Source organism: Paenibacillus sp. GP183 (assembly GCF_900104695.1).
Taxonomy (GTDB): Bacteria; Bacillota; Bacilli; order Paenibacillales; family NBRC-103111; genus Paenibacillus_AI.
Map to the genome: position 1 here is coordinate 4,201,171 of NZ_FNSW01000001.1, position 56,915 is coordinate 4,258,085.

Sequence of the window (56,915 nt, forward strand, 5' to 3'; positions counted from 1 at the left end):
GAGCGCTCACCATCCGGATAATCGGTGTCCCGATGATGGTTGGCAGAAACCATAGAAGCAGATTGGGAATGCCGGTTTCGGCGGACACGGTGTGCCCGTTTACTACCAATACGGCGGTAATGACACCTATATAGGAACCTAACATGCCCCCGATATGATGTTGGAGCCAATTGGGCCACAGCCGCTTGCGAGCCAAATATCCGTATAAAGCAAGTCCGTAGGAGAACAGGGCGATATAAAACAAAAAGGCAAGCTCCGACCATTTCATGAGGGCCATCGCTACGGCTGTTACGAAAACGACCACATAGCTGGCATGGTAGATTTCGCCAGACACGGTATGAGCGCCTTTCCTCTTGCGAAACGACGCGGCCAAGGCTCCGCAGAGCAAGCAGATAGTGCCGGCGACAATATGGATAATCAGCAGAAGCGCATACAGATTCATTCTTCAACATCTCCTTTGCAATTTTTAAATGAACACCGTTTAGTTAAACAGTGAATTTAGGGCCTAAACGTGCAAGGCCCTATAAATCATTTCCATAGCATGCTGGATCAGCTTGTCGGTGCGCTCCTTGTCAAACATGGGCATCTGAATCGACAGAGAGACGATTCCGTGCATCATTGCCCACAGCATATCGCTGGTCGTCTCCGGCACGCTTGCCTGCAGCGCTCCTTGCTCGATAGCATCCCGCACCGTATGCAGCAGTACCTCGAAGGCTTGCACCCTCGGAATTTCCTTCCCGTCGCGCACTTCTGTCAAATAATCAATTCTCCACATGAACATAAGCTGGTAGTAGGCGGGATTTTCGAGCCCGAACCTCACATAGGCTTCTCCCAAACGGCCCAGCCGCTCCCATGCAGCATCACTGCTCTCGGCAGCATGCTCCAGCTGCTTCTTGAAGCGGGAAAATGCATCGTCGACCACGAGGAAGAGCAGGTGATCCTTATCGCGAAAATATAAATACAATGTCGCAGGCGAATAACCGATAAGTTCAGCAAGCTTACGCATGGAGAAGCCGTTGTACCCAAGCTCAACGAACAAATTACCCGCCGTTCGTAGAATGAGGGAACGGAGCTCATCTTTTTGTTCCTTCTTCCGTCGCCGGGTTACTGCTTTCTTGCCTGTTGTAGCTTTAACCATAGGGTCTCCCTTTTAATTAACACTGTTCACTTACAATGTATTCCATATGCGATTTTGATGCAAGAGGTTAATTGGACACGATTTAATTACAATTTGAACAAATATATATAAGATAACAATATATGGAGGTGAAAGTAATATAAATATGTTAAATTAGAACGAGAGAATATGATTAGTGCAGTTATATGGTCATTTATTTAACATTACATAATTGGGAGGAATTGTTTATGGAAATACGATCCTTGTCATTTAAGATCGAGGAAGCAACCGTAGCGGACATGCAAGAGGCTATGAAATCGGAAGAGCTAACCTCAGTAAAGCTTGTATCGATGTATTTGGAACGTATCGCTGCATTCGATAAGCAAGGCGTTAGCCTGAACTCCGTTCTGGAAATTAATCCGGATGCCCTTGCTATAGCCGAATCGCTTGATGCGGAACGGAAATTGAAGGGATCTCGAGGACCTCTTCATGGGATTCCAGTGATGTTAAAGGACAATATCGATACGGGAGATAAAATGCACACAAGTGCAGGTTCCTTAGCCCTTGCAAACTCCTATGCGCCCGATGATTCCTTCGTAGCCAAAAAACTTCGAGAAGCCGGAGCAGTCATTCTTGGAAAAGTGAACATGACTGAATTTGCCAACTATAAGACTAGAGGCATGCCGGGTGGGTACAGTTCTCGGGGCGGCCAAGTTCTAAATCCATATAAGCCCGGTGTCTTCGGTACCGGTGGATCCAGCGCTGGATCGGGGGTATCCGTTGCTGCCAATTTGACTGCTCTAGCCATCGGGACCGAAACCTCAGGTTCTATTCTAAGTCCGGCTTACAATAACTCCGTAGTCGGAATTAAACCGACAGTCGGGCTTATTAGCAGGGACGGTATTATTCCTCTTGCACATAGTCAGGATACCGCTGGTCCTATTGCCCGAACGGTTGCAGATGCCGCTGCAATGCTAGGGGTTCTGACAGGCGTGGATGAAAAGGATCCCATTACAGGAACAAGCATTGATAAATCTTATACCGACTACACTATTTTTTTAGATAAAGATGGGCTAAAAGGAGCAAGAATCGGGATACCCCGAGCTTACTATTACAGCACAATCACAGATGAAGAGAACAAATTGATGAATACGGTAATCGATGACTTGAAAGCTCAGGGCGCCATAATTGTGGACAACGCTGATATTCCATCCGCAGTAGAGTTATCAGAATTTCAATCAACTGTCTTCAAGCATGAATTTAAGTCGGATATCAACGCCTACCTGGAAAGCCTGGGACCTAATGCATCTGTTCGTTCATTGTCAGATATAATCACGTTTGATATTAACGATATCGCTCACAATTTGAAGTATGGCGATGTGCTTCTGACGGAATCTAACTCAACCAGCGGAACGCTGACCGAACCGCAATATATCATGGATCGTCTTAAGGACCTGCGTTTGTCGCGTGACGAGGGCATTGATTATGTCATGCATAAGTATGACTTGGATGCGTTGCTTTTTCCAAATACGACCGGTGCAGCCATTGCGGCTAAAGCCGGGTATCCGTCTATTACCGTTCCTGCCGGTTACACTGCAGATGGAAAACCAGTTGCAGCAACATTTACTGCCGGTGCCTACAGCGAACCGACGTTGATCAGGGTGGCGTTCTCGTTTGAACAAGCTACTCATTATCGTAAGGCTCCTGCATTGACCTGATCGGAGCGAAAGTCGCCAATAATAACCCGGACACTTTATCCCCTTGGGTGATGAAGTGTCCGGGTTTCTTTGTTGAATTATTTTTAAATATACCTTGACAGGAATATTCCTTAAATGGTATATTCAAATCAAGCAATTAACACATTAAAAAAATCAAATCAAAAGGAGAATGTTAAATGAGAAAATTAGTTGTATCGGAGTTTGTCTCGCTTGATGGTGTCATGGAGGATCCGATGTGGACGTTCCAATTCGACAGCGAAGAACAGGATAAGTTCAAGTTCGCTGAGCTTAAGGCGAGTGACGCTCTGTTGTTGGGACGCGTAACCTACGAGGGCTTTGCAACGGCTTGGCCAAATATGATCAAGGAAACCGGGGAATACGGCGAATGGATGAATAATTACCCCAAGCATGTAGTTTCAACGACACTCGAAGAAGTTAATTGGACCAATTCAAGTTTAATCAAGGGTAATATCGCGGAGGAAGTATCCAGATTGAAGCAGCAGCCAGGTAAGGACATTTTGGTTTTCGGCAGCTGCAGTCTTGCTCAAACGCTGATGGAACTTGACCTCATCGACGAATATCGGCTCATGATCTATCCAATTGTACTGGGAAGCGGAAAACGTCTCTTCGGAGACGGGGTCGGGAAGAAGGTCTTGAAATTGACAGATACAAATACTTTCAGTTCAGGCGTCATAGTTCAAACCTATCAACCGGCAAAAGATTAATTTACTTGACGATTTAAACGGTTTTTTTGTGATCATAATATTTTATTGTTAAGCGCAAGATAAATGCGGAGGTGACGAGACTTGAAAAAGAAAAATCCGCCCGCATTCAGAACTAACAAATTTACACAGAATGAGCAGGATCCGATCAAGGCGAAGAAGGCGGCAGACTATCCGCCAAGCATGGATAATATTCCGAAACAGAACAATCCCCAGTAGTATACGAACAGAGGTGAAGAGTATGTCTGATGATAAACCGAAAGGACACGTTGAATTTCGTCAACCTCCTGCCAAGCTTGTTGCCGATATACCCGGAGATGACGTAATGCGTGAGCATCTTGATGAAATGATGAAAAATAGCTACCCGGGCAGCTGCTCCGCAATTAATCCCAAAAATAAGGATCAAGAACAATATAATTCCAATGAATAAGTAAAAATAAAGCAAAACCAAACAACCCGCTTTTCGATGAATCCATCGAATGGCGGGTTTTTTTCATATTGCAGAATAGTCATAGTAAAAAAATGAATAATAACTATATTCAGGAAATGACCCAAATAATGACACTAATCTGGAGATATTTATGTTTCTTAGCGTACCCCGGGTGGTAATATTTAGGGATTCATCTTTTGTTAAGGTTTTATTAACCTTCCATTCATAAAGGAGATCTATAATCAGGTCATTCGAAATGCCCAGGAAAAAGGAGTGTGGGGGGAATGCGCTTTTCTTTACCCTTACTGAAGAAGAATAAAACCCGCAGGAAGCAAATAAACAGGTTCGGTGCCTACAGCGCGATCCTCATAGTGATGTTAATCATGCCAGCCCTTCTGGTTATTGCAGTCGAGTACATACAAAGGGGCACCCTTCAAGCGACTATGGAATGGGTGAAGCACAATCATTCCTTATTTTATTTTAATTACACGATCAATTTATGTTTAGCCTTACTCATCTATTGTATTGTGGGTTCACTCACCCTCTCATTGGGTGTCACTTCATCATTGCTTTTCACCATATCCCTGATCAGCTATTTTAAGACGAAAATGATTGGAGAGCCTTTTGTCCCCTGGGACGTACTGCTCAAAAAGGAAAGCCTAGATATTACTCAATACATTTCAAGCTCGGATTCAAAAGACAAGATTGCCATTTTGGCTGCTATCGTATTTGGCTTATTCCTGCTGAGAATTGTGGTGCCGCGGTTGTCCCTTCCTTGGAAAAGCAGAATTGTGCTGGGGCTGCTATCGATGTTCATGATTTATTCGATAGCGTTTAAAACACTGGTGGGTGATCATTTAGAAATACGCTTGAATGTCAATGAGATATCCTGGGATCAGCAGCAAAATTATACGGACAACGGATTATCAGCAGCTTTTACCATGAATATCAAAAATGCCGTTGTTCGCAAACCTCAGGGTTACGATAAACCAGCGATTCAAGCCGTTGCACTGGACATTGTGAGAACAGCGGCTCAACAGCCAGCCGGTGAGGATCCGCTTAAAGGAAAGAAACCGAATGTGATATTCGTCATGAATGAAGCATTTTGGGATCCAACGCTGCTGCCTGGAGTGACTTTCAGCGAAGACCCGATTCCGACTGTTCATCGTTTGCAGAAGGAATCGACCTCCGGATATCTGCTCTCTCCACAGTTCGGCGGGGGGACCAGCAATGTTGAATTCGAGGTGTTGACCGGGTATTCCATGAGTTTTTTACCAGGCGGTTCAACTCCTTATCAGCAGTATATCAACAAGCCTACACCGACATTAGCCAGTTATTTTGAAGGGCAAGGCTATAAAAGCATGGGGATACATCCATATGAGGGTTGGTTCTGGGATCGGAAGAACGTTTATGAAAAGTTTGGGTTTGAAAGCTTTAAATATAAAGACCTCTTTACCAATCCTGAGGTGAATGGATTCTTTATCTCGGATGCTGAGGTTACCCGCAGCATAATCCAAGAGGTAGATAATACATCGAAGCCGATGTTTATTTATGCGGTGACCATGCAGAATCATGGGCCTTACGATGCACCGCGCTATCCGTCCAATCCGATAAAAGCAACTGGCAATTTGACGGATGATGCCAAAAGCATACTTGAAACCTACACCCATGGCGCTCACGATGCGGATAAGGCTCTGGCTGATTTGATTGCCCATTATGAAAAATCCAATGAGCCAACAGTTGTGATATTTTATGGGGATCATTTGCCTATGCTTGGACCCGATTATGAAGTTTATCAGCAGAGTGGATTCGTTAAAAGCGGAAATCCAGCGGATTGGTCGTTGGAGGAACTGAAAAAAATCCACAGTGTACCGTTTGTCATGTGGTCCAATTTCAATTTGCCCAAGGAAACCATACCAACGCTGAGCAATTCGTTCCTTGGCGGACATGTGCTTGATACTCTGCATCTGGAGAAGCCGGCCCAGTTTGCTGTAAGCGACCAATTGTCGCAGAAGCTCCCCGGCATGCTGAGCAATCTATATGTCGACAGCAATCAAAATCTCTCTTCAACCGTTCCGGCCGATGTGAAGCCGCAGGTTGACCAGTACCGGGATGTCCAATATGATCTTATGTTCGGCAAGAAATTTCTGGCCGATTTTATCGACAGTGACTTCCTGAATAAAAGTTCCTTGCCTAATTTTAACGAGGAATATATAAACAAAGAAGCGGCAGCGGCGGCCAACAAAGCATCTCCTCATCCTCCTTCCTGACATGGCTTTGATATCATCTGAGATAAAGGGGCTGTCCCAAAAGGTCTAAATTGACCTAGGGGCACCCCCTTTTTCATTTAAAAAATAAACAAAAAGAAATCTCTCTTTGGTAAAATGGAAGTACCACCGACCATTTACGAAAAGGAGAGATTTCTTTGTACCTTCAATATACCATGGATCAACTTTGCCTGCCAATGGATTTAGAGGACGACATCCCCGAAAACCACCTCGTTCGAGTCGTTAACACTGCCGTAAATCGGCTAGACGACAAGATCTTTGCATCGGCATACCCTGGTGGTGGCCGAGATAGTTATCATCCCAAAATGCTTACCAAAGTTATTGTTTATGCCTACACCCAGCGGATCTACTCCTCACGTCAAATTGCCAAAGCTGTACGCGAAAACATCACGTTCATGTGGATAGCCGGAAGGCAGCGCCCAGATTTTCGTACCATTAACCGGTTTCGTTCTGAGCGAATGAAAGAGGTCTTGGAGACTGTCTTCACTGCGGTGCTCCAGTTTCTTGCTGATGAAAATTACGTTCAACTCGAACATTATTTTGTCGATGGCACCAAGATTGAAGCGAATGCGAATCGCTACACCTTTGTGTGGGGAAAAGCCGTTGTTAAGCATAAAGCTAAGCTTCAGGAAAAAGTGAAAACGTTGTTCGCCACCATCGATGAAGCGGAAAAACAAGAAAATCGTGAACATGGCGGCACAGATCTTAGCGAATTGGGCGAGGCAAGTAAGATCACAAGCGAAAAGCTTGAGGTCGCGATTCAGCGCCTGGAAGATCAATTGAAAGAGAAGCCAAAGGACAAGCCGCTTAAAAAAGCGATTCGAACGCTTCGCAAAGACTATCTACCTCGTCTTCAAAAGTACGAGACTCATCAAGAAATTCTCGGAAACCGTAACAGTTACAGTAAGACAGACCCAGACGCAACGTTTATGCGTATGAAAGAAGACCATATGCAAAACGGACAGCTTAAACCCGGTTACAATGTCCAAATCGGAACTGAAAATCAATTCATTGTCGGTTACAGCTTGCATCAGCGGCCAACCGATACACGATGCCTCATTCCACATTTAGAAAAAGTGAAGTCGATGCTCGGAAAGCTGCCTAGCACCATCATTGCTGATGCCGGATATGGTGGCGAAGAGAATTACACTTACTTAGAAAACGAACAACTTAAAGGTATTGTTAAATACAGCACATACCACCGTGAAAAAACAAAGGCATGGCAAAATGATATCAGTAAAATTGACAGCTGGAACTATGATGAAAAAGAAGATACATGGACGTGTGCGGGTGGCCAAAAGCTGACCTTTCGTTATGAAAGTAAGGAAAAAACAGAAAGCGGATTTGAGATTCGGCATCGCCATTACCGAAGCGCAAACTGTGAAGGATGTCCGCTTAAACCAAAATGTACGAAGGCCGCCGGTAATCGAGAAGTAAAAGTAAGTTTGGAATACCTGCGATTGAAAAACCAAGCACGAGAGAAGCTGCGGAGCGAAGAAGGCTACGCGCTTTCCGTAAGGCGTATGATTGAACCCGAGAGTGTGTTTGGCGATTTGAAGAACAACCGAGGATTTCGACGATTCCTGCTCAGGGGCTTGCCCAAAGTTAGCCTTGAGGTCGGGTGGCTTTCCCTTGCCCATAATCTGCTCAAGAAAGCAGCAGTTTACAAAAAAACGAGGATGGCTGGGCAGGTATAACTCTGCTGCCTTGCTGTCCTTTTCGAAAACGTCCAATTTAAAGAAAAGGAGGGCTGTCCTCAAGTAGATTTATCTACTTTTGGGACGGCCCCTTTCATTTTATGAATCGTCGGAAGAATCGTGTACAATGAATGAAGGCAAATTGTTGCCAAGTAACAGCAAGGAAGGTGTCCAATCCTATGCCAATACAACCGGAGGAATGGGAGCTTGAAAGTATCCGTTTGCTGAAGGTCAGCGAACTCATACGAGAGAGAATCATCCAGCTCGGCGAAACTTTGGATATACGCAGAAGCGACGCTACCCAGATTCGCCTTAATTTTTGGGACGATATTTCCGTAAATACGGAAAATGAAGACGACTTGATCGAGACGGCTGCCAGCATAACACAGCAGGCCCATGTTCTAACTGCCCAGGAGCGCAGCTATAAGCTGGCCTATGATGCTTTGCGTAAACTGGAACGGGTAGTAGATGCGCCTTATTTTAGCAGAATTGATTTTATTGAAACAGGCGGCAGGGAAAGCGAGAAAATTTACATTGGACTTACTTCCTTTCTGGACCCGCATACAGATGAAATATTAATCTATGATTGGCGTGCGCCCATCTCCAGTCTATTCTATGACTTTCCTCCAGGTCCAGCCTCTTATACAACTCCAGAGATGACCATTGAGGGAGAATTGACGCTGAAACGCCAATATATCATCAAAGCGGGAGAGCTTCAGAATATGTTTGATACGGGCATCACCATTGGAGATGAAATGCTCCAGCAAATGTTAAGCCGCAATGCGGACGACAAAATGCACAGCATAGTGACTACCATACAACGTGAGCAGAACCTCATTATTCGCGATGACAGACATAAGGTGATGATTGTGCAGGGTGCAGCGGGAAGCGGCAAAACATCGGTTGCCCTGCAGCGAATCGCTTACCTTTTATATAAACACCGGAAAACCTTGAGTGCGGATCAGATGATCTTATTTTCACCGAATTCACTGTTCAGCGACTATGTGTCGCATGTCCTGCCTGAACTGGGCGAGGCAAATATGCAGCAAACGACGTTTCAGGATTACTTGACTTATCGGCTTGGCGGTACGGAAATGACCCTGGAGGATGCTTACGATCAGCTTGAGTTTCTCTTAGCTGCCGAGGATGAGCAAAATGACGTTGATTCGGCTCGCATGTCAGGCATTCACTACAAGGCATCTGCCGATTTTTTGCAAGTTGTTGAGGAGTACGGGGAACGCCTTCGAACGGAAGGGCTTCGCTTTCATCATTTTGCAGTAGGAAGCAAGGTGTTCATATACGGCTCGGAGCTCAGAGATTTGTTTTATAAAAAAGAATCCAATATGTCCCTGGGAGACCGGATGGAGCAATTGTCCGAGTGGATTTTGAGCAGGCTGGATGACATTGAGGCTGAGGTGCAGAAGCGATTTTACCGCAAGATGGCCAAAGAGCCTACCTATATTGGCAGTGAGCAGGAAATGAAACGGATGAGCAAGCGAAAAGCGAAGAGAGCTATTGAGCCGCTCCGGGAAAAGGCGCGGAAGCTTGAATTCGTAGATGTGCTGGGCTTGTATCGTGAGCTGTTTGCAAATACGCTGCTGCATTCGGATTTGGCTCGAGCTGCTGACCAGAAGCTGCCAGCCGATTGGGACGCGATAAGCGGCTTCACGGTCTCCGCATTGGAGCGGGGATACATACTCTACGAGGATGCCACCCCTCTGGTGTATTTGAAGGGGTTGATCGAAGGCCAGCAGACCGTCAACACAATCCGTTATGTGATTGTGGATGAGGCCCAGGACTATTCGCCCTTCCACTATGCGTATCTGAGGAAGCTGTTTCCGCGCGCGCGGTTTACCCTGCTGGGCGATTGGAACCAGGGCATCTTCACGCATGCCAGCCAAACCGGCGGCTACTCGTCGATCAGCGAGCTGATGGCCGAGCAAGAGACGCAGACGTTCCGTCTCGTCAAGAGCTATCGCTCCACGCGCGAGATCATCGAATTCGCCGAGCGAATTCTCCCCGAGGGCGAGCCCGTGGAGCCCTTCAACCGCAGCGGCGATGCGCCGCGCGTCCTGCAAGCCGCCCATGAGAGCGAGCTGGCGCTCGGGGTAGAGGCGGCTGTGCAGGAATGGACGGCGATGGGCATGATGTCCATCGCCATCCTCTGCAAGACGGAGCGCGAGACTCGCCGCGCCCATGAGCTCCTCAGCAGCAGGCTGCCGCAGCTGCAGCTGATCACGAAGGACACGCTGCATTTTGCGGCGGGTCTGATGATCCTGCCCGCGTACCTGGCGAAGGGCTTGGAGTTCGATGCGGTGCTCATCTACAACGCCAGTAAGTCTGTCTACGCGGATGAGAAGGAACGCAAGCTGTTTTACACCGCTTGCACACGGGCATTGCATCAGCTGCGCCTCTTTTACATAGGGGAGAAGACAGACTTTTTGAGAGAATGACAAGCAGGATTTTGGAGAAGGGAAAGGGAAATTAGTTTGATGCAGAAAAAAAGATTGCATCCCTCTGATAGAAGGGGCACAATCTTTACTATGTAGGGAAAAGGGTTTATTAATTCCAGTAAACTTGAATCGCTGGTTTAATTTGATTGTTGTTTTCTGCCAAAGCTTTGGCTTCATCGGCTTTTAAAGCTTTGCTCGAGACGTCCAAGCCTTTAGAATTCCTTAACGATTGAAAAGCGGATTTTAAATCTGCTGACCAGACTAACGAATTCATACTGTCACCTCCCAATGTAAACTCGATTCTTGTCTAAGTATATATCATTTATTTAATTAAGGGGCAATTTTTTAATGAGAAAAAAGGTGATAATTCAAGTATTTTTGGTACTTTTTATCTGTTTGCAGGCGTGGTATTTCTATATAAATACCAATTATACTTATATTGGTATTGTTGTCGAAAAAAGCAGCACGGGGGATTGGCAAATAGCAGGTTTCGAAAAGACTCGCCCTGAACTTCTAAACCAATTGCAAATTGGAGATGTTGTAAAAGAAGTCAATCAAGTGAAAGCTGACAATTACTCCACAATTCAAAGATGGAAGAGTATTGATCAGGCCAATTCGATTACAGTTTTACATAATAATGAGGAGAAAATCGTTACCATTCCTCATGTTACTTTACGGGAAAGTATTACTTTCGAAACTTGTTTATTTGAGATTATCAGTGTTTTTTTCGCATTTTTGATTTATTTGAAAATGCCTAAGTCGCAGTCGGCGAGATTGTTGGCTTTGGTTTTTATATCTGTCGCTTTAGTTTATATGAGCCTCGGAGCCTCGGGCAGAGGAGATATCATAGGAAAGATTTTTGTTACCTCAGCTTTAATGGCTATTCCGATCATATTTTTGCATTTCTTAATTGTTTTTTTTAAAGAGAAAGGTAATATCGTGTTACCGGCTAAAATGCTTAAATATTTATATGGATTCGTAATTATATCGCTGCTATCCAAATTGGCATACATATCTCCCGGTATGGCCAATTACGTTTATGCATTAAGTTCAGAAATAACAATCTTGTATTTTTTAATGGGGATCACCATTAATTTTTCTTTTCTGATTCATATTTATTTTAAATATCGCAAAGAAAGCACTTATCTCTCAACCATTATTAAAACCATTTGGTTTGGATTGTTTATATCCTTTTTTCCCTTTGCCTTTTTATCCTTTTTACCTCTGTTATTAGATCAACCCGCATCGCTGAATCCGGATTATACGGGTGCATTTGTCCTGGTTTTCCCTATTACGTTCACCTATTTAATACTTTCCAAGAAACTGTATGACATTGATGTGCTGCTAAGAAGATTTCTGGTTACCATTATTATTGGGCTGATTCCAAGCGTCGTCATTGTAACTCTTTTTAATAAACTCATCTTACAAAGCGCAATGCCCATGAAAGAGACAGTGTACAGCTTCTTGATTGTCTTGCTGTTGTTTTCCTTTGTACTCTATTCGCTTGAATATTTTACATCCAAATTCGAGCCTTTCGTATTTCCCAGAAAACATAAACTGCAAAACGCTTTAAGAAAAATCTCCAAAAATCTCGGTTCCATATCCAGCTTCCGGGAAATAAAAGAGATCATTCTGGTCGACATCGTACAAACCCTTCAGGTATATGGAGGAGCAGTGGTATTTAAATATCCTCACCATCTCGAAGCCATAACAGAAGGTGACATTAACGCGGAAGAAGTCGAAGAATTATTGGAATCAGGCTGGTTCGATGATCATCCGACATATACATGCTTCGTAATTAATCATCATGAAGAATATACGAGCTACCTGGTTATGACGAAGAAAAGAACGAATACGTTGCTTGGATTGGAGGACAGGCAATGGCTGAATCTCATCATCTCCTATTTGGCGGTCAGCTTGGAAAATGTGTATCTGATCCGTAAGCTTACGATGAGGATGCAGGAGCTTGCTGCTCAAGTGCCGAATGAAGAAACGGGTGATGATTTCGTTTGGTTCAGGAAGCTGATGTTCGAGCTGCAGGAGAAAGAGCGTGTGCGGATTGCAACAGATTTGCATGACACGACCATGCAGGACCTTTTTTTTCTGAAAAAACGCTTTGCCGACATTATGGTTAAATTGAAGATGAACCCGGAGCAGCAAGATCAGTTTCGCAGTGTCATTGAATTTGTCGAAATTATTAATACGAATTTACGGCAAAGCTGCTTTGATCTTCATCCGCATTTACTTCAGGAGATCGGCCTTGTGCAAACGGTGGAAAGGCTCGTGGAGCGAGAGTCGTATGAGAGTTCATTTGATATCCAATTCCAAGCGGAGCGGACTTATCTGATTGAGAAACGGGATTTGGATACGAAGCGCCACTTATTCCGAATGATTCAAGAAATGATAACGAACGCAAAGAAGCATTCACATGCGAGCCGGGTCAAAATTCAAATTGTAACAGCCAAGGATACATTTAGCTTACTGTATGAAGATAATGGAGTGGGGTTCGATGAAGGCCGGCTCATGCAAAAACAGATTGGTGCCTCCGGCATTGGTATAGAGCAAATCAAAAGTCGAACGGTTTACTTGAAGGGCAAGTATGATTTGCAAACATCTATCGGATCGGGTGTGAAAATTCAAATCACCATTCCGATGAGAGAGGGGCTTACAGCATGATGGACAAAGTCAAAACTTTAATAGTGGAAGATCATCCCTTAATGGCAAACGCCACCCGATATATGCTTGAACAAATAGACAGACTTGAAGTGATTGGGTCCGCAGGCAGCGGCAGGGCGGCACTCGAGCTTGTTTATGAACACCAGCCGGGCATTGTTTTTTTGGATTACCATCTTCCCGACGGTTTTGGCAGTCAAGTGGCTAAGCAGATTAAAGAGGTAGATTCGAATATCCATATCGTTATTTTCACGGGTATTGATATTTCTGAGCTTTACAACAACCTGCTGGAAATAGGAGTAAGCGGAATACTTTCCAAGGAAGCCAGTGAGCACACGATTCGAAATTTGGTCAACTGTGTACTGGATAATTATACGATGATCCCTCTTCCGCTCTATCATCAGATGCGTTTAAACTCAGAAAAAGCTCCAACTGAAGCTTTTTTAACCAAAGATGAGGTTCAAATCATGACGGAAATTGTAAAAGGCGCCACCCACGATCAAGTCGCCGAGCTCATCCACGCCAGTCGCAGATCTGTCGATAACTATGTACGGAAGATTTACGATAAATTCGGAGTCAAATCCCGTGTGCAGGCGATTGAGAAGTTTGTGAAGAGCAAATATTACAATAGAATATAATTAGCCCGTTTGTTTATAAAAATTTAAGAATTATTTGATAGGCGGTTTAGAAGTGTTTTATCAACCGTTTATGCTTAGCGGGTAAGATGATTCATAAGGGAGCCAATCCGGTTACGAATTCGGTTTCCCATACTAAAAGGAGGAAGCGGAAAATGAACAAGAAATTATCATTAATAGGTATAGGTGTCGCTGTGGGAAGCATGCTGCTGATCACGTCGGCCTATGCGGGAATCGGTGACGCGCCTGGGTATAATGCATATAAGTCAGCGGTGAAAAGCACAATGGACATCAAGAATGTTACCCGTAACATTGATGTGACAGTGGAAGATAACGGCGCGGCTATCTTGAATGTAAAATCGACGATGAAGTCGGCGGGTACGGAAGAGCCCGGCAGTGTGAATGTTGATCTTACGGGTACAGCGGCTCCGCAAACGATCCAGTACTTTAATCAAGGCGGCAAGCGGATTGTCAAAACCAGCGGTTCAGATGTCTATCAAATCGTGGATACCAATGGATTGCATGAAAGTAATGACAAGCAGGAAGGTCATGACGCTGCTATGACACAAGAGATGGAGAACGTCGTTGATGCGCTGGTCGGAAATCTTAAGAATTATGTAGCCATGGATGAATCCAATGGTACGAAGGACATACACTTTACTCTGTCAGGCAGTCAGATCCCAACCGTAGTGAACACAATTGGGTCCGTTATTGTTAAACAAGGGGCTACCGGTAAAGTACATACCCCTAATCCTTCCGAGACTTTTGGCGTGAATGTATCGACACTCAGGGACAGCTTACCTAAGCTGACTCAGGAAATCAAAATGGATTCGGTTTCCATGAATGCAACCGTAGACGCTGACAACCATATCACGAATCAAGTGGCCGAACTGCAGATAAGCGGTAAGGATGCACAAGGAACAGCGCACGAAGTCATAGTCAAACTGAACATTGGCTTATCCAGCTTCAACACCACGACTCCGGATACTGTGGATTTAACAGGTAAAACCGTACAAACGGTTAAGCCCTTTGACAAAGGATCCTTCAAGCATAACTAATGTTAATTTGTATTGAGCAGAACCAAACATAGTGAAGCGAAGGGCGCGCTCGGAGCAGGTTTGGCCGAAAGCGCCCTCTTCATGTTTGAGTGGAGAAGGGAGGCCGTATGGATGCAGAAGATCGTGGAAATAGAAGGTTTAACCAAAGTATTCAGCAACAATCGCGGGATTCATGATGTGAACATGACCGTGGAGCGCGGAGACATTTACGGTTTTTTTGGCCCGAATGGCGCAGGCAAAACGACGGTAATGAAGATCATGACAGGACTCGCCAGAGCAAATAAAGGCAAGGTGCGGCTCTTCGGCTATGACGTGGCAACGCACTTTGAGCAAGCAATGGCCAAGGTGGGTGTGCTGATTGAAACAGCGGAAGCCTATACCTATATGAGCGGGAGAAGGAATCTGGAGCTGGCTGCGAGATTTTATCCCGAAGTGGAGAAGCAGCGGATTGATGAAGTGCTGGAGATTGTCGGACTAACGTCTTTTCAGCAGGAAAAGGTGGCCCAGTACTCGCTCGGCATGAAGCAGCGCCTCGGACTCGCCTCTGCCATCCTTTCCAGGCCGGAGCTGCTGATTCTGGATGAGCCGACGAACGGATTGGATATCGAGGGTATGGTGCAGATTCGCGAGATCATCTTGAAGCTGGCCAAAGAAGAGCAGATCAGCTTCTTGATTTCCAGTCACTTGATCCATGAGATGGAGCTGATGTGCAACCGCATCGGGATCATCTACGGCGGCAAATTGATCCGTGAAGGGGTTCCATCCGCCTTACTGGAAGGGCGTTTCGCCACTTTGGAGGAGTTGTTTCTCCATGAAGTATCGGAAGAAAGGAAGGTGGCCGCGCATGCATAGCCTGGTTGCCAATATCCGCAATGAAACCTTGAAAATCGCATATAAGAAAAAAACTGTGTTTTTCCTCATCATGACCATCTTGATTCCTATTGGAGCAGGCCTCTTGATCGCCAATTTTCAAAGCAGCATCGGCATCGGCGCTATAGCGGCCAAAGATTTTCCAATTGCGATGCTGGGGCTGTTTACGGCAATTTTTTTGCCGCTCTTCGTGTTCATGGGCGCATCCGATCAATTTTCGGGTGAATTGGGAGACCGCACCCTGAAGATTGTGCTGACCCGTCCGATCTCACGGTTCAAGGTATTTGCTTCCAAACAAATCTCGCTGGGCATTTACATTATTGCCTACCTGGCTGCGGCTTTTATCGCCTCGATCCTATCCAGTCTGCTGCTGCTCCAAGGATCAGGCAAGCTTGGAGCTGCTTTCATAAGCTGGATCATCGCCTATGGCGCTGCGTTCCTGCCTCTGATTACGCTAAGTGTAATAGCTGTGCTGCTGGCCCAGTTTTTCTCAAGCAGCAGCGGCGCATTGACCACGAGCATCTTGCTCTACATTGCGGCTAAAGCAGCGGCTTTCTTTTTCCCGCAAGTATCGACCTATTCACCGACGTCTTACACGGAGTGGCATTTGATGTGGATAGGCAGTCAGATGGCATCGGGCAAGGTGTTTAGTGTCTTTATCTTTCTGCTGGCCTGTAGTATATTGTGTTTCACCGCCGGGTTTTATTTTTTCGATAAAAAGGAGCTTTAACTATGTCCATTCGCGTGCGGCTTGTTCTCTCCTATCTGGCCATGCTGATCGTGCCGATCGTGCTCTCACTCATTGCTGTCGCCATAATCGCGGTTGCTTTTTTGGGTGATGTGAAATCTCTCTATCAATTGAGTGACACCCACAGCAATCCGATTAAGGATGTGATGGAACAGGAAGCAGCCATTTTTGCCGATATCACGCTGCTCTCCGCACAACAGCCGGAATCGCTCATGCAGCGTTCCAAAGCCGAAGAACTGGATGCCAGGCTGCACAAGATTAATATGAGCTTGATTGTTCGTAAAAATAGCGATCTGGTCTATATTTCTCCTAATTTGAAGAAACTTCGACACCTCGACCTTCCAAGCTACGATGGAGTTCAGAAGCGGCAAACCGAGTTTCATGGAGATCTGTTAATTACCAGGCAGAAGGATTTTCTTTTGCCCGACCAAAGCAAGGCCAGTGTATTCGTCGTGACGGATTCAAATATGCTGCAAAAATATATAGGCCAGTACGCAAAGTGGCTGTTCTTTTCACTGTTCCTCATTCTTATCCTGACCAATGGAGTGCTTACCTATTTCGTTTCACGGAGTATCATTCGGCCGCTAAGGGCTCTTAAACGAGCGGCGGAAGAAATTAAAGAGGGCAATCTCGATTTTGAGGTCAAGCCTTATTCCAAGGATGAAATCGGCGAACTCAGCGTGGCATTTGAAGAAATGCGCAGAAAGCTGAAGCATTCCATCGAGCTGCAGCTGCAGTATGATGAAAATCGCAAAGAGTTGATTTCGAACATTTCCCATGATCTCAAAACACCAGTGACCGCCATAAAAGGTTATGTCGAAGGGATTATGGACGGTGTGGCCGATTCTCCGGATAAGCTGGAGCGCTACGTCAAGACCATCTATACCAAAACGGGCGATATGGACCGTCTGATTGATGAATTATTTTTATTCTCCAAGCTTGATTTGGGCAAGGTGCCCTTTCATTTCGAGCAGGTGGAGATTGGACAATATTTGCAGGATTGCACGCAAGAACTTTATTTTGACATGGAAAAGAAGGGGATCCGGCTGGAACAGGCCGAGGTTTCCTCGGGTACGTTGTACGTAACGGCGGATCGTGAAAAGCTGAAGCGTGTGCTGCTGAATATCATCGGGAATGCGGTAAAATATAGAGATAAAGCAGACAGCTTCATCCGCATCAAATTGCAAAAAATCGACGGGAAAGCCGTCATAAGCATAGAAGACAACGGGCAAGGAATTTCCGCTGAGGCGCTGCCTCATGTGTTCGACCGGTTTTTTCGAGCCGATCCCTCACGCAATACCGCTACCGGCGGGAGCGGACTGGGGCTGGCCATCGCGAAACAAATCGTGGAGGAGCACGGCGGCATGATTTGGGCCTCAAGTGTGGCGGGGGTTGGAACAACGATTTATATTACTCTGCCGCTGGTCGGCAAGCTGCCGGGGACGGATACCCCAGGTACGGCTGGACATCCGGCGACTGAGAGCTTTGGAGAGGGGGTGGAGGAATGAGCCGGATATTGATCGTTGAGGATGAGCTAAGCATTGCCGAGCTGGAGCGGGACTATCTGGAAATCAGCGGTTATACGGTAGATATCGAGAACAGTGGGGATAAGGGCTTGCATCGCGCAATGAACACGGACTATGATCTTGTTATTCTCGACCTCATGCTGCCCAAGGTGGACGGCTTTGAGATATGCCGTAAAATCCGCAGCGAAAAAGACATTCCCATTCTTATGGTTTCCGCGAAAAAGGAAGACATCGATAAAATCCGCGGCCTGGGTCTCGGGGCTGACGATTATATCATTAAGCCCTTTAGTCCCAGCGAGCTGGTGGCACGGGTGAAGGCGCATTTGTCGCGTTATGAGAGGCTTAGAGGGCATAGAGAGACCAAGAACGATGAGATCCGTATCCGCGGGCTGTTCATTGATAAGACGGCGCACCGCGTGTTTGTAAACGAGCAGGAGGTTATTTTCACGAACAAGGAATTCGACTTGTTGTCCTACCTCGCCATGAATCCCAACCGGGTATTCAGCAAGGACCAGCTGTTTGACCATCTGTGGGGTATGGATGCAATGGGGGATATCGCTACCGTAACCGTCCACATCCGCAAGCTGCGTGAGAAAATCGAGCAGGATCCATCCAACCCGCAATATATCGAAACGATTTGGGGAGCGGGATACCGGTTCAGGATATAACATGGGCCTGCCAGTATTTGGCCTTTGCATTCATAGACTCATCCACTGCATGATAGAGAAGTAGTTGACTTCGAGATCAAACGGCAAAGGATGAGCATTAATGATAGATATGAAAAAAGTTTCTGAGATAAGTACAACAAAAATTTGGCTTAAAAAGCTGCTGCTTGTCTGCCTGGCTACGGTTTTTTTTGTTGCATCCGGGCAAGGTCAGCTCGTTCATGCAGATTCTTCGGGTAAATTTAATATGTCGTATATTTTTCTGGGTAGTCCCCAGTCTTATATCACTCAGGTAGATCGAACAAAGGGCTCGCTGAATGTGGTTTCGCCGAGCTATTTTAACTTGTCTGCTGACGGTAATTTGAAGCTGTCCAGCAGTATAGAAGTGGCTTTTGTTGTGGAGATGCACAAGAGAGGCATTAAGGTTGTGCCCTTTCTCGGCAATGAATGGGATCGTGGGATCGGGACCATGGCTTTGCATAATGCGGAAGCTTTATCTACTCAACTTGCCAAAGCTGTAAGTGATTATAAGCTGGATGGCGTACATGTGAATATTGAGAATGTGCCTGATACGGAGCGGGCAGCCTATACGAATCTTGTGCGACTGCTGCGCTCGAAGCTGCCTGCTTCGGCAGAAGTGTCGGTGGCGATTCCTGCTAATCCCGATAAAGTGACAACAGGCTGGACCTCCGCCTATGATCTTCCCGCATTAGCAGCGGTAAGTGATTACTTGCTGCTGATGGCTTACGATGAAAGCTACCCCGGTGATCCTACACCAGGTCCTGTAGCGAGCCTTCCCTTTGTGAAGGCTTCTATTGAATACGCGCTTACACAGATTCCAGCAGCTAAGCTGGTGCTGGGTATCCCTTTCTATGGGCGCTATTGGAATGGCCAGGCGAGCTCGAATGGTGCCGGGATTTCGAATCAATCCGCAGAGCAATTGATCGCGAAATATAGTGGTACTATTCGGTACGACGCTGGGGCGCAATCACCTGTAGGGACGTTTACCATCCATCCGGGTGATGCCTCAACCTCCTTGTCCGGGCAGAAGCTGCCCGCGGGAAGCTACACGGTTTGGTATGAGAATGAGCAGTCGATCAAAGCCAAGCTCAGTCTGGTTCAGGCCTACGGCTTGAAAGGCAGTGGCAGCTGGAGCCTCAATCAGGAGACTCCCGACACCTGGAGCTACTACAGCCTGTGGCTGGACGGCTTCCGCTTCGCCGACGTCCAGAGCCACTGGGCGGAGCCCTCGGTGCTCGCCGTGGCCAGCCGGGGCTGGATGCTCGGCACCGCCCCCGACCGGTTCGCGCCGGACGCAGCGCTCACCCGGGCCGAAGCCGCGGCGATTCTCGTCCGCGTCCTCGGCTTTGCCGGCGAGACGGGCGCTGCGCCCGTCTCATTCACGGACGTGCCGCCCAGCCATTGGGCTTGGCACGATATCGCGGTGGCGCAGCAGCACGGGCTGATCCAGGGGATCAGCGATGTGCACTTCGCGCCAGACGCGCCCATGACGCGGGAGCAGCTCTGCGCGCTGCTGTCCCGCGCCCTGGGCCTGACTTCGCCCGCGGCTGGCGGGGCGAAGCTGTCTTACCCGGACGTGCCGGCCGGAAGCTGGTCGTACGGGCCAATCGCCGCGCTCAGCGCGCGGGGCCTCGTCGACGGCTTCGCCGACGGCACGTTTGGCCCGGGCGCGGCGATCACCCGCGCCCAGATGGCGGCGCTGCTGACGCGAGCTGTGCCGCTGGTGGCGTCTGTTCGGCCTGCAGGCTGATGGCCTCTAAACCAGCCTCGCCCACACCGTCAACAGGTCTGATATAATGCCGAATGTTCAACACTCGGGATTCTGCCTCAAGGATGCAATTGCTGCCAACTTGAAAAACAGCGGACGCGGATAGGGCTAACAGACGGATCTTTCCTACTTTGATCACAGAGCCTAAGTTATCCACAGACATTGCGACAGCACCGGTCTTTGGGGGCAGTGGAATGGGCCGATTGAAGATCGGATAAACTTCAAAGCTGCCTTCATCACCCCAAAACTGTGCAATTTCCCGCTGTACGGCAAAGACACGGTTTTTGGCCTGGATGACAGCATTGTCTCCAACTTGCAGGATCGAGCTGGTGAGACCGTCTACTATCATGCAGCCTGCTATAGAAATTCTTTTCATAGATTTACCTTTCAGCCGGCAGTGGAAGGAGCGGACCTACGATTACCGATTCCGGAGGGGTATCGAACATCGAGGATAAAATGATTTCTTCCGTATCTCCAATAAGAAACACGGAGGCACTGGCGACCCCGATGATACTAACATCGCCTACACTGATTTGTTTATTTTCGACATGAAAAATCAAGATGATTCACCTTCCTTGTTGGATAATTGGGAGATGTAGGCTTCAATGGCGGTTTGAATATCCCGTTTCGTTTGCTGGATGATGTTTTCTTGGGTTGAATCCAGATTATCCTTGAAACCGGCGCTGCGATACTGCTTGATATAATGCTCAATTCTAGACTCAACCTGGCCTCGGATGTCCTCCAGAATAAGCTCCTCATAGCTCTCATCCAATGGATATTGAAGCTTGCCGGCCGTCGTGCGAAGTTCCTCTTTGGCTCCATGTCTTAAATAATCGTGAATGCTTCCCGAAATGCATTGCTGCATCATGGACACTGGGTTGCCTTGCATGGCTTTGGCTCCGACAGCGGCTCCATTTACAGAGAAGTCTTCGACATCGTCGAAGGTCCCTGGATTAACTCCGATGGAGAGACTGCCATCAAGACGTTCTATCTTCAATTGATCAAATTTATATTCGATTTTATCAATATGAAACTGCTTTTGCCCTTGGATGGTCTCTTTCATTGCATCCAAATCGGCTTGCAGTCTTGTTACTTGCTGTTCCAGCTTTTCTATTCGCTGAGTTTGCCAGTTCAGATGCGCATATATTTGCTGAAACATCTGCGGGCAGGACATCCCATTTTGCAGCACTCGCGGGCACCTCCTTGCATTTTCCAAATGGGGATCATCAGTATGTCATGCCATTTCCATCATGTTGATGTTTCAGGATAAGATCAGACCACTCTGTTTACAGGAGGCAACGGGACGAGTGAGATTGGATTAGTTTCACTTTGAATTTGTTGTCCCAGCTGAGGCGCAGGTCCTGTAAAACCCCCCGTATTATACAAATTGGATAAAGAAGAAATCATCCCGGCGCTGCCGATCTGCAAAACGGAGGAATTGGTGACGGAATTTACCCTCAAATGCCCAATGCAAATGGTTTGATGGATCGTCCAGTTCATATGGCTCCCACCTTGCTTGCGTTTGCTTCTACCAGATCTGAATCATTCGTGTTCGTCGAGCTTACCGAATTTAGCACTCGTGGAAAATCTCCCGTATTGAAGGAGCCTGCCCCAGCGAATGTTTTGGATGAGCTGCTTGGAGACAAAATAAGCGAGTCCCCGATTTGGACGATGGAGCCGGTGCCGATATTGAGTATTTTTAGTTGTCCTACGATAGCGGGCATAGTCCTGACTCCCTTGCGATGGTTACTCTTTCGCTTCATAGTATGACGGTATTCGCCCAGAGGTGTCACTCGCAAGGTGTCACACCAAAGCGAGGGAACATATACTGAAGCAAATGAGGTGGTATGCATGAGCGAGATGGATCCCCAACCATGGAAATGGGAACATTTTGAGAAATTATTCAAGCAGAAGCTTCCTTTGCTGGAAAAGGGGCATTCGTTGCTGGATAATATGGATTGGGTAGAAAACTATGTACAGGATGTATTGAAAAAAGCGATGCCAAAGATCGATAGAGGAACGATCTCCGGCGCTTTGGAAAACTCGCAATTCGATGTTTTTGAAACGCATGACCACGTGATTGTGCAGGTGAAGCTTCATAATGAGGAGAATCCCCGGGCATTGCAAGTGTTTGTCAAATCCAATCAGGTGAAGCTGACAGGATTTCTAAAAGGGGGAACTAAATTCATCAAGCTACCCACCCTGGTAGCCCCGCGAACGGCCAGAGCTAGCTACAAATCGTCCACTCTCCAAATTCAAATCCGTAAGCGCGGCAGGAAAGAAAGCTATCATGAAGCCTTTATTCGTTTCTAAACAAGAAGAAGAACCTTCGGACGGCTTCCAAAGGTTCTTCTGTTCTCAGATTTGAATTTACCGATACATAACGTATTATTTCCCGAGGAATAACCGTCCGTCCTTGGCGATTTTAATCTCATAACCATCATGTACGAGCTCTAGGAGCAGCACTCTGGCGATTCTGTCCTCGTCTTCAACCAGTAAAATTCGACTCATGCTCGCTCCACTCCTGCGCGCTTCCTATCTATATAGTTTCTTTTGCACATCCTCTGCATACGCCGCAGAAAGTAAAAAGCACCCCATTTCCCTAAAAAGGGTAATGGGGTGCTCTTCGAATAAAATTACTCTTTACTGTCTTGCACCGTTTCAGGAGATGTCAATTTATCATAAAAATCTACGAATTGACCTTTCTCGGGGCTGTTCAGATGGGCCATAGCCACACGTGGATGTTCATCCAGCGAGCCGACGATCATGTAAGGGATCAAATAACCCCATTCCCATTTCTCGCGCATTTGGATCATATGATTCTGGATGATTTCCAGGATTGGACGCACTTCATAACGCGGGTTTTTCAAATAACTTACCAACAATTCCGTGGGACAGTTTCCAGCCGCACGTCCCATACCGTAAACGGAAGCATCCAGGTAGGTTACTCCTTTATTTGCACCAGTCAGTGTGTTCGCGAAAGCCAGCTGCATATTATTATGCATATGAATTCCAAGCTCCTTCTCTGGCAGCTGGCGCTGGAATTTCGTTACCAGATAATCAACATCTTTGAAATCCATACTTCCGTAGGAATCAACAATATACACCATATCTACCGGACTTTTATTGATTTCTTCAAAAGACTCAAGCAGTTCATTTTCCATAACGTGCGAGAGAGCCATAATATTTAAAGACGTCTCATAGCCCATATCATGAAATTTTTGCACCAGATCAAGGCCTTTATCAAGATCCTTTACGTAGCAAGCTACACGAATCAAATCCAATAAGCTCTGCTCGCGGGGAAGAATATCATTCTCGTCCACACGGCCGATATCCACCAAAGCGGACAGCTTGGTATCGGTTTTTTGGGTAATGACCTCACGCATGAATTCTTCATTTAAAAAGCGCCAAGGTCCGGAATTGCCGCCTTTGAGCAATTTTGCCGAATTTTTATAGCCAATTTCCATATATTCTACACCGGCTCCGCTTAAGCCTCGATACATGTCCTCGACGAATTTCACGCTAAAATCCCAATCGTTCACCAAGCCGCCGTCCCGAATCGTACAATCCACAATTTTGTGTTGATGCTGTTTCATCCAATGTACCCCTTTCGATTGCAAAAAATCATGCTAAGTTTTGTAATATTATCACTTATGAGCAGGGACCTTGTCAATGAATGGTTGCACAAGCGACTTGGCTGAATGGAACAATTATGAATTGCAGATGATATGAAATATAGAATATTACTCGAAATGCATATTTCCATTATGGAGAGGAGCCTACAAGATGATCCCGACGCCGATTTTCTTTGAATTTGATCAAGAGCGTGATGCTTTGCTTGCATTGGACACGCTGGAGGAGCTGGGATATTCGCCCAGCCTTTTGACTCATTGTATAAAGCCGACCCTGCATATCCATGTTGACCACCAAGATTTGACTTCTGCTTTGGAGATTTGCCAAGCACATAGCGGCAAGCTTGTGGAAAAAAACGGCTCCTCCGCGGAAACGGAAGTCTTTGCCATGGCCTATGATCTGGAGGGCTCGATACGCATTCCCGCTCATGTGGTCAATGAGGATTGGACCGATGATTATGCGAGCCAGTCCGACTATCTTACGGCAGACGCGATTCCAACTGAGGAAGAAGCCGCCTTCGACCCATCCACTGACGACTATGACCACTTTAGGCCGGGAATCCGATTGTAGCTGCCCATTGGGTGACCCTCACCGATTCTTCCAATATATGCTGAAACCTTTGCATTCATTTGTTCGTCAAAAAAGGTAAGCAAGAGGAGAAATGGGGGAATAAGTAATGCGTCAGCTGGCAGTGCTTTTGATATCGGTGGTGACGATGATTTCATTAATAGCTTGTTCGGGGCAGTCAAACAATGCAGCCAACCCAGCATTGAATGGACATCCGGCAGCAGGAGCAGCCGCAGCTCCAACCCCATTGGCAGGATCAACCGCAAGCGCTGCGCCTGCGCCATTCACATCTCCCGGGAAACTGGAGGAAAAGCCGACGGTGTCTCCATCCTCTTTTTCCAGTGAAGAAGAGGCAAAGTCAGTGATTGAGAAACGCATCAAAGAAACTACCGATGCCATGATGCAAAAAGATATGGCAAAGTTAGCCAAGCTCGTGGATCCAGCCAAAGGGGTTCAATTCTCTCCGTACGCCTACGTTGACACAAGCAAAGATGTACGTGTGAAAGCATCAGAGCTGGCAGCCTTGTGGAAGGATACCAAGAAGATCAAGTGGGGAGAGCAGGACGGTTCCGGCAGCCCGATTGAGCTTACGTTCGCAGATTATTTTCAAAAATTCGTTTACGACCATGATTTCGCCAAAGCGCCCAAGATCGGCTACAACAAAATTATAGGCAAAAGCACGACGACCAATAACCTGTTCACCGTATATCCAAAGGACAAATTTATTACAGTGGAGTTTCATTTTGAGGGATTTGACAAAAAGCTCGGGGGCCAGGATTGGTCCAGCTTACGCTTGGTTTACGAGAACAGCGGAGCGGACTGGTTCCTTGTGGCAGTCGTTCACGATCAATGGACTATATAGATTCATTCAATGCAGGCGGCATTTTTTCCGGCTGTGTATCCAGTCGTGAAAGCAGCCGTGATGTTATAGCCGCCTGTGTATCCGTGAACATCGAGGATTTCTCCACAGAAAAACAATCCAGCCATGAGTTTAGATTGCATCGTCCGCGGGTCGATCTCATTGAGATTCACCCCGCCCCCTGTGACGAAAGCTTCTTCAATAGAAAGCGTACCGTTTACAGTAACGGGAAATGCCTTAAGCAGCTTGATGAATTCAAGCCACGGCAGCTTCGGTATGTGATGGTAGGTTAGATCCTCGGCCAGACCGGCCTTTTGCAAAAGCAAGCTCAATAAGCGCTCTTGAATCGTGCCTTTCAGCACATTCTTGAGCGCTTTATTCGGCTCATTCGCGGCCAGCTGCAGCAGTTCGCTCCGCATCTCATCCGCGCTGCGCTCGGGAAAGACATCGATGGTCAGCACGATGTCACGGACCGAGAACTTCTTGCGCTGCTTCACCACGAACTGCGAGCAGCGCAGCACGGCCGGGCCGGAGAGCCCGAAGTGCGTGAAGATCAAATCACCTTCGTGCTTGATGATCTTCTTGCCCTGCGGGCTCCAGACCGTGAGCGTGATCCCGCGCAGGGACAGTCCCTGCAGCTCACGGCTGCGCACGAAAGGCTCGTCCGAGGTGAGCGGCACCTCGGTTGGGTACAGCTCGGTGATGGTGTGTCCCGCGGCTTCCGCCCAAGGGTATCCATCACCGGTTGAGCCCGTATGCGGCACGGATTTGCCGCCTGAAGCCACGACCACAGCGCTGCTGTGCAGGGTCTCTCCCGACCGCAGCTTAACGCCGCTGACGGAGCCTCCCTCGAACAGCAGCTCCGCTACAGGACTATTCACTCGAATGTCCACTCCGAGTGAGCGCACCTTCCCGACGAGTGCGTCTACGACGGTCTTCGCTTTATCGGAAACGGGGAACATACGTCCCCGGTCTTCCTCCTTTAAAGCGATGCCCATGCCCTCGAAGAAGGCCACGATATCGCGATTGCTGAACGTATCCAGCGCGCTGTGCAGGAATCTCCCGTTTCCCGGAATATGCTCAATCAATTCTTCGATTTCCTTGGCGTTGGTCACATTGCACCGGCCGCCTCCGGAGATGCCGAGCTTTCGCCCCAGCTTGTCCCCTTTGTCGATCAAGATCACCTTGGCGCCATGCTCCGCTGCTGCCACGCAGGCCATCAGCCCGGATGGACCCCCGCCTATAACGATAACGTCAACCTTCATGTTTGGAATATTCCTCTTTTATTCAGATTCTGTTGTTTATTTAAATGTAATACATACATCTAAAAACAAGAATTAAATTTACATCAGCAGAGTAACAGCAAAACCTACATTTAAATATGTCCATTTTCCCCAAAACAGCTTGTTTTCCTACAAACAAATGTATGTTTTACAACTCAGTACCCAGTAAAACAAGAGTCTACGAAAATTAGATGCAGGTTTTACATCTCGCGCAGCTGGCGATTGCTAAACTTATCTCGTCAACCTTGATAAACGCGCTCGTCATTTAGGACGGTGCAGCCGTTTATCCTTGTCCATCTCCGTGGCTTAACCTTCCGATTTATCCACTTCTTTAGCTTACCCTCTCGTTGTATCCCCTTCAGCAGCTTTCCCTCCATTGTAAAGCCAATTTCCGTAAAATCCAACTCTTGTATTGCCTGAGGTCTGACCCTAACCCCGCCTTAGGTCCAGGTTGAAAAACCGTCCACGGTCCGTTTTGAAAAAACATCCTATAACCTAAAATAAAGACATGGAACAAACGATCACATACTTCTCCACAGGAAAGGCGGTGACGCAATAAATGAATAATAAACTTTTCCTCCCTCTACTGCTTATCGCCTTGGGTGCCTTGATCATCTTGAATAAGTTCGGGATTCACCTGGTGGGTCCGATCATGGGTTACCTCGTTCCCATCGCGATGGTGGCATTGGGATACTTGGGAATCAAGAGAGGCAGCAAGTTCGGCTGGATCATTGCCGGGATCGGCGGGGTCATTTTGCTGGGCAAACTGGCAGGATGGCTGGTTATCGTTCTCGCGATCGGGCTTATCCTTTATGGATTGTCGATGTTGAAAAGAAGGCCTCAAGCCTGATCATCAAACTTAAAACAATGTGCAGTAAAGAAAAGGTGGTATGAAAAATGAGCCTGATGAGGCGAATGAGAGACATAACCGCGGCGACCATCAACGAGCGGTTGGAACGATCGGAAGATCCGGTCCGTTTGATCGACCAGTATCTAATAGCGCAGAGAGAGCAGCTTCAACAGTCGGAACGGTTGTACCAGCAATGTGTCAGCCACGCCGCAGCACTTCGGCAGCAGTACTTGACGGCACTGGAAACAAAGGAAAAAAGAGAGCAGCAAGCCGTTCTCGCCCTAAAAGCCGGTGAAGAACAAATGGCCCGCATCGTGCTTCAGGAAAAGCTGCAGGCCGAAGAGAAGAGCGAGCAATACCGTGAGCTTTACGAGCAAGCGAAGCAATCCATCCTCGATCTGGATGAACAATTGCAGCAGCTCAAAGCGGATTACAAGGAAGTTGCCGATAAACGCAGCTATTATCTGGCCAGAATGGAATCGGCCCGTTTGCAGCAGAGAATGAACACTCGACTGAGCGGGATCGACCAGCACTCGACGCCGCGAATTTTTAACCGCATCGAGGAGAATGTATCAGATATGGAAATGCAGGCAAGATCGCTGCGAGATGTAAGGCGCATGAGCCGCGAAAGCTACTATCCGGCCGGCAACCCGGCTGTGGATGCTGAGCTTGAGCTGCTGCGCAGCAGGCTGAATAAGGAGGGATAACACGATTATGGGCAAACTATACCGCTCAAGAAGAGATAAGAAACTAACCGGTCTTTGCGGCGGCTTGGCGGAAACGCTGAACATAGATGCAACACTGCTTCGTTTACTGGTTGTGGTAACGACGTTCTTCTCGGGAGGAACAGTGATCCTGCTTTACTTCATAGCAAGCATTGTGATCCCGAAGGAGCCTGGCTTGTTCCCGCCATATGATCCTTTCTCTGGATCATATGGGCACGATAGCTATTCAAGCAGCTGGAATTCGCATAAATCCTACGGGGACAAAGGCTCCTCTTATGGAGCCGGTAACGGCGCGGGCCATTCAAGCAGCAGCAGCTACCAATCTGCAAAGACGAGCCATATTGATGAAATGATGAAGGATATTGAAAAGAAAGCCCTGCAAAAGGAAATTGATGATTTAAGAGCCAAAGTCGCTCAGTACGAAAAAAATAAGGACAATAACAAAGGAGACGTGTAAACCATGGGAGTATTTACTAGATTGAAAGATATGACAAAGGCATCGATTCATGAGGTGCTCGACAAAGTAGAAGATCCGATTTTGATGCTGAACCAATACCTTCGCGACATGGAGGAAGAAATTGCTCAAGCTGAAGTAACGGTAGCCAGACAAATTGCAAATGAGCGTAAAGTAAAACAGCGTCTTGAAGAATCCGTTCGCCTGGTCTCAGATCGGGAAGCCAAGGCTGCCGCAGCTTTGAAAAACGGCCAGGAAGGCGCAGCACGCCAAGCTTTGGAAGAGAAATTGTACTATGAAGAAAAGATTGCCGAGTACACAGATATGCATGTAAGCTCGAAAGCGCAAGCCGATGAGTTGACCGCACAGCTTCATGAAATGAAGGACGAATTCTACAAAATGCGTAACAAGCGCAATGAGCTGGTGTCTCGCGCACAATTGGCAAAAGCCAAGAAACAAATGGCGCAAGTGACTTATTCCGGTGTGATCGAGAGCGGCAACGCTTCCCGCGGTTTTCATCGCATGGAAGAGAAAATCGTACAGCTTGAAGTAGAAGCCGAGATCGTCCGCAAGCCTTACGTGCCAGCCGGATCGATCAATAGCTATGCACCAGTGGATACTGCAAGGCAAGCGAAAGTGGATGAGCAGCTCGAGCGTCTTAAAAGCAAATTAAACGGCAGCACAGCCGAGTAAGTACTATTTCCACAACAAAACGCTTCAGAAGCCGAAAGGCTGCTGAAGCGTTTTGTTGTGGATAGGCTCATTCAACTGTCAATCTGTCTAGAATGTTATCCCCAATTCTTACACATACTACAAGCAAAAGGAGATGGACAAAATGACTAAACTCGAAACTGTGACTAATGCCAAACAGAAGCGGGACGACAAAGCTAAACCGGATGCAATCCGTGATACCAACGGAGATGGCAGTATCGATAAAAAGCTGGATGGACCCAATCGTCCTGCGGAGTAGGAGGGCTTATGAAAGAATCCGATCATACTCAAAAATCGGAGGCTCCGGAACCGGATCCATTCGAGATCAACTTTCTTCCCCAATTTGAACATAACCGTGGACCCAGGCAGCCTTTTATTAACCAGCATGGTGTACTGATAGGCGATCATGATTACGAATCACCCAATTCCCCGTTAATGCGGTGGAACAAGAATACGGATCCTTCAATCATGGCAGGTGATGAATGGGTGCATCCTTATAAAGATATCGGGTTTCATACCGCAGAAAATCGTGATTACTTTGAAAAGGCGATCCCGCCGCAAAGCGGTATATTCATGCATCCGGACAAAGATGTCGCTTATGAATATAAGGTGGGACAGAGGGACCCCGATGAAGAAACAGAGACGTGAACTTGCGGCCATTTCACCTTATTTGCGCTTTGCTTTCACTGCTAACAAATGTATAATATGAGTATACGGAGCGTTTTGTATATCCATTTTAAGTTTTGAGGAGTGAATGTGATGGCAATGTCTTTTGATGCATACATGAAGGATATGGTTCAACCGATGCGTGAAGATTTAACACGCCTCGGAATTAATGAACTTTTAACACCCGAGCAGGTGGAGCAAGCACTTGAGAGCTCTAAGGACGGTACTACGCTGCTGGTTATTAATTCCGTTTGCGGATGTGCAGCCGGACAATGCAGACCAGGTGTAGCCAAAGCCTTGAAGAACGATGTAAAGCCGGATAACCTGTTTACGGTATTTGCCGGGCAAGAGAAGGAAGCAACCGCGAAAGCGCGTGAATACTTGGCGCCATACCCGCCGTCTTCGCCTTCTATCGCTTTATTCAAAAACGGTGAACTGGCGCATTTCATCCAACGTCACCAAATCGAAGATCGCTCAGCCGATATGATCGCAGCTGATTTAGTCGGTGCTTTTGAGCATTATTGCAAATAAGCTTTATTCCAAAAATATCGATGACCCCCTTGCAGTAATGCAAGGGGGGATTTTTGTTTTAGGCCTTTGAATTCTATGGCTCCAAAGTCTATACTAGGTTTAGAGAATAAAGAACTTATGAGAAGGTGGAGACGACTATGAGCTTACAGCAGGACATCATTGCTAAATTAGGTGTTCAGCCGGAGATTGATATCGATACAGAAATTCGCAAACGGACAGACTTTCTTAAGGAATATGTGAAAAAATCCGGTACGCGCGGATTATTAATCGCCATCAGCGGCGGCATTGACAGTGCAGTGACAGCCGGGCTTTGCAAAAAAGCGACCGACGAGCTAACGGTTGAAACCGGCAGCGAGTACAAAACCGTTGGTGTTTTTCAGCCTCATGGGGAGCAGTCCGATATTGAGGACAGCTATGCAGTAGCCAGAGCCTTTGATTTGAAATATCAAATTGAAACGAATATTGAAGAGGCTGTCGGTGAAATAGCGCTGGAAGTCGAATATGGCTTGAAAACGATAGGCGTTCATCAGCATGTCAGCCGCGGCGGCAAGGGGAACATCAAGGCACGCACACGTATGATTATGCAGTATGCGCTGGCGTTTGAGCTGAATTTGCTGGTTGTCGGTACCGATCATGCTTCAGAAGCAATAACAGGCTTCTTCACCAAGTACGGCGACGGGGCCGTAGATATCACACCTCTGAGCTCACTCAACAAGAGGCAGGTGCGAATACTGGCAGCCACATTGGGTGTTCCGCAAAGCGTGCTGAATAAGGCACCGACCGCAGGCTTGTGGGAGGGCCAGACGGATGAAGACGAGCTCGGCATCAAGTATAATGACAACAGTGACTATCTGGAAGGCAAACAAATTGATCAGGCCATAAAGGATAAATTGGAAAAGCAATATTTGAAAACCGAGCATAAACGTAATGCCATTCCGGGGATTTAGAAAGGATGGCGATGATCCCATGATCGTTGGAATCGGCACGGATTTGGTGGAAATCGCCAGGATGCGCAGAGTGCTGGAGCAGTCGACGGGAACGCGATTTTTGGAACGAATTTTGACGCCAAAGGAGCGAGAGCTCGCTTTGAAACGGAAGGGAAGGCTGGCGGAATTTGCCGCCGGACGGTTCGCCGCCAAGGAAGCTGTCGTCAAAGCGCTCGGCTGCGGCATCGGCAAGCAGGTTGGCTTTCAAGATGTGGAAGTACTGCCGAATGAGCTGGGCAAGCCCGAATGCAGTATTCCGGCAGAAGCCCTGGAACGTGCAGGACATGGCAGTATTCGCATCCATCTCAGCATCACGCATACGGAAGCTATGGCATCCGCTTACGTGATAGTAGAGCGGGCTTAAGCAGCCTGGCATGTAAGAAAACGGATGCTATAATCAAAGCCGTTATTTCTGCAGACCCAGTAGAAATAACGGCTTTATGTTTGAATCAGGCTCATTTCTTCGAGCTGAGCCAATCCGTAAGCAGCTGAATTTCGTCTGCTGTCAGCTTGTGTTCATAGCCTGGCATGCCGCCTCCGCCGCCGCGAATTTGATTGGCAATTTGCTCGGGTGTATAGGCAGCACCAATTTTTTGCAGGTTGGTTTTAGGACCAACGCGGCCTGAAAGATCCACACCATGGCAGCTGATGCAGTTGGTTTTTTTAAACAACTCCTCGGCTTTTACGTACTTGCTGTCCGAGCTTGGTGCCAAAGATGCAGCCGTAGATGGTCCTGCGTTTTCCGGATTCGGCGTATTTTTAGTCGTTCCGCAAGCTGTAAGGCTTATAATGACAAAGCAAGCTGCACCGAGCAGCCATGTATGCTTGAACATCAAGCTAACCTCCCTGAATAGTTCATCTCACTTTTGAATATTAACAGGATAGCTTATTTATGGCGTTAATTACAAATCCAAGATTTCTTCTTAACCCTGCTTTTAATATAATTAATGTTAGGGAGGTGACTTATGTACAGTGAAGAGAAAAAACAGTATTTTTCCCATGAATTATTAAATTGGTACAGCCTTCATAAACGGGACCTGCCTTGGCGCAGAAGTAAAAACCCATATCATATCTGGATTTCTGAAGTCATGCTGCAGCAAACTCGCGTCGACACGGTTATCCCTTATTTCCATCGGTTTATTGAACAATTTCCAACGGTTCAGGCTTTGGCCGAGGCTCCTGAAGATCATGTGCTCAAAGCCTGGGAAGGCCTCGGTTACTATTCGCGTGCGCGAAATCTGCAAAGCGCGGTTAGGGAGGTTCACGAACGGTACGGCGGTCAAGTGCCAAGCGAGAAGAACGAAATTTCCTCATTAAAAGGGGTCGGCCCCTATACCTCAGGTGCAATTCTAAGTATTGCTTACAATAAACCTGAGCCTGCAGTGGATGGAAATGTGATGCGAGTGCTTTCACGTTTTTTTCTGATTGAAGAAGATATCATGAAACCGAGCACCAGAGTGTACATGGAAGGATTAGCCAGGGAATTGATTTTGGAAGGAACCGCGAGTGAATTTAATCAAGCTTTGATGGAGCTTGGAGCAACCGTCTGCAGCCCGCGTTCACCTTATTGCCTGACCTGCCCGGTTATGGCTCATTGCTCGGCTCGCGAAGAAGGAATGGCTGAAACTCTGCCAGTCAAGAAGAAAGCCAAGCCTCCGCGTCCGGAGCTAAGAATTGCCGCTTTTATCGAAGGCACTGGCAAGGACGCAGGCAAATGGCTGGTGCGTCAGCGTCCACAAGAAGGATTGCTGGCTCGTATGTGGGAGCTGCCTCATGTCGAGCTGAAGCATGCCGACGGGTTGGATAATGCAGAGAATATGCAGGTCTTGCGCGATTTGATATTGCAGGAAGCAGGGATGGTTGTATCTCCAAGGGAGTGGATGATGGATATAGAGCATACTTTTAGCCATATTCATTGGAACATGAAGGTGTACCTATGTCGACTGGGCGAAGAAAACCGCAATGATGATAAGGAATTTTGGATGCCATTTCATTATCGTTTTATCGGGACTGAAGAGATGGGCGATTATGCGTTTCCTAATGTGTTTGCGAGGATCATGCAGGGGGTTGTGGTTAGCAGCAAAACTAAATAAGCTCATCTTTCAGGGCATCCTGGTTTTTCAAAATAATCCGTTTCTGTCGGATTTCAATCATTCGTTCCATTTGCAGCTCCAGCAATACCTTCGTGACCGATTCACGAACAGTTCCGACCAAGTTCGCAAGCTGTTGATGCGTAAGCTTCATATCGATCAGAATGCCTTCTTCCGTAGCATTGCCATACTCCAATGACAGCCTCATTATGGCTTTCACGATTCGAGAGCGAACATCCAGAAAAGTAAGATCGAATATTTGTTCATTGGCTTTACGCAGACGTTCCATGGTAGCTTCAAGCAGTTTTATGATAAGCTTGGGGCTTTTCTCCATAAACTGAATAAATACGGAGCGCTTTAATGAATACAGGGTGGTTGCTTCCAGTGTTTCCACTGTGGCGGAACGAGTAAGACTCTCGTTGATGAGAGACATTTCACCGAAAAAATCACCGTCCCTAAACAGGGAAAGGATAATTTCCTTCGAGTCGTCGATTCGATATATTTTGACCACTCCGGATTTGATTAAATAGAATTCATCTCCTGGATCTCCTTCAAGAAAAAGAATCTTCCCCTTTTTATGTTTTTTCTCTGTGAAAAGGGGGGCGAGCTCAAGCAGCTCCTCTTCCGTGAGCACTTGAAAAATGGGGACTTGCTGCAATAGTTGAGCGATTGTTTTCATGGGTATCATCTCTTTTCGGCCAGCTTCAAACCAATAACTGCTCTCCCACCTCATTGATGATTATGTTTAATGTGCGCGATAAATCGATCTCGTAAGGACTCCTTAACTCCAAGCCCGCGGCATCCCTTAGAACTCGGACCACAGGACGCTGCATACTGCTTGGATTAATACGAGAAACAATGCCTTTCTCACCTGTGCTTAATGTGACAGATAAGCCTAAAGGGAAAATCGCGACGTTATTACGGAACAGTTTGACCATATTTATATCGTACAATGTTCCTGCGTTTCCGTAAAGAACTTCCAAAGCATGACTTGGAGTCATCGCATTACGATAAGAACGAGGATGAATCATGGCGTCGTAGGAATCAAGCATGCCGATCCATCTGGCATATGGATGTATCTGCTCTCCGACTAATCCAAAAGGGTAGCCGCTTCCATTCATCCGTTCATGATGCTGCAGCGCGCAGTGGGCCGCTACCAAGGGAACTCCAAATGTATCCCTCAGTAATTGGAAGCCATATTCAGCATGCTTTTGAACTTCCATAAACTCATTGGAAGTTAATGGCGCATTTTTCTCCAGGATTTGTTTGGGAATTTGGACATTTCCCACATCATGCAGCAAGGCGCCCATCCCGATGGTCATCAGATCATCGCGTGTAAAGCTCCCTTCCTGGATCGCCAGCTTTGTGGCAACAATACAAACATTGATCGCGTTCTGGCTAAAATGCTTCTCCATATTGTTTGGTGCGGCCAGATTGATGGCGGCTAGCATGACAGCCTCATTCTTGTGGCCGTTAAAGTCATCGATGACGCGTGACATCCCTTCCTGGAAGAGCCTGCCCATGGAATCGGAGGCCTGAGCGTTGGAGGAGATTCCGGCAGTGGCCCCAAATCGCTCAAAGATTTGCCCCAGTGATGTACGCAGCAACGATCTGGTTTGATCATGGATGGGATCCTCGATAAGAATATCTTCGGTACGCGAATCTTCAATGTATAAGTAATTAACGCCCAATTGACTGAGTTTGCTGAGCATACTGTTTGTGAGTTCAACCTGATGGCCTACAAGGACATGGCCTTCCTCTGTAAAGATCGGTTTCGCAAGACGCATACCGGGTTGGCACATCCTGGTTGGTAATATTCGCATATCCATCACCTGCTTCTATCGAAATATCAAATATACCCCAAGAAACTATTATTTCACATCCGGGTAATAAAATCTGTGTCGAAAGTAACAGAAAATGATAAATTTGAACTATATTTTGTCGAATGATATAAGTCTTAAGCTACAAAAAAGACGACCCGCAGGTCGTCTGATTCACAAGAATCTTATTTCGCAGCGTTGAAACGCTTGCCAACCTCAGTCCAGTTTACTACATTCCAGAATGCGGCAATGTAATCAGGGCGTTTGTTTTGATATTTCAAATAGTATGCATGCTCCCATACGTCAAGGCCAAGAAGCGGAGTATCACCTTCCATGATTGGGCTGTCTTGGTTAGGAAGGCTGTAAACCTTCAGTTTGCCGTCTTTACCTTTTACCAGCCATGCCCAGCCAGAACCGAAACGAGTTGCTCCAGCCGCCGCAAATGTCTCTTTGAACTTATCAAAGCCGCCTAGCTCGCTGTCGATAGCCGCTGCAAGAGCTCCGGATGGAGCTCCGCCTGCGTTCGGTCCGATAGTTTCCCAGAAGAAGGAATGGTTAGCGTGGCCGCCGCCATTATTGCGAACTGCGGTACGAATATCTTCAGGTACATCATTCAGGTTGCTTATAAGACCCGTTAAGGATTTATCATGCAGCTCAGCATGCTTGTCAAGCGCTGCATTCAGGTTCGTCACATAAGCATTGTGATGGCGGTCGTGGTGAATCATCATTGTAGTTTCGTCGATATGAGGCTCGAGTGCGTTGTTCGGATACGGTAACGGTGGTAATTGATGTGCCATTTGCAAAATACCTCCCAAAATTTAGTTTCAACAATATTTATTATGACCTATATTTTATAGAAAATCAACATCTATGTATATTAAGTATGTTGGGCTTTCGTAAAGCTTGAAAATGGAAGAAGATAACATAAATATATGTTTTTATCTTGAAAACGCTTTAGATTAAGCGCTTCCAAGAGAAAAACAAAAAAACATGGAGTTTTTCGTGAGTTTTCACACATTTTTAGCAGGATATCGTGTTTTTTTGTCGTATTTAAAAAGTTACCTAAAAAATAAAGCTTATGGGAGAGAGTCACATGCACGTTCGTTCATTTCAACTTGCCGATACCCCATCGGTTACGAAGCTCTTGCAGGAAGTATTAACAGAAACCTGTTATGAAGACACCATGGAAGCTTTCGCGCGTCAGTTGTCCTGGGACACTGAACTGGTATTGATCGCGGAAGATGATGAGCAGATCGTTGGCATTATTATAGGCACCATTGATCATAACAACGGATACTATTACAGAATAGCCGTTGCTGAGCGGCACCAGCGTAAAGGTATAGGAAGAGCTATGATTGAAGCCATGAAGCAACGGTTTTTGCAGCGAAAAGTGAACAAAATAATGGTTACCGTGGATGTTCATAATGAGATTATGCTTCCCATTTATGAATCTGCAGGTTACCGTTCCTCTGACTTTTCGAGAGCGGCTCATCGTCTGAGTATTATAAAAAAAGTCAGCAGTTAAATTCTGACTACCATTAAATAGGGCTTTTGGCATATCTTTTTCCGCACTTGCAATTGCAATTGGGGTAGAGATATGCTTTTCTATTATTATCAGCTTGATTGTATTCGCAAGTGAGATTGAGGTGCCTGACCATTTGGAAAATTTTTCACAGTATATTATCAAAAGCTTCAAGCATGACGGGCATCTTCATCGGATGTGGTTGGAAAATTGGCGAATTCCAGAGGAACAGCTGCACCCCGATCATAAGAACGAATCGATGATAGTGCTAATCAACAGTCAAACCAAAATTCGTGAAGCGGATGGCAAGGAATGGATGAGCCGAATTCCCGGAGTTTCTTTTTTTATGCCGAATCAATGGTTTAATATTGTTGCCCTGCTTGAAGATACCGGTATTCGTTATTATTGCAATATTGCATCTCCGCCTTATTTGGCAAAGGATGTTATCACATATATCGACTACGATCTGGATGTGATTCTTTATCCGGATGGAAGCACTCACGTTGTGGATCAAGAAGAGTATGAGCGCCATAAAACAAGCTATCGCTATTCTCCTTTAGTTGAAAAGAAGGTTATGCATGGAATGGACCTGCTTTTGGAGCGTGTGAATAAAGGCAAGTCTCCCTTTCAGGATATGCAGGTATTGAGATATTATGAGCTGTGGGAGAAGCTAAGAGACGACAGTTCAAGCTGATTAATGCTGTTAAGGACTCGTGAAGGTGAGGTGAATCAATTGACATTCAGCCTTAATGACAGCAAACCTATGGAATGGCAAAGGTTAAAGCAAGAAATTCTGGAGGCTGCCCCGGATTTGGGTATTGATAAAGTGGGCTTCGCTGCTGCGGACCCTTTTTTGGAGCTGAAGCAGGTGCTTTTGAATCATCGGGCAAAGGGCTATGAATCCGGTTTTGAGGAGCCGGATATCGATAAGCGGGTGTATCCGGATCGCAGCTTGGCGGAGCCGCAGTCCCTGATTTCCATTGCTATTGCTTATCCATCCAAGCTGCAGGACCCGCCCCGTTCCGAGCCGGGCGCCTATCGCGGTATCCTTTCCCGTTCTGCCTGGGGCGTGGATTATCATCATGTACTGCAGGATCGCTTGACCAAGCTGGAAGCCTTTATCGCGGAGCGTGTCCCCGATGCGCGAATGCAATCGATGGTGGATACCGGAGCCTTGGCCGACAGAGCGGTTGCGGAGAGAGCTGGAATCGGCTGGGTAGGCAAGAATTGTGCTGTCATTACACCTGAATGGGGCTCGTGGGTTTATTTGGGAGAGATGATAACGAACATACCTTTTCCGCCCGATAAGGCCAGCACCGATCAATGTGGAGACTGCACACTGTGTATCGATACATGTCCTACCGGAGCTTTAGTTGGACCGGGACAGCTCAATTCAAGCCGCTGCATCTCCTTTGTTACACAAACCAAAGGTGTTGTGGAAGATGAGCTAATGCGCAAAATCGGCAATCGACTTTACGGCTGCGACACCTGTCAGGTGGTTTGCCCGAAAAATAAAGGGCTGAACTGGACCCACCAGCCGGAGCTGCAGCCCGACCCCGAAAAGGTCAAACCGCTGCTGATTCCATTGCTCTCCATGGGTAACAAGGAATTTAAAGAACAGTACGGCAGCAGCGCTTCATCCTGGAGAGGCAAAAAACCGATTCAGCGCAACGCGATCATTGCTTTAGGCAATTTCAAAGACCGATCAGCTGTGCCTGTATTATCGGACTTGCTGAAGCAAGACCCGCGCCCTGAAATCAGGGCGACCGCAGCTTGGGCAATGGGCAGGATCGGCGGGGAAGAAGCGATAGAAGCTTTGCATGACGCTCAGCTGTCTGAGCAACAAGCTATCGTCCTGGAAGAGCTGGCCAAAGCAAGCTTAATTTTGGAAAGTAATCACGTTTGAGATCAAAATAAGCAGGACTTCCTTTACGATACTCGAATATGACTGTAATAAGAAAAATCAAGTAACCAACAAATACTACACCCTGCCTGGAGTGAACGTTATGAAATATACGAATGTAGAAAATATTGAGCCAGGACAATACCTGGGAAGAACGATCTTCTCAAGCAACGGAGCGATTCTCCTGTCGGAGGGTGTGCAGTTAACTGTATATATGATTAACACGCTTAAGAGAATTGGGGTCACTATGCTTTATATCAAGGACCCCTATTTGGAAGATGTGATCATCGAGGATGTCCTGTCGGAAGAGACGAAACGTAATGTCATGCAGCAAATGGGCAACACATTTGAATCTATCCGTTCCGGCAAGGATTTCAATACAAGAACGGTCAGCATCAGCATTGATCAATTGCTCGATGATGTGATGAAAAACAAAGATGTCCTTGTTCAGTTGTCGGATATTCGAACCAAGGATAATGAAATGTATGTACATGCGACCAATGTTTGCATGATGTCGGTGATGATTGGCATCAATTTGAACTTGTCTCCGGTACAGCTGAAGGAATTGGCCATTGGAGCTTTATTTCACGATATCGGCAAGATCGAATTGCTGACCGATGACCAGTCCAAGGATATTAAGCTGCATCATACCTGGCGCGGCTTTGAAGTCATAAAGAATAAGCGGGAGTACAGCCTGCTGATCGCGCATGTGGCCTTCCAGCATCACGAAACCATGGACGGTCAAGGCTTGCCTCGCAAACTGACTAGTGACCAAATTCATCTATATGCAAAAATTGTGGCGGTAGCCAACATGTATGATAATTTACTGTTTGATCCCGCCGACGGCAAAAGAATGCTCCCGCATGAAGCATGTGAGCACATGATGGCGTTAGGGTCTGCCAAACTGGACCATGAAGTGTTGATTCAATTTCTTAAAACCATCTCGATTTATCCTACGGGGACATCGGTTAGGCTGTCTACCAAAGAGATCGGTGTGGTGGTTGGACAACATCGCGGACTGCCGGCAAGGCCCATCATTCGAATTGTCAAGCAGGAATCAGAGGGCAATGAGATCACGATCAAAGAGATGGATTTGGCCAAGCTGACCACTGTTTTTATCGATCAAATATTGAGTTGATTGTGTTTGTTTAAGACTGACAAAAATGCTATGATGATGAGAGCTAAAATCTAATTTAATTTAAAGAGGAGCAGGGGGTGCACGGAATGTGGAGCTATATCATCCCGATTATCACATTGATCGCTGGTTTGGTTGGCGGCTTTTTCATCGGAGTTTATTATCTGAAAAGACAAATGGAAGCCATGCAAAACAATCCGGAAATGCTGCAAAAAATGGCCAAACAAATGGGCTATAATATGAATAAGCAGCAGCTGAATAAAGTGCAAAACATGATGAAGAATCAAAAATGGAAATAAAAAATATGGAGGCGGAACCGGCTAAAGCCGTTTCGCCTTTTGATTGTAAAAAGGGGGATGATCCCATGTCGTCAACAGAATACAAAAACTCTTTAGTTGGGAAAAATCGGGAACAGCTTGAATACCATGTCAGAGAAATATTGCGGTTATTGGGGGAAGATGTAGATAGGGAGGGTTTGCTTGAGACACCCGCTCGCGTCACCCGCATGTATGAGGAAATATTCGCAGGCTACGACGCCGATTTACGCGATGTACTCGGTGTTACTTTCGATGAGCGGCACGAAGAGCTGGTAATTATCAAAGATATCGTTTATTACAGTCAATGTGAGCATCATATGGCTCCTTTTTTCGGTAAAATTCATATCGGGTATGTTCCAAGCGGAAAAGTGGCAGGGCTGAGCAAATTTGCTCGTCTTGTTGATGCTGTTACCCGGAAGCTTCAAGTACAGGAACGGATTACGTCCGAAATCGCGGATATATTGGAAGATGTGCTTAAACCTCATGGTGTAATGGTGGTAGTGGAAGGGGAGCATTTGTGCATGTGTTCCCGAGGTGTCAAGAAATACGGCAGCAAAACGATCACTTCCGGTGTACGGGGCAGCTTCCGAACCGATTCGACCCTGCGTTCGGAGTTTCTTTCGCTTTTGAAATAGGAACAGGCTATCTTGGAGGGAAGTACAATGGACCTGAGAAGGCTGCGGCTCGGCGAAGCTTCCATCAAATCAAACGAAGACCGGGATGAATATGAAAAAGATTATGCCAGACTGATTCAGTCTCCGGCCTTTCGGCGTCTGCAAGGGAAATCCCAGGTTTTTGGCGCGGGAACCGGTGATTATTATCGTACAAGACTGACACATTCCCTGGAAGTGGCGCAAATCGCCAGAGAGGTCGCCAAACGCTTCGGCCGCTCGATGCCAGACCTGCAGCATGCTGAGCATCCAGGACTAATGATAGATCCGACTGTGGTGGAATGCGCGGCTTTGGCGCATGATTTTGGCCATCCTCCCTTTGGCCATAAGGGCGAAGAAGTGCTCAACAGCCTGCTCATGAATGAATATGGATTGAAATATGAAGGCAATGCCCAAAACTTTCGCATTCTGATGTTCCTCGAAAAGAGAGCAGGCAGTGACAGCGGCCTTGTTCTAACGGCAGCTGTGCTCCTAGGCATTAATAAATATCCTTACCTGCTGGAGGAGGAAGGCTGTCTTAAAGGGGTTTATGCATCAGAGTGGGAGAGTATTCACGAGCTGCGGACGCTGTGGCAAATGCCTGAAGGCTGCTCCACGCTGGAAGCACAGTTGATGGATTTATGCGATGACATCGCCTACTCTACGCATGACATTGAAGATGGGATTCGTGCCGGAAAAATACAGATGAACGACACCTTTTTCGAGGATAAGCGACTGATTCGCAATGTCGTACTCGAGGTTTTGAATGATCCGAGCAATAAGCGGTTTGTTTGGGAACAGGTGAGTGTGGAGGCTATGGTTCGCAAAGTCCTGGCCGATTATCTGGAGCAGTGGGAACGAATCTTTGTCGAGTGCAATCAGGAGGAGTCCAGAACACGTCGGGAAATGAAGGCACGCTGGGTGAGCATGTTTGCCAATCAGCTGGGCATCCTGGATGACTCGGTCCTAGGGTGGAAAAAAGTCACGCTGGTGAAGGATGGCATCGAGGATATCGAGCTGCTGCGAACCATGGAAATTTTGAAGAAATTGGCGTGGGTCACGCTGATTAAGGATTTTCGCGTGCAGCGGCTGCAAAAGCGCAGTGAAATTATTGTGGAGAGCCTGTGGAGCAGCTATAAGGATCCTGAAAAAGGGCAGTGGATTGTACCGCCGGATTGGATGGACAGCTATGAACGCCATAAAGACAAGTGGAGCTGGCCTCGCTTTATCGCGGACTATATATCCGGTATGACCGATGCGTATGCGGAAAAAGTTTATGCCGAGCTATTCGGCAGTAAATCCGGCTCTATTTATGAAATGGATTGAACAAAAAAAGACCACCTTCATTCTAGCAGAAGGTGGTTATATAGGGAGGAGAGAAATACCAAGATTAGGGTGTAGCTTCTAAAAACCGGCGCCCTGGAGTATAAGGAATGGATACATCGCCGAGAAATCTCATAGTTTGTTCTATATAAGCTTTGGGCTGAGCACGATAGAGAAGCTCATGCTGGGCGTTAGGGATAATCCATTCCTTGGATCTTTCATTATTGTGCTGCTTGAGATATATATCTTCTACCATTTCATAGGGGGCTTTGGTATCTGCCGTTCCATGAATGAAGAAGATGGGCATTTTATACTCGGAAGTGGTTACTTTCTGATAAGGGATCTCCTTGAGGCTCACCCCGTTTAACAAGGGGAAGAATAAACGAACCAGCGAAAGAGACGGGAATTTAGGCACGTTCACATATTGCTTCATATTATGATAGAGCGTATCTGGATTCAGAAAAAAAGTACTGTCCAAGATCATGCCCTGAATATCCACACTGTCTTGCAGCGCAGCCTGCAGCGCTGTTCCTGCCCCCATCGAGAAGCCCCAAATGAAGACAGACCCCTTTACTTTTTGTTTAACAAAATCAACAGCTCCAAGCAGCTCTTGAGACTCTTGAATGCCTCCAGTCACAATTCGTTTGCTGTCGGGCTGTACATAGCCATAATCGAACATCACTACGTTATAGTTCTGTTTGTGCAGTTCTTGAGCCAAGCTATATATAGGAACCCAGAGCTCTTCCCGATTGCCGCCGTAGCCATGAGAAAATATCACGGTTTTGGTGGAATTAGCCGGGATAAACCAGCCTTCCAGACGGGATGATTTGTTTTTGCTCAAAAAGGTTATATTTTCATATGGAAGTCCAACTGCCAGTGTAGGATTCGAACGCAGGGGATCAATTTGTGGACGAGCAAGCGTCCAAGCGATAAAGGCATGAAAGGCTAACAGTAAGCTGGTAAAGAAAAGAACAAAAGAGAGCAAAATGGTCAATGCGATTTTTTTCCTGCGGCCTATTGCGCGGGTTGCCGTCTGCTCCAGCGGTGCGGGATTTAGCGGCTGCGGTGACAACGATGTAGTAGACATGGGGAGGTCCCTCCTTAGAAGATTGTTGCAAAAGAGTGAGCAGGGGCAATAAGGGAGACCTGATTATATATTTAATTATATCATCTCTTGCTTTAATAGTAGGTTGCATCCGTTTACAAGTCAATCATTCTGCGGAATTGTAAACCTTTTGTAACGCTGCTGTAATAATAGGTAGACTCATCCAATTCACAATTGACCGGATTTCAGTTATACTAGAAGAAACCCATTTTCATAAGGTGAAACGAATTCTACAAAGCCAATGAAAGCGGTGAGAGCTTTATGGATGATTCCAAATTAACGGTTCGTGCGGTCGAGCGGGCTTTGGATATTTTGCTTTGTTTCACCGATTCCTCTGATCTGACTCTTACCGAGATTGCTAGTCGAGTAGAATTGCATAAAAGCACCGTTCACAGGCTTCTGGCTTCTCTTGAAGGAAAGGGCTTTATTATGCGTAATTCGTCCACGGACAAATACCGTTTGGGCTATCGCCTTTGGGAGCTGTCGGCCAATCTCGCGCAAAGCGATGATCCCGGCCAACTGCTGCTGCCGGACATGGAACGCCTGCGCGATCAGATCGGCGAGACGATCTCGCTGTACGTGCTCGACGGCCTTGAGCGCGTGCGCATCCAGGCGGTGCAGAGCAACCAGGAGATTCGCCGCGTAGCCCCTGTCGGAGCGCGAATGCCGCTGTACGTCGGCGCGTCGAGCAAGGTGCTCCTCGCCTTTGCTGAGCCTGCTATGCAGGAGCTGCTCTTCGCCTCGGCCGACCTGCCGGCCGGGCTGAGCCGCGATGCGCTCCTGCAGCAGCTCAGCGACACCCGACGCCAAGGCTTCGCCACCAGCGTCGCAGAGCGCGAGCCCGGTGCGGCTGCGCTGTCCGCGCCGATTCTCGGCCGCGGCGGCAAGCTTATCGCCGCCTTGGCCGTTTCAGGTCCAGCGAATCGCTTGACGCTGGAGAAAATGCTCGAGCACGTGCCGCTGCTGCAAGAAGCGGCGCGGCGCATGGGGACGATGCTGAGTTAGGCATCGTCTTTAGGTCTGATCCCTCCCGGGTGCGCATAGGCTCAGGGAGGGTTTTTTTGGGTTGACAAACGCGCTCGTCATTTAGGACGGTTGCAGCCGTTTTATCCTTGCTTCCAGGGGACATCCTAGAAGGAGAAGGAGGTGGATGCGTTGCAGAAGGCAGCATCCATGATCGCGATCTGGGTCAGCCTCGCGAGCAATGTCGCGCTGACCGCCATCAAAATCGTCGTCGGCTTCGCGTTTGGCAGCGAGGTGCTGATTGCCGACGGTATTCATAATGCCGGAGATGTTATCGCCTCAGCGACGGCGTACAGCTCCATGCGCATCTCATCCAAGCCCGCCGATAAGGAACATCCTTACGGCCATGGCAAGGCAGAGGTGCTAAGCGCCTTTATCGTCGCCATCATCCTGGGAGCGGCCGCGCTGTATATCGGTTATCATTCGATAATTGCATTTTTCGAGCCCGCCGGGAAAGCCCACATGATCGCCTTTGCAGCCGCTGTGATTTCACTGGTATGGAAGCAAATTCTTTACGTATACACCATGCGGATTGGTCGTCAAAACAATAGCAAAAGCCTCATGGCTACAGCCTATGATCATTTGGCGGACGTATATGCTTCCTCAGCGGCAACCTTAGGCATTGGTCTTGCTCTGATCGGCGACTATTATGGGTATGGGTATTTATCCTATGCCGATCCGGCGGCGGGAATTATTGTTTCCCTGTTGGTAATCAAGCTTGCGCTTGAAATGGGTAAGGAATCGTTTGATATCCTGATGGAGAAAAATATTGGCGAGCAGAAGATGGAAGCCTATGCGGAGCTCATTCGCTCCATCCCCGAGGTCAAGCGCATTGACCGCCTTCGGGCGCGGGAGCATGGCCACTATATTTTGGTCGATGTCCGGATTGCCATGCGCGGCGACATGACGATTCAACAAGGACATGATACAGCACGCGACATAAAGCAAATAATCATAAGTGCGCATTCCGATGTCGGGGAAGTGCTTGTTCATGTTAATCCTTGGTATGAAAACTCTACCTAATACAAAAAGCGTCTGTCACTGCCCATTCGGCAGCGTCAGACGCTTTAACTTTAACCAATTTACTTAATATCTGCGATCATCGAGCGAAGAACAGTTTGCAGGATACCGCCGTTGCGGTAGTAGTCCACGTCCACCATGCTGTCCAAACGGACGATAACGTTAAACTCAAAGGATGTTCCATCTTCACGGGTAGCTGTTACCTTTACAGTTTGGCCTGGTTTGACATCATTGCCAAGGCCGGTAATGTCGAATGTTTCACGACCGGTAAGACTCAGTGTGCTCCATCCCATACCTTCCATGAATTGCAAGGGAAGAACACCCATGCCGACCAAGTTACTGCGGTGAATACGCTCAAAGCTTTCAGCGATAACCGCTTTAACTCCCAGCAGGAATGTTCCTTTGGCCGCCCAGTCACGGGAGCTTCCGGTCCCGTACTCTTTTCCGGCGATGACGACGAGATTTTGTCCGTCAGCTTGATACTTCATGGAAGCATCGTAGATGGACATAATTTCGCCTGTTGGCAGGTAAGTGGTGACTCCGCCTTCAGTGCCAGGTGCAACCTGATTGCGGATACGGATGTTCGCGAAGGTTCCGCGCATCATGACTTCGTGGTTGCCGCGGCGGGAGCCATAAGAGTTGAAATCCTTTTTATCTACGCCGTGTTCGATCAGGTATTGCCCTGCCGGACTTTCAACCTTGATGGTGCCTGCAGGTGAGATGTGATCCGTTGTCACGGAATCGCCCAATAGCGCAAGAGCTTTTGCGCTGCGAATATCCGCGATGTCATCCAGCACAGTTCCAAGATCGGTGAAGAAAGGAGGCTCCTGGATGTAAGTGGATTCTTTATCAAACTCATAAAGCTGACCTTCCGGGATCGAAATTTCATTCCAGCGCTCATTGGCGCGGAATACGTTTTTGTATTTATCACGGTACATGTCAGCACTCATAGCCAGTCCAAGCGCTTCTTGGATTTCAAGGTTGGTAGGCCAAATATCTTTCAGATAAACGGGTTGATTGTTTTGATCATAGCCGATAGGTTCGTTTGCCATGTCAATATTGACGGTTCCAGCAAGCGCATAAGCAACAACCAGTGGTGGAGAAGCCAGGTAATTGGCTTTGACTTGTGCATGGATACGGCCTTCAAAGTTGCGGTTACCGGAGAGCACGGCAGCAACGGTCATATCGTTGTCGACAATGGCTTTGCTGACTTCATCAGGCAGCGGTCCGGAGTTTCCGATACAAGTGGCGCAGCCATAACCCGCAATATGGAAGCCGAGAGCTTCAAGGGATTCCAGCAGATTCGCCTTTTTCAAATATTCAGTGACTACCAAGGAGCCTGGAGTCATGGAGCTTTTCACAAAAGCAGGTTTTCTCAGGCCGCGGGCAACCGCTTTTTTGGCAATAAGTCCTGCCCCAATCATAACGCTTGGGTTCGAGGTGTTGGTACAGGAAGTAATCGCAGCAATCACCACGGCACCTGTGCCCATTTTGACAGTATCGCCATTGGCATAGCTCACATCTACAACCTCAGCGATTTTTTCTTCAGTCAATCCATATCCGCCTTTATCAATAGGCGTCCGGATGATGGAGTTGAAGGATTCTTTCATCGCAGTCAGCTCAATACGGTCTTGAGGACGCTTTGGACCTGCCAAGCTTGGAACAACTGTGGATAAATCCAGTTCAATTGTTTCCGTAAAAGCAGGATCCGGAGTGCTGTCGGTACGGAACATGCCTTGTGCTCTGTAATAAGCTTCAACAAGAGCAACTTGTTCTTCCTCGCGGCCGGTGCCTCTCAGGTATTTCAAAGTTTCATTATCTACCGGGAAAAAGCCGACGGTTGCACCATATTCAGGAGCCATGTTAGCCACAGTCGCGCGGTCGGAAAGGCTGATATTGCTGAGTCCGCTGCCGTAAAATTCAACGAATTTGCCGACAACGCCTTTTTTACGAAGAATTTGGGTAACGGTTAAAGCCAGGTCTGTAGCAGTTGTGCCTTCGGAGAGGCTGCCGGTCAGCTTGAAGCCTACCACCTGAGGGGCTACGAAGTAAAGGGGTTGACCCAGCATTCCTGCTTCAGCCTCGATACCGCCTACACCCCAGCCCACTACTCCGAGACCATTGATCATCGTGGTATGGGAATCTGTTCCTACGAGAGAGTCCGGATACACTTCCGTCTCGCCATTGACCACTTTGGTAGCGGCAACGGAAGCCAGGTACTCCAGATTAACTTGATGCACGATACCGGTAGCCGGAGGAACGGCGCGGAAATTATCAAAAGCAGTTTGCGCCCAACGCAGGAAGCGGTACCGCTCTTCATTGCGCTCAAACTCGAAATCCATGTTGGTTTCAAGAGCATCCATGGTTCCAAAAGCATCTACGGAAACAGAGTGGTCAATGACCAAGTCAACCGGAACAAGCGGGTTGATCCGTTTAGGTTCTCCACCCTCACGGCCCATTGTGGCTCGCATGGCGGCAAGATCAACAACGACGGGAACTCCGGTGAAATCCTGAAGCACGATACGCGCTGGAATAAAGGGGATTTCCTTATTGCTGTCAATACCGTCAGCCCAACCCGAAATTTGCTTCACATGCTCACGGGTGATCGCTCTGTCATCAAATTGACGAACGGCTGCTTCGAGCAGCACTTTAATGGAAAATGGAAGGTTGTTGATTTTGCCGTGGCCCTGGCTTTCAAATTCAGGAAGGCTGTAATAATAGTAGGGCTTGTTTCCGACATTTAACTGCTTACGTACGGAATATGCATCTTTGGACATGGCAAATCCTCCTTTATAATCTTATGATGATAAGCTTCATGAAAAATTTCATCAGATGAAACTTAATTTCATAATTTCTATAATTTAAGTATACTCGTTTGCAGAGCTTGCGTAAAGACGAATTTCAATCATTTTTCCTCTTGATTTCACATATATTGAATCAAATTGTTGCGGCTTGGGAGGACAAAGGCATGATTTGGAAAAAAGCGCTCTACAACTATGTCAACGCCAAAAATCAGGCGGAAATTGAAGGCTCCGTTAACCCGCTCATAGCTGTCGTAGATGACAGCCGATATGTAGATAGCCAGCATGCCAAACTGCTGCAAACAGCCTCGATTCACCGTTATCGCGGAGTAAAGCCCTTGCGCGGCGAAACCAAACTCCGACTGACCGGGGTGCAAGAAAAGGAAGGCCAAGCTGTAGCCTATATAGAGCTTCATCGAACTTTTCGCTATGAAATCAAGCAAATTGAGCATACGGAAGAACGAATAGAACTTGAGTGTGTTACACTCCGATTTAACAAGGGCAAATGGCGGGTAAGCAGCAGCGAAGCCCGGTTTTCGGAAAAAGAAGCATTCCAACCAACGGGAGAAGCGCTTATTCATTCATCCGAACAAGCTGTGTCCGACCCCTATAGAATGCCTTCGATTCCTTATATAAATTATAGTATACTCAATAATGAAGAAACACTTCCACGAAGCATACGTTATGACCGTGCCAGGGTCGTTCAATATGCGGAAACCTGGTGGAGCCGGCCTAACCCCAAGTATCTGGAATTTCCTGTGGACTGCACGAACTACGTCTCTCAGTGCCTCTATGCAGGCGGTGCCCCCATGAACTATACTGGGAAAAGAGGATCGGGCTGGTGGTACTCCGGCAAACAAGGCGCTACTGAGCTTTGGAGCTATAGCTGGGCAATTGCCCACTCTCTTCAGTCGTATGTTTCCTCAAGCCGCAAGGGACTTCAAGGCATGCTGGTTTCTTCTGCCCAGCAGCTTCAAGCCGGCGATATGATCAGCTATGACTGGGATGGCGACGGCCGCTTTCAACATAATACCATTGTTATCGGTTCGGATGCGAATGGAGAGCCGTTAGTGAATGCTCATACGTATAACAGCAGGGGCCGATACTGGGATTATCGCGATTCACCGGCCTGGACCGCGCAAACTCGTTATGCTTTTGTAAGGATTGCAGATAACATGTAACTTAATAACGGAGGTACCTATGAACCGCAAAATACGCATTGGACTGATCTATGGAGGAAAGTCCGGAGAACATGATGTATCTCTGCAAACCGCTCTTGCGGTAATCAAAGCTATGGATTTTAACAAATACGAGATTATACCTTTTTACATAACGAAGGAAGGAGGCTGGAGAAGCGGGGCCAAGCTTCAGGAACCTGTTGACTTGAAGGAAGCACTTACGTTCAGCCAAACCGCTGCGGAAAGCCATGCATTAGCCGAAGGGACAGGTGCAGTGCTAACTCCGATCTTTGGAGGGCAAGAAAGAGCGGCAATCTCGTCTTCGACCGGATCGTCGTCCGAGGTAGGCTCCATTGATATTGTATTTCCGCTGCTGCATGGCACATTTGGTGAAGATGGGACCATTCAGGGCATGCTGGAAATGGCGGATATTCCCTATGTAGGAGCCGGTGTGCTGGCGTCTGCGGTCGGCATGGACAAAGTTATGATGAAGAAGATATTCGCGCAGGAGGGCCTCCCTCAATGCGTTTTCCGTCATTTTACCCGAAGCGAGTGGGAGAAGAACAGGACGTTTCATCTCATGGAGATTGAAACTGTGGTCGGTTACCCGTGTTTTGTCAAACCAGCTAATTTGGGCTCCAGCGTTGGAGTGGGGAAAGCCAGAAATCAAAGCGAGCTGCTGAGCGCGATAGCTTTTGCCTTCCAGTATGACCGCAAAGTCATCGTTGAGGAATTTATTGACGCTCGCGAAGTGGAAGTAGCCGTTCTTGGCAACGAGGAACCGCAGGCATCCGTGCCAGGTGAAATTGTTTCGTCTAATGAATTTTATGATTACAAAGCCAAATATATGGATGGTAAATCAGCGATGGTCATCCCTGCGGAAATTCCTGCAGAAGTTGCTGAGGGACTTAGGGATATGGCCATACGCGCTTTCCAGGCTATCGACGGCAGCGGTCTGTCCCGGGTGGATTTTTTCCTGCGTAAACAGGATTTGAAAATTTATATTAATGAAATCAATACCATGCCGGGCTTCACGCCTTTCAGCATGTACCCGCAGCTGTGGAAAGAAACGGGTAAGCCTTACAGCGAGCTGTTGAACAATTTGATTGAGCTGGCTTTGCAGCGGCATGAGGAAAAGCAAAAGATCCAATACACGTTTGAAGTGGAGTGATAACCGTGGGATTTCAGACTGAATTCAATTCCGTGTGCAAATTCAAGTCCGAGCAGGAGCTGTATGAATTGCTCGAGTACGGCCGCTGTAAAATGGTCAAAAGCGGGTTCCGCGTATATCCAACCGGGCAAATGGTTATAGCCTACACACCGCTTAACGAAGCAATAGCCATCGTCAAAATCTCGGCGTCCATTGCTGAAATCAATTTTCAAGGCGAAGAAGTGACAGCCGTTGAAATGGAGCTGGTCCGCAAGCTGACTGAGGAAGAAGCCAAGGTGCAAACCGCGCTGGCCTATGAAATGTTTTTTGCCGGACAGGACAAGTTAAATACACAAGACTGAGCCTGAGACTGATAAGTCACAGGCTTTTTTTTCAGCTGCGACTACTGCCGCAGTAAGCCTTCTCTACATGGAAACATAGATGTCCTTCCTCTTGGTTATAATGGAAATAAAGAACAGGAGGCAGAGAAGTATGATTGTTCGCTTGGGGTATGTAGCTATGTCAACTCTAGTCAACAACGCTTCTCCCTCCAAAATGATGACTGTAGCTAACTTCAGCAAGCTGGCCGACCGGGAAGCCGCGATTCGCAAGCTGGAGCGCATTGGAGCTGAAAATCTGCACAACACCCTGCGTCTCCTCAGACATAATCGGGCTTACGAAATTCAAGTATACCGCTTATCCTCCAAATTAATTCCTCTGATCGGACATGACCTTTTGGAGGATTGGGATCCTATTGCTAAGTTGACCGCAGAATTTGAAGAGGTGGGAAACTACGCCAAGCAGAACGAGATGAGGATCAGCTTTCATCCCGACCATTTCACCGTGCTCAGCACCCACAGGCCCGATGTTTTGGACAAATCCATAGCTGATCTGGAGAGACATGCAGCTATGCTGGATGCTTTGGGACTCGGTCCGGAAGCCAAATGCAACATTCATATTGGCGGTTCCTATGGGGATAAGGAGAAGGCGGGTGAGCAGTTTATCACTCAATTCAGGAAGCTCCGTCCGGAGATTCAAAAGAGAATCACCTTGGAAAATGATGATAAAACCTTCACAGCCATGGAAACAGTCGAAATAGCAGAGAGAGTAGGTGCACCCATGGTCTTGGATATTCACCATCATCAAGTTAACAATGATGGGGAAGAAGCCGTGCAGCTTTGGCCGAGAATCCAGAAAACATGGCTGAATTCCGTTAATTCGGATCAACCAGTCGGCGCTGCACCTGCACTTCCACCGAAAATCCACGCCTCCAGCCCAAAAAGCGAAAAGGAACCAAGAAGCCACGCAGATTATGTAGAAGCTGTACCGCTTTTAGCCTTCTTGCGTGATATTGCTGCAGTTACACCTAATCTGGATATCATGATCGAAGCAAAAATGAAGGACCAGGCACTGCTTAGGCTTATGGAAGATTGCAGTCGCCATAAAGATGTGATTCCGCTATCGCAAGCTTCCTTTGAAATATAGGACCTCTTAAAGGATCGGTCGATTTCCAAAAAGTACTTTTGATGCTTGAAATGTTTGGCTAAATGGGGTACTTTGGAGATTGGATATGTCCGAAATACATACCGATGTCGAAAGGGGACTTTTATTTCTAATGAGTGAACTGTTAATTGGGAAAAATATACTTGTTATGGGTGTTGCCAACGACCGCAGCATCGCTTGGGCAATCGCTCAATCGCTGGCTGCTGAGGGAGCTAATCTAGCTTTTACTTATGAAAATGAACGTGTGGAGGAACGCGTCCGCAAGCTGGCTGACACGATCCCGGGCTCCATTCTGGTGCCCTGCAATGTTACGGTTGATGCTGAAATCGAGACGCTTGCAAGCATCGTTAAAGAGCAGTTCGGTGTCTTGCATGGCTTGGTACACAGCATCGCGTTCGCAAAGACCGAAGAATTGGACGGGCTGTTCGTCGATACCTCCCGTGATGGATTTGCACTAGCTCACGACATTAGCGCATATTCGCTCGTAGCTGTGGCTCAGCGCCTGTATCCGCTTATGACAGAGGGCGGCAGCATCATGACGATGACCTACCTTGGTGCCGAGCGTGCCATGAAGAATTACAACGTCATGGGCGTTGCCAAAGCAGCGCTGGAAGCAAGCATACGCTATTTGGCGGCGGATCTGGGACAATTCGGCGTGCGGGTAAACGGTATTTCCGCCGGTCCGATTCGTACCCTTGCAGCGAAAGGGATCAAGGATTTCAACTCGATCCTTCGTCAAGTAGAGGAAAAAGCGCCTTTGCGCAAAACGACGGAAACCGCTGAGGTTGGCGATACGGCCATGTTCTTGATGAGCCATTTATCCAGAGGTATTACCGGTGAAGTCATCTATGTTGATGGCGGCTACAATATTATGGGAATCTAGCAATCATCCAACAAAGATCCTTCTGTCTATATGACAAGAGGGATCTTTTCTTTTTTGTGCCAGACACCTACGATTTTTGGGTGAAACTACGTAGCAAGAAAGGCGTATAATTCTTTATACTAAAATAGTGAAATAATGAATGAGCAAAGAAAGAGTGGATATAAATGGAAAATGTTAACAAGGAACCTTATGTGGTAGGCGGTAAAAGCTATACGGCAGTCGCCATTAATACTGCAGCCAAGACGGGACAATGGATTAAGAGCAAGCTGGGGGATTTCAACAGCATTGATGTTAAATATTCTTCTCAGGATCTGGTAACCGAGGTAGATAAGGGATCGGAGAAGATGATTCGCAAGTTGATCATGACCCATTTTCCACAGCATTCTTTTTTGGGTGAAGAGGGCGTGGAGCCGGGGCCGGCAGCTTCAGCCTTGGCCTTGCAGAATGTGAGCCATGCCGAATATTTATGGATTGTCGATCCCATCGACGGAACAACGAATTTTATTCACGGGTTCCCTTTTTATACCGTTTCGATCGCTCTTGCTTATAAAGGGGAGGTTATCGTAGGCGTCGTGTACGACCCTTCAAGCGATGAGCTGTTCGTTGCGGAAAAGGGAAAAGGAGCTTATGTTCACGGTAAAAAAATGCAGGTTTCCGCAGATGATAAGCTGTCCAACAGTCTTATCGCTACCGGATTTCCTTCGGACCGCAATACGGCTTTACCAATAAACCTGAAGGGCATTCAATCGATCGCGCCTAAAGTCCGCAATATCCGTTCAGCCGGTTCAGCTGCGCTTCATCTTGCTTATGTGGCTGATGGACGCCTAAGCGGCTTTTGGGAAATCGGCCTCAATTCCTGGGATATCGCAGCGGGTGCGCTGCTGATCCAGGAATCAGGCGGTACAATCACAGATACCGAAGGGAAACCATATAGCCTTGCAGTCCGTAACGTAATAGGCTCGAACACGCTAATCCATGGTGAGCTTCAGCAAGAGCTGTCTGCGGCTGAGGCAACCGGCTTTTAAGATAATCTTAGGAAAAGGGTTGAGCAGAAAAAGCTTCTCTGCTCAACCCTTTTTTCAATGTGTACATCGCTTTATCCTTGTTGTCCATCTGTGAATGTGCCGGCATATTGCAATTTACCGTTGAGATCATACAGCTTACCTTGACCATGATACTTTCCATTCGCGAACATACCCTCATAGATGAGCTGGCCTTCCGGTCCAAACAGCTTGCCGACTCCATTGGCAGTATCCCCGCTAAGCTGCCCCTCATACCGGGTTCCGTTCGAGTAACTGATGCCCCCGGCTCCAGGAAGGTCTGAAATGAAAAGCACCTTTTTACTATCATCCCACTCCAGCTTCATGCCAAGCATTTGTAAAATGCCAGCAGAGAGATAAGTTGTGCCGTCGATCAATTTGGGAGCAATGGGAAGAATGCCGGTTTTCGAGTTAAAAGTTCCCGTTATTCCATCGATCAGGAAGGTAAATTCGCGATCCCTGAGTATGTTCTTTTTACCAGTAACTTCCTTTCGCTTCGAATTCCAGGTAATATGCCATCCGCCAGCTTCCATGACTGCTCTCAGTGGAAGGTAGAGCTGATGATTTTCAATGATCACGGGCAAAATGAGATTTAACTTCTTGTCATCCATGTAAACAGCAGTTGGCAATGAACTATCAGAATTCACAGGAGCAAGTAATTTGCCATCTCCTTGACCGAACGAATCCGGAGGCAATGCAGTACCGATTCCGGGTTGTCTGGCATTGACATAAATCCACTGTCCGTCAGGGCTGCTTCCCAATAAACGAGATTCGGTATGTAACCCTGTGTATAAAGCTTTTTGCTGCAAATTATCTGCATTAAAAAGCTGAAGTGAAGTCGTAAATTGCTTGTTTGCAGTATGCTCGATTTCATAACTTAGATAAGCCATGCTGTGTGTGGCATTTAACCAATGACTGTCAGCCAATTGAAGCTTTTGTGCATCCATAATCAAATTCTTATCCCGGTAAATTCCGGCATCGGAATAGTATTGAAACACATGATCGCTTGAAGCGCTAAAGACGGACCAGGTGGTTTTTGGGATCGGAGGATTCCAATCTTGAATGGTGTCGGCATTCCATGAATAAGCATAACGTACTTCCTGAGAAGTCCCTCGTTCCTGGAGTACAAAATACACCTTATCTCCATCATCCACAAATTGAATCGGCAAACGTCCGCCCATAGCGAGATCAGTTGGTACCCAGCCTGCGACTTTTTCAGCCAGGACTTGGATCGTATCATTTTCCAAAGAATACATAGCAATGGAAAAATCCTTTTCCTGCGTTTCCTCCCCAATGGCCATCAGAACATATTTGCCGTCCTTGGATAAATCGGCTCCGTGAACGTATCCTTTTACTTGAATCCTTTTGGCCGTATCGCTTTGCGGAATCTGAATACCTTCACTTGGCTGCTCATAAAAAAATCCCCGCCGGTCCACGACAAAGTCTCCTTTACCGACATAGGTCGTGTACAAATGAACAGGATAGCGAATCAACTGCTTATTTGATTGATCATACAGTCCGTACAGCCCTTCAAGATATGCATCACATTCGCAATATGCACCAGAGCGGACTGCCAGAAAATAGCGATCCTGATTCCCGAGCATACGCAAAGAGTACAAATTATCTACTGTAGACAGCAGTTCTCTTTGTTTACCGTCCAGTGAATAGCGCCACAATTGAAAAGGGTTCTGAACGATCAAATTCAAAACAGGCGCTCCGCTTATAAGGTCGCCTTTGAGGGTAGAAGAGTTATTTACATTCAATTGATATTCACCTAGAATATAGGTTCCTGATGGAAAAGAGCTAGGTGTAACCTTGGCTTCTAGATGGGAGGTGCTTCTCCAATTAAACTCCCACTGCAATGCTGGAGCTCTGGATGGATTTCGTTCAGTCCCATGAGCCTTAAGCTGGGTCTCAACTGAAGCCTGATCCATGGATTCGGGAAAATCAATTTCAAAGGTTTGGGGTGACGGAGTCATCAGGGTGTTCATAGGCGCCTGTAAGCGCGGTTCGGTGGCTGAGCGGATGATGATTTTTTCAGCTTTTTCGTATATCGAATTGGTTGAAGCAACTGCTGGCGAATCTGCAACTGCAGGCGCATGATGGCCGAGTGATCCCATTGTAAAAACTACCGACAAGACCACTGCTAATTTCTGTGCAATTTTCATTCGACCCTTCTCCTTTGGAATTCAAATGAGCTTCCAGTTATTATCCAATTAGACGCAGGCTTGCAGCATATTGTTTCACTGGCACATTCGATTTTCTTGGACTATAATGAACATATCATTTAAGCGTTTCAATTTGTAAGGGAGTGGGGTAAAGGTGTCGATTCAATTGTTTGATCTAACCGGGAAAACAGCTCTGATTACGGGAGGATCCAAAGGTTTGGGAGGCGGTATAGCGCTTGGACTGGCAGGTGCGGGAGCAGATGTCGCGGTAGTTACAAGCAATGATGGAAGCCGTGAGGTGCAAAAGCAAATAGAAAGTCTTGGGCGGAAGGCGCATACGATTGTTGCGAATCTCGGCGATGAAAGCAAGCTGGAGGGTGTCGTGCAAGAAGCGCTGGTGAAGCTCGGGCATATCGATATATTGGTCAATAACGCGGGCATTATCAGACGTACACCGGCAGCGGATCATGCTGCTCAGGATTGGCACGATGTGCTGAATTTGAACTTGAACGCAGCCTTTTTCCTCAGCCAACTGCTTGGAAGACACATGATCGAACGCGGCAGCGGCAAAATCATTAATATTGCCTCGATGCTTACCTTTCAAGGCGGCATTAATGTTCCCGGCTACAC

At 47.2% G+C, this 56,915-nt stretch carries 62 protein-coding genes (2 of these 62 only partly in view); 44 read left to right on the forward strand and 18 right to left on the reverse strand.

All coding sequences use genetic code 11. The features are described 5' to 3' along the window. Window positions 1–442 carry the 5' portion of a DUF2306 domain-containing protein gene (locus BLV33_RS20705; protein ID WP_090796155.1) on the reverse strand. 23 nt of this gene lie to the left of the window's left edge, so 442 of the gene's 465 nt are visible here — the first part of the coding sequence; the start codon lies at window positions 440–442; the stop codon falls past the left edge of the window. A 63-nt stretch (window positions 443–505) separates the two neighbouring features. Next, a complete protein-coding gene (locus BLV33_RS20710) occupies window positions 506–1,138 on the reverse strand; it encodes a TetR/AcrR family transcriptional regulator (RefSeq protein WP_090796160.1) in 633 nt (210 codons plus the stop codon). A gap of 227 nt (window positions 1,139–1,365) precedes the next feature. On the opposite strand from BLV33_RS20710, the gene BLV33_RS20715 reads away from it, so the two are divergent. The 7 genes from BLV33_RS20715 to helD all read left to right on the forward strand — a co-directional run bounded on the left by BLV33_RS20715 (window position 1,366) and on the right by helD (window position 10,425). After that, complete coding sequence (locus BLV33_RS20715; RefSeq protein WP_090796164.1) at window positions 1,366–2,835, forward strand: amidase family protein; 1,470 nt, start codon at window positions 1,366–1,368, stop codon at window positions 2,833–2,835. Between the two features lie 176 nt (window positions 2,836–3,011). Continuing rightward, window positions 3,012–3,560: a dihydrofolate reductase family protein gene (locus BLV33_RS20720; RefSeq protein WP_090796167.1), complete on the forward strand. Its 549-nt coding sequence runs from the start codon at window positions 3,012–3,014 to the stop codon at window positions 3,558–3,560. Between the two features lie 81 nt (window positions 3,561–3,641). Further along, window positions 3,642–3,776: a hypothetical protein gene (locus BLV33_RS30495; protein WP_290439059.1), complete on the forward strand. Its 135-nt coding sequence runs from the start codon at window positions 3,642–3,644 to the stop codon at window positions 3,774–3,776. A gap of 22 nt (window positions 3,777–3,798) precedes the next feature. Beyond that, a complete protein-coding gene (locus tag BLV33_RS20725; RefSeq protein WP_090796171.1) occupies window positions 3,799–3,987 on the forward strand; it encodes a hypothetical protein in 189 nt (62 codons plus the stop codon). Between the two features lie 284 nt (window positions 3,988–4,271). Next, entirely contained in the window at window positions 4,272–6,257 is a 1,986-nt protein-coding gene (locus tag BLV33_RS20730) for an LTA synthase family protein (protein WP_090796175.1), read from the forward strand. A 155-nt stretch (window positions 6,258–6,412) separates the two neighbouring features. Beyond that, complete coding sequence (locus BLV33_RS20735; protein ID WP_090796177.1) at window positions 6,413–7,972, forward strand: IS1182 family transposase; 1,560 nt, start codon at window positions 6,413–6,415, stop codon at window positions 7,970–7,972. 179 nt (window positions 7,973–8,151) lie between these two features. Beyond that, window positions 8,152–10,425, forward strand: a complete 2,274-nt coding sequence (gene helD, locus BLV33_RS20740; RefSeq protein WP_090796181.1) for an RNA polymerase recycling motor HelD — start codon at window positions 8,152–8,154, stop codon at window positions 10,423–10,425. Window positions 10,426–10,534: 109 nt separating this feature from the next. Here the strand turns inward: helD and BLV33_RS29455 are convergent, their stop codons facing one another. After that, window positions 10,535–10,699, reverse strand: a complete 165-nt coding sequence (locus BLV33_RS29455) for a hypothetical protein (protein ID WP_171909230.1) — start codon at window positions 10,697–10,699, stop codon at window positions 10,535–10,537. Between the two features lie 74 nt (window positions 10,700–10,773). Between BLV33_RS29455 and BLV33_RS20745 the strand changes: the two genes are divergently transcribed. From BLV33_RS20745 to BLV33_RS20780, 8 genes are all read left to right on the forward strand, one after another. Then, entirely contained in the window at window positions 10,774–13,101 is a 2,328-nt protein-coding gene (locus BLV33_RS20745; protein WP_090796184.1) for a sensor histidine kinase, read from the forward strand. Then, window positions 13,098–13,736, forward strand: a complete 639-nt coding sequence (locus BLV33_RS20750) for a response regulator transcription factor (RefSeq protein WP_171909231.1) — start codon at window positions 13,098–13,100, stop codon at window positions 13,734–13,736. The genes BLV33_RS20745 and BLV33_RS20750 overlap by 4 nt, the downstream gene beginning before the upstream one ends. 152 nt (window positions 13,737–13,888) lie before the next feature. Beyond that, a complete protein-coding gene (locus BLV33_RS20755) occupies window positions 13,889–14,791 on the forward strand; it encodes a hypothetical protein (RefSeq protein ID WP_090796188.1) in 903 nt (300 codons plus the stop codon). A gap of 111 nt (window positions 14,792–14,902) precedes the next feature. Beyond that, the gene (locus BLV33_RS20760) at window positions 14,903–15,643 is read left to right on the forward strand and encodes an ABC transporter ATP-binding protein (RefSeq protein WP_090796192.1); all 741 of its coding nucleotides are present in this window, start codon (window positions 14,903–14,905) and stop codon (window positions 15,641–15,643) included. Next, window positions 15,603–16,391 (forward strand): ABC transporter permease, encoded by a 789-nt coding sequence (locus BLV33_RS20765; RefSeq protein WP_090796195.1) that lies wholly within the window; start codon window positions 15,603–15,605, stop codon window positions 16,389–16,391. The genes BLV33_RS20760 and BLV33_RS20765 overlap by 41 nt, the downstream gene beginning before the upstream one ends. Before the next feature lie 2 nt (window positions 16,392–16,393). Next, window positions 16,394–17,917 (forward strand): sensor histidine kinase, encoded by a 1,524-nt coding sequence (locus BLV33_RS20770; protein WP_090796198.1) that lies wholly within the window; start codon window positions 16,394–16,396, stop codon window positions 17,915–17,917. Further along, the gene (locus BLV33_RS20775) at window positions 17,914–18,603 is read left to right on the forward strand and encodes a response regulator transcription factor (RefSeq protein ID WP_090796204.1); all 690 of its coding nucleotides are present in this window, start codon (window positions 17,914–17,916) and stop codon (window positions 18,601–18,603) included. The genes BLV33_RS20770 and BLV33_RS20775 overlap by 4 nt, the downstream gene beginning before the upstream one ends. 100 nt (window positions 18,604–18,703) lie before the next feature. After that, on the forward strand, window positions 18,704–20,371 hold the full coding sequence (locus BLV33_RS20780; RefSeq protein WP_090796207.1) for an S-layer homology domain-containing protein: 1,668 nt from the start codon (window positions 18,704–18,706) through the stop codon (window positions 20,369–20,371). Here BLV33_RS20780 and BLV33_RS20785 read toward each other — a convergent pair. The 5 genes from BLV33_RS20785 to BLV33_RS20805 form a co-directional block, all read right to left on the reverse strand. Next, entirely contained in the window at window positions 20,298–20,765 is a 468-nt protein-coding gene (locus BLV33_RS20785) for a spore germination protein GerPE (protein ID WP_090796211.1), read from the reverse strand. The genes BLV33_RS20780 and BLV33_RS20785 overlap by 74 nt on opposite strands. Before the next feature lie 4 nt (window positions 20,766–20,769). After that, a complete protein-coding gene (locus BLV33_RS20790; protein WP_171909232.1) occupies window positions 20,770–20,949 on the reverse strand; it encodes a spore gernimation protein GerPD in 180 nt (59 codons plus the stop codon). Continuing rightward, on the reverse strand, window positions 20,946–21,578 hold the full coding sequence (gerPC, locus tag BLV33_RS20795) for a spore germination protein GerPC (RefSeq protein WP_090796218.1): 633 nt from the start codon (window positions 21,576–21,578) through the stop codon (window positions 20,946–20,948). Before gerPC ends, BLV33_RS20790 begins: the two co-directional genes overlap by 4 nt. Window positions 21,579–21,661: 83 nt before the next feature. After that, complete coding sequence (locus BLV33_RS20800; RefSeq protein ID WP_090796222.1) at window positions 21,662–21,889, reverse strand: spore germination protein GerPB; 228 nt, start codon at window positions 21,887–21,889, stop codon at window positions 21,662–21,664. Then, window positions 21,886–22,113, reverse strand: a complete 228-nt coding sequence (locus tag BLV33_RS20805; protein WP_090796226.1) for a spore germination protein — start codon at window positions 22,111–22,113, stop codon at window positions 21,886–21,888. Before BLV33_RS20805 ends, BLV33_RS20800 begins: the two co-directional genes overlap by 4 nt. Window positions 22,114–22,240: 127 nt before the next feature. Here BLV33_RS20805 and BLV33_RS20810 point away from each other — a divergent pair, with 127 nt between their 5' ends. Beyond that, the gene (locus BLV33_RS20810; protein WP_090796230.1) at window positions 22,241–22,702 is read left to right on the forward strand and encodes a hypothetical protein; all 462 of its coding nucleotides are present in this window, start codon (window positions 22,241–22,243) and stop codon (window positions 22,700–22,702) included. A gap of 75 nt (window positions 22,703–22,777) precedes the next feature. On the opposite strand, the gene BLV33_RS20815 is transcribed toward BLV33_RS20810, so the two are convergent. Together BLV33_RS20815 and BLV33_RS20820 are read right to left on the reverse strand one after the other, a co-directional pair. After that, complete coding sequence (locus tag BLV33_RS20815; RefSeq protein WP_366414828.1) at window positions 22,778–22,900, reverse strand: hypothetical protein; 123 nt, start codon at window positions 22,898–22,900, stop codon at window positions 22,778–22,780. Between the two features lie 125 nt (window positions 22,901–23,025). Further along, window positions 23,026–23,985 carry an aldolase catalytic domain-containing protein gene (locus BLV33_RS20820; RefSeq protein ID WP_090796233.1) on the reverse strand — a complete coding sequence of 320 codons (960 nt, stop codon included), beginning with the start codon at window positions 23,983–23,985 and terminating at the stop codon, window positions 23,026–23,028. A gap of 190 nt (window positions 23,986–24,175) precedes the next feature. Between BLV33_RS20820 and BLV33_RS20825 the strand changes: the two genes are divergently transcribed. Both BLV33_RS20825 and BLV33_RS20835 read left to right on the forward strand, forming a co-directional pair. Beyond that, entirely contained in the window at window positions 24,176–24,592 is a 417-nt protein-coding gene (locus tag BLV33_RS20825; RefSeq protein WP_090796237.1) for a hypothetical protein, read from the forward strand. A 106-nt stretch (window positions 24,593–24,698) separates the two neighbouring features. Continuing rightward, window positions 24,699–25,451 carry a hypothetical protein gene (locus tag BLV33_RS20835; protein ID WP_139305789.1) on the forward strand — a complete coding sequence of 251 codons (753 nt, stop codon included), beginning with the start codon at window positions 24,699–24,701 and terminating at the stop codon, window positions 25,449–25,451. Window positions 25,452–25,453: 2 nt separating this feature from the next. Here BLV33_RS20835 and BLV33_RS20840 read toward each other — a convergent pair whose 3' ends face one another. Beyond that, window positions 25,454–26,713, reverse strand: coding sequence for a BaiN/RdsA family NAD(P)/FAD-dependent oxidoreductase (locus tag BLV33_RS20840; protein ID WP_090796248.1), 1,260 nt, complete (start codon window positions 26,711–26,713; stop codon window positions 25,454–25,456). Between the two features lie 577 nt (window positions 26,714–27,290). Between BLV33_RS20840 and BLV33_RS20845 the strand changes: the two genes are divergently transcribed. The 9 genes from BLV33_RS20845 to acpS all read left to right on the forward strand — a co-directional run bounded on the left by BLV33_RS20845 (window position 27,291) and on the right by acpS (window position 32,018). Continuing rightward, window positions 27,291–27,581: a LiaF transmembrane domain-containing protein gene (locus BLV33_RS20845; protein WP_090796252.1), complete on the forward strand. Its 291-nt coding sequence runs from the start codon at window positions 27,291–27,293 to the stop codon at window positions 27,579–27,581. A 47-nt stretch (window positions 27,582–27,628) separates the two neighbouring features. Beyond that, on the forward strand, window positions 27,629–28,288 hold the full coding sequence (locus tag BLV33_RS20850; RefSeq protein WP_090796256.1) for a PspA/IM30 family protein: 660 nt from the start codon (window positions 27,629–27,631) through the stop codon (window positions 28,286–28,288). Between the two features lie 7 nt (window positions 28,289–28,295). Further along, window positions 28,296–28,763 (forward strand): PspC domain-containing protein, encoded by a 468-nt coding sequence (locus BLV33_RS20855; protein ID WP_090796260.1) that lies wholly within the window; start codon window positions 28,296–28,298, stop codon window positions 28,761–28,763. 3 nt (window positions 28,764–28,766) lie between these two features. Then, window positions 28,767–29,453, forward strand: coding sequence for a PspA/IM30 family protein (locus BLV33_RS20860; protein ID WP_090796264.1), 687 nt, complete (start codon window positions 28,767–28,769; stop codon window positions 29,451–29,453). Window positions 29,454–29,595: 142 nt separating this feature from the next. Further along, window positions 29,596–29,730, forward strand: a complete 135-nt coding sequence (locus BLV33_RS29730) for a spore protein (RefSeq protein ID WP_216234803.1) — start codon at window positions 29,596–29,598, stop codon at window positions 29,728–29,730. 8 nt (window positions 29,731–29,738) lie between these two features. Beyond that, the gene (locus BLV33_RS20865; protein WP_090796268.1) at window positions 29,739–30,119 is read left to right on the forward strand and encodes a DUF3905 domain-containing protein; all 381 of its coding nucleotides are present in this window, start codon (window positions 29,739–29,741) and stop codon (window positions 30,117–30,119) included. Window positions 30,120–30,230: 111 nt separating this feature from the next. Next, the gene (locus BLV33_RS20870) at window positions 30,231–30,668 is read left to right on the forward strand and encodes a BrxA/BrxB family bacilliredoxin (protein WP_090796272.1); all 438 of its coding nucleotides are present in this window, start codon (window positions 30,231–30,233) and stop codon (window positions 30,666–30,668) included. A 137-nt stretch (window positions 30,669–30,805) separates the two neighbouring features. Beyond that, window positions 30,806–31,615 (forward strand): ammonia-dependent NAD(+) synthetase, encoded by an 810-nt coding sequence (nadE, locus tag BLV33_RS20875; RefSeq protein WP_090796276.1) that lies wholly within the window; start codon window positions 30,806–30,808, stop codon window positions 31,613–31,615. 19 nt (window positions 31,616–31,634) lie between these two features. Next, complete coding sequence (gene acpS / locus BLV33_RS20880) at window positions 31,635–32,018, forward strand: holo-ACP synthase (protein ID WP_090796279.1); 384 nt, start codon at window positions 31,635–31,637, stop codon at window positions 32,016–32,018. Window positions 32,019–32,109: 91 nt separating this feature from the next. Here acpS and BLV33_RS20885 read toward each other — a convergent pair whose 3' ends face one another. Beyond that, on the reverse strand, window positions 32,110–32,487 hold the full coding sequence (locus tag BLV33_RS20885; protein WP_090796282.1) for a c-type cytochrome: 378 nt from the start codon (window positions 32,485–32,487) through the stop codon (window positions 32,110–32,112). A gap of 132 nt (window positions 32,488–32,619) precedes the next feature. Here BLV33_RS20885 and mutY point away from each other — a divergent pair, with 132 nt between their 5' ends. Further along, window positions 32,620–33,747, forward strand: a complete 1,128-nt coding sequence (gene mutY / locus BLV33_RS20890) for an A/G-specific adenine glycosylase (RefSeq protein ID WP_090796286.1) — start codon at window positions 32,620–32,622, stop codon at window positions 33,745–33,747. Here the strand turns inward: mutY and BLV33_RS20895 are convergent. From BLV33_RS20895 to BLV33_RS20905, 3 genes are all read right to left on the reverse strand, one after another. After that, complete coding sequence (locus BLV33_RS20895; protein ID WP_090796290.1) at window positions 33,740–34,423, reverse strand: Crp/Fnr family transcriptional regulator; 684 nt, start codon at window positions 34,421–34,423, stop codon at window positions 33,740–33,742. The genes mutY and BLV33_RS20895 overlap by 8 nt on opposite strands. Window positions 34,424–34,448: 25 nt before the next feature. Continuing rightward, window positions 34,449–35,567 (reverse strand): HD-GYP domain-containing protein, encoded by a 1,119-nt coding sequence (locus BLV33_RS20900; protein WP_090796293.1) that lies wholly within the window; start codon window positions 35,565–35,567, stop codon window positions 34,449–34,451. Window positions 35,568–35,749: 182 nt separating this feature from the next. Beyond that, entirely contained in the window at window positions 35,750–36,361 is a 612-nt protein-coding gene (locus BLV33_RS20905; protein ID WP_090796297.1) for a superoxide dismutase, read from the reverse strand. Window positions 36,362–36,657: 296 nt separating this feature from the next. Here BLV33_RS20905 and BLV33_RS20910 point away from each other — a divergent pair, with 296 nt between their 5' ends. The 7 genes from BLV33_RS20910 to dgt all read left to right on the forward strand — a co-directional run bounded on the left by BLV33_RS20910 (window position 36,658) and on the right by dgt (window position 42,417). Continuing rightward, window positions 36,658–37,089, forward strand: coding sequence for a GNAT family N-acetyltransferase (locus tag BLV33_RS20910; RefSeq protein WP_090796300.1), 432 nt, complete (start codon window positions 36,658–36,660; stop codon window positions 37,087–37,089). A gap of 133 nt (window positions 37,090–37,222) precedes the next feature. Beyond that, window positions 37,223–37,780, forward strand: a complete 558-nt coding sequence (locus tag BLV33_RS20915) for a DUF402 domain-containing protein (protein WP_090796304.1) — start codon at window positions 37,223–37,225, stop codon at window positions 37,778–37,780. Between the two features lie 69 nt (window positions 37,781–37,849). Beyond that, on the forward strand, window positions 37,850–38,992 hold the full coding sequence (gene queG, locus BLV33_RS20920) for a tRNA epoxyqueuosine(34) reductase QueG (protein ID WP_090799101.1): 1,143 nt from the start codon (window positions 37,850–37,852) through the stop codon (window positions 38,990–38,992). Between the two features lie 100 nt (window positions 38,993–39,092). Continuing rightward, window positions 39,093–40,127, forward strand: coding sequence for an HD-GYP domain-containing protein (locus BLV33_RS20925; protein WP_090796306.1), 1,035 nt, complete (start codon window positions 39,093–39,095; stop codon window positions 40,125–40,127). Between the two features lie 86 nt (window positions 40,128–40,213). Then, window positions 40,214–40,423 (forward strand): YneF family protein, encoded by a 210-nt coding sequence (locus BLV33_RS20930; RefSeq protein WP_090796309.1) that lies wholly within the window; start codon window positions 40,214–40,216, stop codon window positions 40,421–40,423. Between the two features lie 65 nt (window positions 40,424–40,488). Next, a complete protein-coding gene (folE, locus tag BLV33_RS20935) occupies window positions 40,489–41,076 on the forward strand; it encodes a GTP cyclohydrolase I FolE (protein WP_090799103.1) in 588 nt (195 codons plus the stop codon). A 27-nt stretch (window positions 41,077–41,103) separates the two neighbouring features. Continuing rightward, a complete protein-coding gene (gene dgt, locus BLV33_RS20940) occupies window positions 41,104–42,417 on the forward strand; it encodes a deoxyguanosinetriphosphate triphosphohydrolase family protein (protein WP_090796313.1) in 1,314 nt (437 codons plus the stop codon). Between the two features lie 64 nt (window positions 42,418–42,481). Here dgt and BLV33_RS20945 read toward each other — a convergent pair whose 3' ends face one another. Next, window positions 42,482–43,501 carry an alpha/beta hydrolase gene (locus BLV33_RS20945; protein ID WP_090796317.1) on the reverse strand — a complete coding sequence of 340 codons (1,020 nt, stop codon included), beginning with the start codon at window positions 43,499–43,501 and terminating at the stop codon, window positions 42,482–42,484. A 279-nt stretch (window positions 43,502–43,780) separates the two neighbouring features. Between BLV33_RS20945 and BLV33_RS20950 the strand changes: the two genes are divergently transcribed. Both BLV33_RS20950 and BLV33_RS20955 read left to right on the forward strand, forming a co-directional pair. Further along, window positions 43,781–44,524 carry an IclR family transcriptional regulator gene (locus BLV33_RS20950; protein WP_090796321.1) on the forward strand — a complete coding sequence of 248 codons (744 nt, stop codon included), beginning with the start codon at window positions 43,781–43,783 and terminating at the stop codon, window positions 44,522–44,524. 150 nt (window positions 44,525–44,674) lie between these two features. Next, window positions 44,675–45,565 (forward strand): cation diffusion facilitator family transporter, encoded by an 891-nt coding sequence (locus BLV33_RS20955; protein WP_366414829.1) that lies wholly within the window; start codon window positions 44,675–44,677, stop codon window positions 45,563–45,565. Between the two features lie 59 nt (window positions 45,566–45,624). Here the strand turns inward: BLV33_RS20955 and acnA are convergent, their stop codons facing one another. Then, window positions 45,625–48,339, reverse strand: coding sequence for an aconitate hydratase AcnA (gene acnA, locus BLV33_RS20960; RefSeq protein WP_090796323.1), 2,715 nt, complete (start codon window positions 48,337–48,339; stop codon window positions 45,625–45,627). A 191-nt stretch (window positions 48,340–48,530) separates the two neighbouring features. On the opposite strand from acnA, the gene BLV33_RS20965 reads away from it, so the two are divergent. The 6 genes from BLV33_RS20965 (at window position 48,531) to BLV33_RS20990 (ending at window position 54,102) form a co-directional block, all read left to right on the forward strand. Next, on the forward strand, window positions 48,531–49,544 hold the full coding sequence (locus BLV33_RS20965; RefSeq protein ID WP_090796327.1) for an amidase domain-containing protein: 1,014 nt from the start codon (window positions 48,531–48,533) through the stop codon (window positions 49,542–49,544). A 19-nt stretch (window positions 49,545–49,563) separates the two neighbouring features. Further along, the gene (locus BLV33_RS20970; protein WP_090796329.1) at window positions 49,564–50,712 is read left to right on the forward strand and encodes a D-alanine--D-alanine ligase; all 1,149 of its coding nucleotides are present in this window, start codon (window positions 49,564–49,566) and stop codon (window positions 50,710–50,712) included. Window positions 50,713–50,717: 5 nt separating this feature from the next. Next, window positions 50,718–51,053 carry a hypothetical protein gene (locus BLV33_RS20975; protein ID WP_090796331.1) on the forward strand — a complete coding sequence of 112 codons (336 nt, stop codon included), beginning with the start codon at window positions 50,718–50,720 and terminating at the stop codon, window positions 51,051–51,053. A gap of 130 nt (window positions 51,054–51,183) precedes the next feature. Beyond that, window positions 51,184–52,176 carry a UV DNA damage repair endonuclease UvsE gene (uvsE, locus tag BLV33_RS20980; RefSeq protein ID WP_090796335.1) on the forward strand — a complete coding sequence of 331 codons (993 nt, stop codon included), beginning with the start codon at window positions 51,184–51,186 and terminating at the stop codon, window positions 52,174–52,176. A gap of 130 nt (window positions 52,177–52,306) precedes the next feature. Then, on the forward strand, window positions 52,307–53,077 hold the full coding sequence (gene fabI / locus BLV33_RS20985; protein ID WP_090799107.1) for an enoyl-ACP reductase FabI: 771 nt from the start codon (window positions 52,307–52,309) through the stop codon (window positions 53,075–53,077). Between the two features lie 164 nt (window positions 53,078–53,241). Continuing rightward, window positions 53,242–54,102 carry an inositol monophosphatase family protein gene (locus BLV33_RS20990; RefSeq protein WP_090796338.1) on the forward strand — a complete coding sequence of 287 codons (861 nt, stop codon included), beginning with the start codon at window positions 53,242–53,244 and terminating at the stop codon, window positions 54,100–54,102. A gap of 71 nt (window positions 54,103–54,173) precedes the next feature. Here BLV33_RS20990 and BLV33_RS20995 read toward each other — a convergent pair whose 3' ends face one another. After that, window positions 54,174–56,285 carry a stalk domain-containing protein gene (locus BLV33_RS20995; RefSeq protein ID WP_090796341.1) on the reverse strand — a complete coding sequence of 704 codons (2,112 nt, stop codon included), beginning with the start codon at window positions 56,283–56,285 and terminating at the stop codon, window positions 54,174–54,176. 160 nt (window positions 56,286–56,445) lie between these two features. On the opposite strand from BLV33_RS20995, the gene kduD reads away from it, so the two are divergent. After that, a protein-coding gene (gene kduD / locus BLV33_RS21000; RefSeq protein WP_090799109.1) for a 2-dehydro-3-deoxy-D-gluconate 5-dehydrogenase KduD crosses the window boundary here: on the forward strand, window positions 56,446–56,915 show its 5' portion. 286 nt of this gene lie beyond the right edge of the window; only the first 470 of its 756 coding nucleotides appear in the window; it begins with the start codon at window positions 56,446–56,448; the stop codon falls past the right edge of the window.

Coding starts and splice junctions, on each gene's coding strand:
- BLV33_RS20850 (WP_090796256.1), top strand. CDS start 27,629: ATGAGCCTGATGAGGCGAATGAGAGACATAACCGCGGCGACCATCAAC.
- nadE (WP_090796276.1), top strand. CDS start 30,806: ATGAGCTTACAGCAGGACATCATTGCTAAATTAGGTGTTCAGCCGGAG.
- BLV33_RS20950 (WP_090796321.1), top strand. CDS start 43,781: ATGGATGATTCCAAATTAACGGTTCGTGCGGTCGAGCGGGCTTTGGAT.
- BLV33_RS20910 (WP_090796300.1), top strand. CDS start 36,658: ATGCACGTTCGTTCATTTCAACTTGCCGATACCCCATCGGTTACGAAG.
- BLV33_RS20785 (WP_090796211.1), bottom strand. CDS start 20,765: ATGAAAAGAATTTCTATAGCAGGCTGCATGATAGTAGACGGTCTCACC.
- BLV33_RS20815 (WP_366414828.1), bottom strand. CDS start 22,900: ATGAGTCGAATTTTACTGGTTGAAGACGAGGACAGAATCGCCAGAGTG.
- BLV33_RS20725 (WP_090796171.1), top strand. CDS start 3,799: ATGTCTGATGATAAACCGAAAGGACACGTTGAATTTCGTCAACCTCCT.
- BLV33_RS20775 (WP_090796204.1), top strand. CDS start 17,914: ATGAGCCGGATATTGATCGTTGAGGATGAGCTAAGCATTGCCGAGCTG.
- BLV33_RS20925 (WP_090796306.1), top strand. CDS start 39,093: ATGAAATATACGAATGTAGAAAATATTGAGCCAGGACAATACCTGGGA.
- BLV33_RS20755 (WP_090796188.1), top strand. CDS start 13,889: ATGAACAAGAAATTATCATTAATAGGTATAGGTGTCGCTGTGGGAAGC.
- BLV33_RS20760 (WP_090796192.1), top strand. CDS start 14,903: ATGCAGAAGATCGTGGAAATAGAAGGTTTAACCAAAGTATTCAGCAAC.
- BLV33_RS20720 (WP_090796167.1), top strand. CDS start 3,012: ATGAGAAAATTAGTTGTATCGGAGTTTGTCTCGCTTGATGGTGTCATG.
- BLV33_RS20905 (WP_090796297.1), bottom strand. CDS start 36,361: ATGGCACATCAATTACCACCGTTACCGTATCCGAACAACGCACTCGAG.
- BLV33_RS20965 (WP_090796327.1), top strand. CDS start 48,531: ATGATTTGGAAAAAAGCGCTCTACAACTATGTCAACGCCAAAAATCAG.
- BLV33_RS20730 (WP_090796175.1), top strand. CDS start 4,272: ATGCGCTTTTCTTTACCCTTACTGAAGAAGAATAAAACCCGCAGGAAG.
- BLV33_RS20870 (WP_090796272.1), top strand. CDS start 30,231: ATGGCAATGTCTTTTGATGCATACATGAAGGATATGGTTCAACCGATG.
- BLV33_RS20845 (WP_090796252.1), top strand. CDS start 27,291: ATGAATAATAAACTTTTCCTCCCTCTACTGCTTATCGCCTTGGGTGCC.
- helD (WP_090796181.1), top strand. CDS start 8,152: ATGCCAATACAACCGGAGGAATGGGAGCTTGAAAGTATCCGTTTGCTG.
- BLV33_RS20780 (WP_090796207.1), top strand. CDS start 18,704: ATGATAGATATGAAAAAAGTTTCTGAGATAAGTACAACAAAAATTTGG.
- BLV33_RS20750 (WP_171909231.1), top strand. CDS start 13,098: ATGATGGACAAAGTCAAAACTTTAATAGTGGAAGATCATCCCTTAATG.
- BLV33_RS20855 (WP_090796260.1), top strand. CDS start 28,296: ATGGGCAAACTATACCGCTCAAGAAGAGATAAGAAACTAACCGGTCTT.
- BLV33_RS20995 (WP_090796341.1), bottom strand. CDS start 56,285: ATGAAAATTGCACAGAAATTAGCAGTGGTCTTGTCGGTAGTTTTTACA.
- BLV33_RS20885 (WP_090796282.1), bottom strand. CDS start 32,487: ATGTTCAAGCATACATGGCTGCTCGGTGCAGCTTGCTTTGTCATTATA.
- BLV33_RS20765 (WP_090796195.1), top strand. CDS start 15,603: ATGAAGTATCGGAAGAAAGGAAGGTGGCCGCGCATGCATAGCCTGGTT.
- acnA (WP_090796323.1), bottom strand. CDS start 48,339: ATGTCCAAAGATGCATATTCCGTACGTAAGCAGTTAAATGTCGGAAAC.
- BLV33_RS20715 (WP_090796164.1), top strand. CDS start 1,366: ATGGAAATACGATCCTTGTCATTTAAGATCGAGGAAGCAACCGTAGCG.
- BLV33_RS29455 (WP_171909230.1), bottom strand. CDS start 10,699: ATGAATTCGTTAGTCTGGTCAGCAGATTTAAAATCCGCTTTTCAATCG.
- queG (WP_090799101.1), top strand. CDS start 37,850: ATGGAATGGCAAAGGTTAAAGCAAGAAATTCTGGAGGCTGCCCCGGAT.
- dgt (WP_090796313.1), top strand. CDS start 41,104: ATGGACCTGAGAAGGCTGCGGCTCGGCGAAGCTTCCATCAAATCAAAC.
- BLV33_RS29730 (WP_216234803.1), top strand. CDS start 29,596: ATGACTAAACTCGAAACTGTGACTAATGCCAAACAGAAGCGGGACGAC.
- BLV33_RS20810 (WP_090796230.1), top strand. CDS start 22,241: ATGAGCGAGATGGATCCCCAACCATGGAAATGGGAACATTTTGAGAAA.
- BLV33_RS20865 (WP_090796268.1), top strand. CDS start 29,739: ATGAAAGAATCCGATCATACTCAAAAATCGGAGGCTCCGGAACCGGAT.
- BLV33_RS20710 (WP_090796160.1), bottom strand. CDS start 1,138: ATGGTTAAAGCTACAACAGGCAAGAAAGCAGTAACCCGGCGACGGAAG.
- BLV33_RS20745 (WP_090796184.1), top strand. CDS start 10,774: ATGAGAAAAAAGGTGATAATTCAAGTATTTTTGGTACTTTTTATCTGT.
- BLV33_RS20840 (WP_090796248.1), bottom strand. CDS start 26,713: ATGAAGGTTGACGTTATCGTTATAGGCGGGGGTCCATCCGGGCTGATG.
- BLV33_RS20860 (WP_090796264.1), top strand. CDS start 28,767: ATGGGAGTATTTACTAGATTGAAAGATATGACAAAGGCATCGATTCAT.
- BLV33_RS20825 (WP_090796237.1), top strand. CDS start 24,176: ATGATCCCGACGCCGATTTTCTTTGAATTTGATCAAGAGCGTGATGCT.
- acpS (WP_090796279.1), top strand. CDS start 31,635: ATGATCGTTGGAATCGGCACGGATTTGGTGGAAATCGCCAGGATGCGC.
- BLV33_RS20895 (WP_090796290.1), bottom strand. CDS start 34,423: ATGAAAACAATCGCTCAACTATTGCAGCAAGTCCCCATTTTTCAAGTG.
- BLV33_RS20820 (WP_090796233.1), bottom strand. CDS start 23,985: ATGAAACAGCATCAACACAAAATTGTGGATTGTACGATTCGGGACGGC.
- BLV33_RS20900 (WP_090796293.1), bottom strand. CDS start 35,567: ATGCGAATATTACCAACCAGGATGTGCCAACCCGGTATGCGTCTTGCG.
- BLV33_RS20835 (WP_139305789.1), top strand. CDS start 24,699: ATGCGTCAGCTGGCAGTGCTTTTGATATCGGTGGTGACGATGATTTCA.
- BLV33_RS20805 (WP_090796226.1), bottom strand. CDS start 22,113: ATGCCCGCTATCGTAGGACAACTAAAAATACTCAATATCGGCACCGGC.
- mutY (WP_090796286.1), top strand. CDS start 32,620: ATGTACAGTGAAGAGAAAAAACAGTATTTTTCCCATGAATTATTAAAT.
- BLV33_RS20970 (WP_090796329.1), top strand. CDS start 49,564: ATGAACCGCAAAATACGCATTGGACTGATCTATGGAGGAAAGTCCGGA.
- BLV33_RS20800 (WP_090796222.1), bottom strand. CDS start 21,889: ATGAACTGGACGATCCATCAAACCATTTGCATTGGGCATTTGAGGGTA.
- uvsE (WP_090796335.1), top strand. CDS start 51,184: ATGATTGTTCGCTTGGGGTATGTAGCTATGTCAACTCTAGTCAACAAC.
- folE (WP_090799103.1), top strand. CDS start 40,489: ATGTCGTCAACAGAATACAAAAACTCTTTAGTTGGGAAAAATCGGGAA.
- BLV33_RS20770 (WP_090796198.1), top strand. CDS start 16,394: ATGTCCATTCGCGTGCGGCTTGTTCTCTCCTATCTGGCCATGCTGATC.
- BLV33_RS20990 (WP_090796338.1), top strand. CDS start 53,242: ATGGAAAATGTTAACAAGGAACCTTATGTGGTAGGCGGTAAAAGCTAT.
- BLV33_RS20945 (WP_090796317.1), bottom strand. CDS start 43,501: ATGTCTACTACATCGTTGTCACCGCAGCCGCTAAATCCCGCACCGCTG.
- BLV33_RS20930 (WP_090796309.1), top strand. CDS start 40,214: ATGTGGAGCTATATCATCCCGATTATCACATTGATCGCTGGTTTGGTT.
- fabI (WP_090799107.1), top strand. CDS start 52,307: ATGAGTGAACTGTTAATTGGGAAAAATATACTTGTTATGGGTGTTGCC.